The sequence below is a fragment of the Streptomyces sp. NPDC051218 genome (genome assembly GCF_044455475.1).
GTDB lineage: Bacteria > Actinomycetota > Actinomycetes > Streptomycetales > Streptomycetaceae > Streptomyces.
Genome location: NZ_JBITEU010000009.1, coordinates 55,410 through 113,080, shown reverse-complemented (window position 1 = coordinate 113,080; position 57,671 = coordinate 55,410). Strand labels below are relative to the sequence as shown.

47 protein-coding genes and 1 pseudogene (2 of these 48 cut by a window edge) are annotated in these 57,671 nt (G+C 69.7%); 15 read left to right on the top strand and 33 right to left on the bottom strand.

All coding sequences use genetic code 11. From position 1 onward, the window contains the following. From ACIBCK_RS26235 to ACIBCK_RS26225, 3 genes are all read left to right on the top strand, one after another. Positions 1-404: the 3' portion of a LuxR C-terminal-related transcriptional regulator gene (locus ACIBCK_RS26235; RefSeq protein WP_399394119.1), read on the top strand. The gene continues 274 nt to the left of window position 1, outside the view; 404 of the gene's 678 nt are visible here — the last part of the coding sequence; its start codon lies off the left edge, out of view; the stop codon is at positions 402-404. Positions 405-668: 264 nt separating this feature from the next. Continuing rightward, complete coding sequence (locus ACIBCK_RS26230) at positions 669-2,600, top strand: 2-oxoacid:acceptor oxidoreductase subunit alpha (protein WP_399394117.1); 1,932 nt, start codon at positions 669-671, stop codon at positions 2,598-2,600. Next, positions 2,593-3,690, top strand: a complete 1,098-nt coding sequence (locus ACIBCK_RS26225; protein WP_399394115.1) for a 2-oxoacid:ferredoxin oxidoreductase subunit beta — start codon at positions 2,593-2,595, stop codon at positions 3,688-3,690. Before ACIBCK_RS26230 ends, ACIBCK_RS26225 begins: the two co-directional genes overlap by 8 nt. 49 nt (positions 3,691-3,739) lie before the next feature. On the opposite strand, the gene ACIBCK_RS26220 is transcribed toward ACIBCK_RS26225, so the two are convergent. Continuing rightward, the gene (locus ACIBCK_RS26220) at positions 3,740-4,111 is read right to left on the bottom strand and encodes a winged helix-turn-helix transcriptional regulator (RefSeq protein ID WP_399394113.1); all 372 of its coding nucleotides are present in this window, start codon (positions 4,109-4,111) and stop codon (positions 3,740-3,742) included. 110 nt (positions 4,112-4,221) lie between these two features. Between ACIBCK_RS26220 and ACIBCK_RS26215 the strand changes: the two genes are divergently transcribed. Further along, positions 4,222-5,082, top strand: a complete 861-nt coding sequence (locus tag ACIBCK_RS26215) for an NAD(P)H-binding protein (RefSeq protein WP_399394111.1) — start codon at positions 4,222-4,224, stop codon at positions 5,080-5,082. A gap of 140 nt (positions 5,083-5,222) precedes the next feature. Continuing rightward, complete coding sequence (rarD, locus tag ACIBCK_RS26210; protein ID WP_399394109.1) at positions 5,223-6,263, top strand: EamA family transporter RarD; 1,041 nt, start codon at positions 5,223-5,225, stop codon at positions 6,261-6,263. A 438-nt stretch (positions 6,264-6,701) separates the two neighbouring features. Here rarD and ACIBCK_RS26205 read toward each other — a convergent pair whose 3' ends face one another. Beyond that, positions 6,702-7,580, bottom strand: coding sequence for an NAD(P)H-binding protein (locus ACIBCK_RS26205; protein WP_399394107.1), 879 nt, complete (start codon positions 7,578-7,580; stop codon positions 6,702-6,704). Between the two features lie 100 nt (positions 7,581-7,680). On the opposite strand from ACIBCK_RS26205, the gene ACIBCK_RS26200 reads away from it, so the two are divergent. From ACIBCK_RS26200 to ACIBCK_RS26185, 4 genes are all read left to right on the top strand, one after another. Next, positions 7,681-8,547, top strand: a complete 867-nt coding sequence (locus ACIBCK_RS26200) for an AraC family transcriptional regulator (protein ID WP_399394105.1) — start codon at positions 7,681-7,683, stop codon at positions 8,545-8,547. A 160-nt stretch (positions 8,548-8,707) separates the two neighbouring features. Continuing rightward, a complete protein-coding gene (locus ACIBCK_RS26195) occupies positions 8,708-10,240 on the top strand; it encodes a hypothetical protein (protein ID WP_399394103.1) in 1,533 nt (510 codons plus the stop codon). Positions 10,241-10,358: 118 nt separating this feature from the next. After that, positions 10,359-11,300, top strand: a complete 942-nt coding sequence (locus ACIBCK_RS26190) for a M28 family metallopeptidase (RefSeq protein WP_399394102.1) — start codon at positions 10,359-10,361, stop codon at positions 11,298-11,300. A gap of 134 nt (positions 11,301-11,434) precedes the next feature. Beyond that, entirely contained in the window at positions 11,435-12,016 is a 582-nt protein-coding gene (locus ACIBCK_RS26185; protein WP_399394100.1) for a flavodoxin family protein, read from the top strand. A gap of 6 nt (positions 12,017-12,022) precedes the next feature. On the opposite strand, the gene ACIBCK_RS26180 is transcribed toward ACIBCK_RS26185, so the two are convergent. The 4 genes from ACIBCK_RS26180 to ACIBCK_RS26165 all read right to left on the bottom strand — a co-directional run bounded on the left by ACIBCK_RS26180 (position 12,023) and on the right by ACIBCK_RS26165 (position 16,605). Continuing rightward, positions 12,023-12,970, bottom strand: coding sequence for an ABC transporter permease (locus ACIBCK_RS26180; protein WP_399394098.1), 948 nt, complete (start codon positions 12,968-12,970; stop codon positions 12,023-12,025). After that, positions 12,957-13,922, bottom strand: a complete 966-nt coding sequence (locus tag ACIBCK_RS26175; RefSeq protein WP_399394096.1) for an ABC transporter ATP-binding protein — start codon at positions 13,920-13,922, stop codon at positions 12,957-12,959. Before ACIBCK_RS26175 ends, ACIBCK_RS26180 begins: the two co-directional genes overlap by 14 nt. Positions 13,923-14,007: 85 nt before the next feature. Continuing rightward, a complete protein-coding gene (locus ACIBCK_RS26170) occupies positions 14,008-15,255 on the bottom strand; it encodes an outer membrane lipoprotein carrier protein LolA (protein WP_399394094.1) in 1,248 nt (415 codons plus the stop codon). Positions 15,256-15,594: 339 nt separating this feature from the next. After that, positions 15,595-16,605, bottom strand: coding sequence for a polyprenyl synthetase family protein (locus tag ACIBCK_RS26165; RefSeq protein ID WP_399394092.1), 1,011 nt, complete (start codon positions 16,603-16,605; stop codon positions 15,595-15,597). Between the two features lie 262 nt (positions 16,606-16,867). Here ACIBCK_RS26165 and ACIBCK_RS26160 point away from each other — a divergent pair, with 262 nt between their 5' ends. Further along, positions 16,868-18,373, top strand: a complete 1,506-nt coding sequence (locus ACIBCK_RS26160) for a peptide MFS transporter (protein WP_399394608.1) — start codon at positions 16,868-16,870, stop codon at positions 18,371-18,373. Between the two features lie 46 nt (positions 18,374-18,419). Beyond that, a complete protein-coding gene (locus tag ACIBCK_RS26155; protein WP_399394091.1) occupies positions 18,420-20,408 on the top strand; it encodes a CocE/NonD family hydrolase in 1,989 nt (662 codons plus the stop codon). A 4-nt stretch (positions 20,409-20,412) separates the two neighbouring features. Here the strand turns inward: ACIBCK_RS26155 and ACIBCK_RS26150 are convergent, their stop codons facing one another. Then, positions 20,413-21,228: an HAD family hydrolase gene (locus ACIBCK_RS26150; RefSeq protein ID WP_399394089.1), complete on the bottom strand. Its 816-nt coding sequence runs from the start codon at positions 21,226-21,228 to the stop codon at positions 20,413-20,415. Between the two features lie 166 nt (positions 21,229-21,394). Between ACIBCK_RS26150 and ACIBCK_RS26145 the strand changes: the two genes are divergently transcribed. Continuing rightward, positions 21,395-21,757 (top strand): hypothetical protein, encoded by a 363-nt coding sequence (locus ACIBCK_RS26145; protein ID WP_399394088.1) that lies wholly within the window; start codon positions 21,395-21,397, stop codon positions 21,755-21,757. 4 nt (positions 21,758-21,761) lie between these two features. On the opposite strand, the gene ACIBCK_RS26140 is transcribed toward ACIBCK_RS26145, so the two are convergent. Next, on the bottom strand, positions 21,762-22,964 hold the full coding sequence (locus ACIBCK_RS26140) for an NAD(P)-binding domain-containing protein (RefSeq protein WP_399394087.1): 1,203 nt from the start codon (positions 22,962-22,964) through the stop codon (positions 21,762-21,764). Between the two features lie 62 nt (positions 22,965-23,026). Beyond that, a complete protein-coding gene (locus ACIBCK_RS26135) occupies positions 23,027-24,289 on the bottom strand; it encodes an ATP-grasp domain-containing protein (RefSeq protein ID WP_399394086.1) in 1,263 nt (420 codons plus the stop codon). A 188-nt stretch (positions 24,290-24,477) separates the two neighbouring features. On the opposite strand from ACIBCK_RS26135, the gene fahA reads away from it, so the two are divergent. Further along, positions 24,478-25,773, top strand: coding sequence for a fumarylacetoacetase (fahA, locus tag ACIBCK_RS26130; protein ID WP_399394084.1), 1,296 nt, complete (start codon positions 24,478-24,480; stop codon positions 25,771-25,773). Positions 25,774-26,020: 247 nt separating this feature from the next. Here fahA and recQ read toward each other — a convergent pair whose 3' ends face one another. From recQ to ACIBCK_RS26055, 15 genes are all read right to left on the bottom strand, one after another. Continuing rightward, positions 26,021-28,015 carry a DNA helicase RecQ gene (gene recQ / locus ACIBCK_RS26125; protein ID WP_399394082.1) on the bottom strand — a complete coding sequence of 665 codons (1,995 nt, stop codon included), beginning with the start codon at positions 28,013-28,015 and terminating at the stop codon, positions 26,021-26,023. Between the two features lie 180 nt (positions 28,016-28,195). After that, positions 28,196-29,860 (bottom strand): NADH-quinone oxidoreductase subunit NuoN, encoded by a 1,665-nt coding sequence (gene nuoN, locus ACIBCK_RS26120; RefSeq protein WP_399394080.1) that lies wholly within the window; start codon positions 29,858-29,860, stop codon positions 28,196-28,198. Then, complete coding sequence (locus ACIBCK_RS26115; RefSeq protein WP_399394078.1) at positions 29,857-31,470, bottom strand: NADH-quinone oxidoreductase subunit M; 1,614 nt, start codon at positions 31,468-31,470, stop codon at positions 29,857-29,859. The genes nuoN and ACIBCK_RS26115 overlap by 4 nt, the downstream gene beginning before the upstream one ends. A 5-nt stretch (positions 31,471-31,475) precedes the next feature. Beyond that, positions 31,476-33,371 (bottom strand): NADH-quinone oxidoreductase subunit L, encoded by a 1,896-nt coding sequence (gene nuoL / locus ACIBCK_RS26110; RefSeq protein ID WP_399394077.1) that lies wholly within the window; start codon positions 33,369-33,371, stop codon positions 31,476-31,478. A gap of 14 nt (positions 33,372-33,385) precedes the next feature. Further along, on the bottom strand, positions 33,386-33,685 hold the full coding sequence (gene nuoK, locus ACIBCK_RS26105) for an NADH-quinone oxidoreductase subunit NuoK (protein WP_249588397.1): 300 nt from the start codon (positions 33,683-33,685) through the stop codon (positions 33,386-33,388). Continuing rightward, a complete protein-coding gene (locus ACIBCK_RS26100; protein ID WP_399394074.1) occupies positions 33,682-34,497 on the bottom strand; it encodes an NADH-quinone oxidoreductase subunit J in 816 nt (271 codons plus the stop codon). Before ACIBCK_RS26100 ends, nuoK begins: the two co-directional genes overlap by 4 nt. Beyond that, complete coding sequence (nuoI, locus tag ACIBCK_RS26095; protein WP_367044230.1) at positions 34,494-35,165, bottom strand: NADH-quinone oxidoreductase subunit NuoI; 672 nt, start codon at positions 35,163-35,165, stop codon at positions 34,494-34,496. Before nuoI ends, ACIBCK_RS26100 begins: the two co-directional genes overlap by 4 nt. Then, complete coding sequence (gene nuoH, locus ACIBCK_RS26090; RefSeq protein WP_399394606.1) at positions 35,158-36,537, bottom strand: NADH-quinone oxidoreductase subunit NuoH; 1,380 nt, start codon at positions 36,535-36,537, stop codon at positions 35,158-35,160. Before nuoH ends, nuoI begins: the two co-directional genes overlap by 8 nt. After that, positions 36,537-39,074, bottom strand: coding sequence for an NADH-quinone oxidoreductase subunit G (locus ACIBCK_RS26085; protein WP_399394073.1), 2,538 nt, complete (start codon positions 39,072-39,074; stop codon positions 36,537-36,539). The genes nuoH and ACIBCK_RS26085 overlap by 1 nt, the downstream gene beginning before the upstream one ends. Continuing rightward, positions 39,071-40,432 carry an NADH-quinone oxidoreductase subunit NuoF gene (gene nuoF, locus ACIBCK_RS26080; RefSeq protein WP_399394071.1) on the bottom strand — a complete coding sequence of 454 codons (1,362 nt, stop codon included), beginning with the start codon at positions 40,430-40,432 and terminating at the stop codon, positions 39,071-39,073. Before nuoF ends, ACIBCK_RS26085 begins: the two co-directional genes overlap by 4 nt. Next, positions 40,432-41,238 carry an NADH-quinone oxidoreductase subunit NuoE gene (gene nuoE / locus ACIBCK_RS26075; protein ID WP_399394604.1) on the bottom strand — a complete coding sequence of 269 codons (807 nt, stop codon included), beginning with the start codon at positions 41,236-41,238 and terminating at the stop codon, positions 40,432-40,434. Before nuoE ends, nuoF begins: the two co-directional genes overlap by 1 nt. A 41-nt stretch (positions 41,239-41,279) precedes the next feature. Beyond that, a complete protein-coding gene (locus tag ACIBCK_RS26070) occupies positions 41,280-42,614 on the bottom strand; it encodes an NADH-quinone oxidoreductase subunit D (RefSeq protein ID WP_367044226.1) in 1,335 nt (444 codons plus the stop codon). Further along, positions 42,614-43,312 carry an NADH-quinone oxidoreductase subunit C gene (locus ACIBCK_RS26065; protein ID WP_399394603.1) on the bottom strand — a complete coding sequence of 233 codons (699 nt, stop codon included), beginning with the start codon at positions 43,310-43,312 and terminating at the stop codon, positions 42,614-42,616. The genes ACIBCK_RS26070 and ACIBCK_RS26065 overlap by 1 nt, the downstream gene beginning before the upstream one ends. A 29-nt stretch (positions 43,313-43,341) precedes the next feature. After that, the gene (locus ACIBCK_RS26060; RefSeq protein WP_160506582.1) at positions 43,342-43,896 is read right to left on the bottom strand and encodes an NADH-quinone oxidoreductase subunit B family protein; all 555 of its coding nucleotides are present in this window, start codon (positions 43,894-43,896) and stop codon (positions 43,342-43,344) included. A gap of 20 nt (positions 43,897-43,916) precedes the next feature. Then, the gene (locus ACIBCK_RS26055; protein WP_003992243.1) at positions 43,917-44,276 is read right to left on the bottom strand and encodes an NADH-quinone oxidoreductase subunit A; all 360 of its coding nucleotides are present in this window, start codon (positions 44,274-44,276) and stop codon (positions 43,917-43,919) included. A gap of 941 nt (positions 44,277-45,217) precedes the next feature. Here ACIBCK_RS26055 and ACIBCK_RS26050 point away from each other — a divergent pair. Next, positions 45,218-46,033 (top strand): C40 family peptidase, encoded by an 816-nt coding sequence (locus tag ACIBCK_RS26050; RefSeq protein ID WP_399394069.1) that lies wholly within the window; start codon positions 45,218-45,220, stop codon positions 46,031-46,033. A 105-nt stretch (positions 46,034-46,138) separates the two neighbouring features. Here the strand turns inward: ACIBCK_RS26050 and ACIBCK_RS26045 are convergent, their stop codons facing one another. Both ACIBCK_RS26045 and ACIBCK_RS26040 read right to left on the bottom strand, forming a co-directional pair. Beyond that, complete coding sequence (locus tag ACIBCK_RS26045; protein ID WP_399394067.1) at positions 46,139-46,465, bottom strand: putative quinol monooxygenase; 327 nt, start codon at positions 46,463-46,465, stop codon at positions 46,139-46,141. Positions 46,466-46,515: 50 nt separating this feature from the next. Next, positions 46,516-47,805, bottom strand: coding sequence for a geranylgeranyl reductase family protein (locus tag ACIBCK_RS26040; RefSeq protein WP_399394065.1), 1,290 nt, complete (start codon positions 47,803-47,805; stop codon positions 46,516-46,518). Positions 47,806-47,902: 97 nt separating this feature from the next. Between ACIBCK_RS26040 and ACIBCK_RS26035 the strand changes: the two genes are divergently transcribed. Next, positions 47,903-48,430 (top strand): GNAT family N-acetyltransferase, encoded by a 528-nt coding sequence (locus tag ACIBCK_RS26035; protein WP_399394063.1) that lies wholly within the window; start codon positions 47,903-47,905, stop codon positions 48,428-48,430. 87 nt (positions 48,431-48,517) lie between these two features. On the opposite strand, the gene ACIBCK_RS26030 is transcribed toward ACIBCK_RS26035, so the two are convergent. The 7 genes and pseudogenes from ACIBCK_RS26030 to ACIBCK_RS26000 all read right to left on the bottom strand — a co-directional run. Next, positions 48,518-50,689 carry a hypothetical protein gene (locus ACIBCK_RS26030; protein WP_399394640.1) on the bottom strand — a complete coding sequence of 724 codons (2,172 nt, stop codon included), beginning with the start codon at positions 50,687-50,689 and terminating at the stop codon, positions 48,518-48,520. 375 nt (positions 50,690-51,064) lie between these two features. Continuing rightward, a pseudogene (locus tag ACIBCK_RS26025) lies at positions 51,065-51,133 on the bottom strand (zinc-ribbon domain-containing protein); the annotation flags it as partial. Between the two features lie 233 nt (positions 51,134-51,366). After that, the gene (locus ACIBCK_RS26020) at positions 51,367-52,059 is read right to left on the bottom strand and encodes a demethylmenaquinone methyltransferase (RefSeq protein WP_367044221.1); all 693 of its coding nucleotides are present in this window, start codon (positions 52,057-52,059) and stop codon (positions 51,367-51,369) included. Positions 52,060-52,261: 202 nt separating this feature from the next. Further along, entirely contained in the window at positions 52,262-52,861 is a 600-nt protein-coding gene (locus tag ACIBCK_RS26015; RefSeq protein WP_399394061.1) for an imidazolonepropionase-like domain-containing protein, read from the bottom strand. Between the two features lie 7 nt (positions 52,862-52,868). Next, positions 52,869-54,068, bottom strand: coding sequence for a cyclic dehypoxanthinyl futalosine synthase (mqnC, locus tag ACIBCK_RS26010; protein WP_399394060.1), 1,200 nt, complete (start codon positions 54,066-54,068; stop codon positions 52,869-52,871). Between the two features lie 71 nt (positions 54,069-54,139). Beyond that, a complete protein-coding gene (locus ACIBCK_RS26005) occupies positions 54,140-54,859 on the bottom strand; it encodes a prepilin peptidase (protein ID WP_399394058.1) in 720 nt (239 codons plus the stop codon). A 15-nt stretch (positions 54,860-54,874) separates the two neighbouring features. Beyond that, positions 54,875-57,671 carry the 3' portion of a BTAD domain-containing putative transcriptional regulator gene (locus ACIBCK_RS26000; protein ID WP_399394056.1) on the bottom strand. Its footprint extends 203 nt past the window's final position, so 2,797 of the gene's 3,000 nt are visible here — the last part of the coding sequence; the start codon falls outside the window, past its right edge; the stop codon is at positions 54,875-54,877.

The window sequence follows — 57,671 nt, the reverse complement described above, 5'->3', positions numbered from 1 at the left end:
TCCTCTCGCAGTATGTCGAGGAGCAGTACGCCACCGAACTGCTCGCCGGGTCCAGCCGTGGCGTCGGCTATCTGCTCAAGGACCGCGTCGCCGAGGTCCGCGAGTTCGTGGACGCCGTGGTGCGTGTCGCGGAGGGCGGCACCGCGCTCGACCCGGAGGTCGTGGCGCAGCTGCTGGGCCGCAGCCGCAAGCAGGACGTCCTCGCGGGGCTTACTCCACGCGAACGCGAGGTACTCGGCCTGATGGCCGAGGGGCGGACGAACTCGGCGGTGGCCCGGCAGTTGGTGGTGAGCGACGGTGCGGTCGAGAAGCACGTCAGCAACATCTTCCTGAAGCTGGGGCTCTCGCAGAGCGACGGGGACCACCGGCGCGTGCTTGCGGTCCTCACCTATCTCAACTCCTAGCAATCTGACGCCGTGTCAGTTATTGAGTGCCACTAGAGGTATCAGCAAGAGCAGTCCTAGAACCAAAGGATGAGCGGGGGGCGTCTTCCATGGCAGCCGGGGAGGCGGGGCACAGCACGGCAAACTGGGGCATATGCGCATCTCAAAATCGCGTCCATCATGCGATCCACCCCAGGAAGGCGACCCTTACCGACGTAGGGTGGGCCTTGGGAAGGCCGGTCGCCCAGCCCTTCCCGCTCAGCCGCCCGAGGGAGGTCCAGTTCAGTGACCAGCCAGGTCAGTAGCCCAGCAGAGCAGGCCGATGGGGCAGTCGTCGGAGAGCAGCGCAAGCATGCTGGTGAGAAGGAAGTACGCCGTCTGGACCGGGTGATCATTCGCTTCGCGGGTGACTCGGGTGACGGTATGCAGCTCACCGGTGACCGGTTCACTTCGGAGACGGCGTCCTTCGGCAACGACCTGTCGACGTTGCCGAACTTTCCCGCCGAGATCCGTGCTCCTGCCGGGACCCTACCGGGCGTGTCGTCCTTTCAGCTGCACTTCGCCGACCACGACATCCTCACGCCGGGCGACGCGCCGAACGTCCTGGTCGCGATGAACCCGGCGGCGCTGAAGGCGAACATCGCCGATGTGCCGCGGGGTGCGGAGATCATCGTCAACACGGACGAGTTCTCCAAACGGGCGATGCAGAAGGTCGGCTACGAGGCATCCCCGCTGGAGGACGGTTCGCTGGACGGTTACAGCGTCCACCCGGTGCCGCTGACGACGCTGACGGTGGAGGCGCTCAAGGAGTTCGACCTTTCGCGCAAGGACGCGGGCCGCAGCAAGAACATGTTCGCGCTGGGGTTGCTGTCGTGGATGTACAACCGGCCGACCGAGGGCACCGAGAAGTTCCTGCGGACGAAGTTCGCCAAGAAGCCGGACATCGCGGAGGCCAACATCGCCGCGTTCCACGCGGGTTGGAACTTCGGCGAGACGACCGAGGACTTCGCGGTCTCCTACGAGGTCGCTCCGGCCTCCCAGGCCTTCCCGACCGGCACCTACCGCAACATCTCGGGGAACCTGGCACTGTCCTACGGGTTGATCGCGGCGGGCCGGCAGGCGGACCTGCCGCTCTATCTGGGCTCGTATCCGATCACTCCGGCCTCCGACATCCTGCACGAGCTGTCCAAGCACAAGAACTTCGGCGTGCGCACCTTCCAGGCCGAGGACGAGATCGCGGGGATCGGTGCGGCGCTGGGGGCGGCGTTCGGCGGGTCGCTGGCGGTGACCACGACCTCGGGGCCGGGTGTGGCGCTGAAGTCGGAGACGATCGGTCTCGCGGTGTCTCTTGAGCTGCCGCTGCTGATCGTGGACATCCAGCGCGGGGGACCGTCGACCGGGTTGCCGACGAAGACCGAGCAGGCGGATCTGCTGCAGGCGATGTTCGGGCGCAATGGTGAGGCGCCGGTGCCGATCGTGGCGCCGATGACGCCGGCCGACTGCTTCGACGCCGCGATCGAGGCGGCGCGGATCGCGGTCACCTACCGCACGCCGGTGTTCCTGCTCTCGGACGGTTATCTGGCCAACGGCTCCGAGCCCTGGCGCATCCCGGACACCGACGAACTGCCCGACCTGCGGGTGCAGTTCGCCTCGGGAACCAATCACACCCAGGACGACGGCACCGAGGTCTTCTGGCCCTACAAGCGTGATCCGCACACGCTGGCCCGTCCGTGGGCGATTCCCGGCACGCCCGGCCTGGAGCACCGTATCGGCGGCATCGAGAAGCAGGACGGCACCGGCAACATCTCCTACGACCCCGCCAACCACGACTTCATGGTCCGCACCCGCCAGGCCAAGATCGACAACATTCAGGTCCCCGACCTGGAGGTCGACGACGCGAGCGGGGACGCCACGCTGCTCGTCCTGGGCTGGGGTTCGACCTATGGGCCCATCACCGCGGCGGTACGGCGCCTGCGGGCGACCGGTCAGAGCGTGGCGCAGGCCCATCTGCGCCACCTCAACCCCTTCCCGCGGAACCTGGGCGAGGTCCTCAAGCGTTACGACAAGGTGGTGATCCCCGAGATGAACCTCGGGCAGCTCGCCACCCTCCTCCGCGCCAAGTACCTCGTGGACGCGGTCTCGTACAACCAGGTCAACGGCATGCCGTTCAAGGCCGAGCAGCTCGCCACGGCTCTCAAGGAGGCCATCAATGGCTGACACGAAGACCGAAGGCCCCGGGAGCACGATCGAAGCGCTCTCACTGGTGCCCAAGGCCGAGGCCAAGCAGTCCATGAAGGACTTCAAGTCCGATCAGGAGGTGCGTTGGTGCCCCGGCTGCGGTGACTACGCGGTCCTGGCGGCCGTGCAGGGCTTCATGCCCGAACTGGGCCTGGCCAAGGAGAACATCGTCTTCGTCTCGGGCATCGGCTGCTCCAGCCGCTTCCCGTACTACATGAACACCTACGGGATGCACTCCATCCACGGCCGCGCCCCCGCCATCGCCACCGGACTCGCCTCATCGCGACGGGACTTGAGCGTATGGGTCGTCACCGGAGACGGCGACGCGCTGTCCATCGGCGGCAACCACCTCATCCACGCCCTGCGCCGCAACGTCAACCTCAAGATCCTGCTCTTCAACAACCGGATCTACGGACTGACCAAGGGCCAGTACTCCCCCACCTCCGAAGTCGGCAAGATCACCAAGTCGACGCCGATGGGCTCCCTGGACGCGCCCTTCAACCCGGTCTCCCTCGCGATCGGCGCGGAGGCGTCGTTCGTGGCGCGGACGGTGGACTCCGACCGCAAGCACCTCACCAGCGTCTTGCGCGAAGCCGCCGAGCACCCCGGCACCGCCCTGGTGGAGATCTACCAGAACTGCAACATCTTCAACGACGGCGCCTTCGAGGTGTTGAAGGACAAACAGCAGGCCGAGGAGGCGGTGATCCGCCTGGAGCACGGGCAGCCCATCCGCTTCGGGGCCCCGCTGGAGAGCGGACTCGGTTCCAAGGGCGTCGTACGCGACCCGGCCACCGGAGACCTCAAGGTCGTCCCCGTCACGCCCGAGACCGAGTCCCAGATCCTGGTCCACGACGCGCACTCCACCTCACCGACGCTGGCCTTCGCGCTGTCCCGCCTCGCCGACCCCGACACCCTGCACCACACCCCCATTGGCGTCTTCCGCAACGTCGAACGCCCGGTCTACGACACCCTGATGTCCGACCAGCTCGACACCGCCATCGAACAGAACGGCAAGGGCGACCTCGCCGCACTCCTCGCGGGCGGCGACACCTGGACCGTCGTCGGCTAGCTCGACCCGCCAGCTCGACTCGTTCTCCCCTAGGCCCGGTTCTGATCCCTCAGGACCGGGCTTCGTCGTACGCCAGCCGCGCTTCCTGTACGTCCGCCAGGCGCCGCTCGGTCCACTCGGCGAGCGCCCGGACCTGCGTGCCGACCTCGCGTCCGAGGTCGGTGAGCGAGTAGTCGACGCGGGGCGGGATGACCGGCTTGGCGTCGCGGTGCACCAGGCCGTCGCGCTCCAGGGTCTGGAGGGTCTGCGTCAGCATCTTCTCGCTGACCCTGCCGAGGGCCCGGCGCAGCTCGCTGAAGCGGTACGAGCGTTCGTCAAGGGCGATCAGGACGAGCACGCCCCAGCGGCTCGTGACGTGTTCCAGGACGAGGCGCTGCGGGCACATGCCCTCGTCCCCGAGATTCCAGTTACTTACTGCCATGCCAGTACCTTACTTCAAAGTGGGTACTTTCCATTAGTTAGCGCCCGACGTAGGCTCACTGTCGAACCGCACCAAAGGGCATCAGAGGGAACCAGAGGGAGATAACAGACATGAGCATCGTCGTCACCGGAGCCACCGGACAGCTCGGCCGTCTCGTCATCGACGGGCTGCTCGGCGCGCAGGTGCCCGCCGGGCAGATAGCCGCCGTCGTACGCGACAAGGAGAAGGCCGCCGATCTCGCCGCGCGCGGTGTCGAGCTGCGCATCGCGGACTACAGCGCCCCCGAGACCCTCGCCGATGTCTTCGCCGCGGGCGACAGGGTGCTGCTGATCTCCGGCAGTGAGGTCGGGCAGCGGGTGCCGCAGCACGCGGCGGTGATCGACGCGGCCCGTGCGGCGGGCGTCGCGCTCCTCGCGTACACCGGTGTCCTCGGCGGACCCGATGCCGACTTCGAGCTCGCGGCCGAGCACAAGGCGACCGAGCGGCTCATCCTCGACTCCGGGCTGCCGCACACGTTCCTGCGCAACGGCTGGTACCACGAGAACTACACGGCCAACCTCGCCCCCGTCCTGGAGCACGGCGCCGTCGTGGCCTCCGCGGGCGACGGCAGGGTCGCCTCCGCCTCGCGCGCCGACTACGCGGCCGCCGCTGTCGCCGTACTGACGGGCGAGGGCCACGAGGGCAAGGCGTACGAGCTGAGTGGCGATGTCGCGTGGAGCCTGGCCGAGTACGCCGCCGAGATCGCCCGGCAGAGCGGCAAGGACATCTCGTACGCGAACGTCCCCGCCGAGCAGAACCTCGCGATCCTGACCGGGGCGGGCCTGCCCGAGCAGCTCGCCGCGATCCTCGTCGACGTGGACTCGGCGATCGAGCGAGGCCTGCTCGCCGGCACGAGCGGCGATCTGGCCCGGCTCATCGGGCGGCCGACGACGCCGGTCGCGGACGCGGTCTCGGCGGCGCTCAAGGGCTGAGGGCAAATGGGGGGGCGGGGCGTCGGGGGCGGCGGGGGGCGGCGGGGGCGGCGAGACGGAGGTCATGACCGTTTTCGTGAGACGGGCATGACACCGGGCCTCCTGTCCCGCTACCTTCTTGGGGGCAGCGTGGGGCTGCCATGCACCAAGGAGGGCCCGTGGACGCTGCCGCAGCTGAGAAGTCGAGGGGCGAACAGCGCACCGGACTCCTGAACGGCTTCGCGGCCTATGGAATGTGGGGCCTCGTGCCCCTCTTCTGGCCCCTGCTCAAGCCGTCCGGGGCGGGCGAGATCCTCGCGCACCGCATGGCCTGGTCGCTCGTCGTGGTGGGCATCGCGCTCCTCGTCGTGCGGCGCTGGGCCTGGGCGGGCGAGCTGATCCGCCAACCGCGCAAGCTGGGCCTCGTGACGATCGCCGCGGCGGTCATCACCATCAACTGGGGCGTCTACATCTGGGCCGTGAACTCCGGCCACGTCGTGGAGGCCTCCCTCGGCTACTTCATCAACCCCTTGGTCACCATCGCCATGGGCGTCCTGCTCCTCGGCGAGCGGCTGCGTCCCGTGCAGTGGACGGCCGTCGCCGTCGGCCTCGCGGCGGTCCTCGTCCTCGCCTTCGGGTACGGGCAGCCGCCGTGGATCTCGCTCTGCCTCGCCTTCTCCTTCGCCACGTACGGCCTGGTGAAGAAGAAGGTCGGGCTCAGCGGTCTGGAGTCGCTCGCGGCCGAGACCGCGGTCCAGTTCCTGCCCGCGGTCGGCTTCCTGGTGTGGCTGAGTGTGCGGGGTGACGCCACGTTCGGTGCGGAGGGCTTCGGGCACGGTGCGCTGCTCGCGGCGACCGGTGTGGTCACCGCGATCCCCCTGGTCTGCTTCGGCGCCGCGGCGATCCGGGTGCCGCTCGCGACGCTGGGGATGTTGCAGTACCTCGCGCCCGTCTTCCAGTTCCTGCTCGGCATCCTGTACTTCCACGAGGCGATGCCGCCCGAGCGGTGGGCCGGGTTCGGGCTTGTGTGGCTGGCGCTGACGTTGCTGACCTGGGATGCGGTGCGCGGCGCGCGGCTCAGTGCGGGGCGGCTTGCTGCTGCTCGGCGGGGTTCCGTGGCTTCGGTTGCGCCGCCTGCCGCGGGGCGGGAGACCGAGCCGATGACTCCCGCTGTGGGGCGGGAGTCGGAGACCTCGGTCTGATCCTGGGCTGCGGTCCGCTCTTGCCCGCGGGGCCGTTGTGGCCTGCGGCTCCCTGTGGCGTGGGGCTTCCTGTGGCCCGGGGCTTCCTGTGGCCCGGGGCCGTGGTGGCCGGTCGCGCAGTTCCCCGCGCCCCTTGAGTTCTTGGCTGCGGGGCCTTTTTGGCGCGGGCTCGTTGTGGTTGAGCGCGCCGTTCCCCGCGCCCCTATGGGGGGCTGGTGTTGGGCGGTGATTCTTGTCCGTCGGTTCGTTGTGGCTGGGCGCGCCGTTCCTCGCGCCCCTTTGGGGCGCTAGTGCCGGGCGGTGATTTTTGTCCGCCGGCCCATCGTGGTTGAGCGCGCCGTTCCCCGCGCCCCTTTGGGGCGCTGGTGTTGGGCGGCATCTTTTGTCAGTTGTGCCCATCGTGGCTGGGCGTGCCGTTCCTCGCGCTCCCTTGGGGCGTTAGCGTCGGGCTGTTCCCTCCGGGGTCGTTTTCGCGTACTCCGTGAAGTCGCGTGGTTCTCGGCCCAGTACGTCTCGTACGCCGCTCACCGGGGTCGCGTTGTAGCCGTCCGTCAGCCAGGTGAGGACGTTTGCGAGGGCTCGGGCCGGTTCGGCGGGGACCTTGGCTGCGGTCAGCTCGGTCACGTACTCGTCCGCCGTGATGTGCTCGAAGCGCATCGGCCGCCCCCACGCGTCCGCCAGCTCCGCGACCGCTTCGGCGAAGGTCAGTGCTCGGGGGCCGGAGAGTTCGTAGACCCGGCCCGTGTGTCCCTCCTCGGTGAGCAGCGCGGCGGCCACATCCGCGATGTCCTCCGCGTCGACGAACGGTTCGGGCACGTCGCCGACCGGCAGCGCGAGACGGCCCTCGCGCAGGGGCGCGGCGAAGATGTCCTCGTCGAAGTTCTGCGAGAAGTTGTTGGGCCGGATCACCGTCCAGTCCACGCCCGCCTCGCGCACCACGCGCTCGGCCTCCGCCATCGACGGCTCGAAGGAGTCGCCGAACACCTCGACGCCCCGCCCGGAGAGGACCACGAAGCGGCGTACGCCCGCTGCCGCCGCCTGGTGGACGAAGTCGGCGATCGGGCCTGGCTCGGGCGGGCCGACCAGGTAGAGCGCGGTCGCTCCTTCCAGGGCCGGGGCCCAGCTGGCGCGGTCGTACCAGTCGAAGCGGCTCTCGCCGGAGCGGGACGCCGCGCGTACGGCGTGGCCCTGGTCCCGCAGCCGGGCCACCACCCGGCGGCCGGTCTTGCCGGTGGCGCCGAGGACGAGGATGAGGGCGTCGGAGGCTTGGCGGATCGCGGGGTCGGCAGCCTGGGTGTTCTTCGCGTTGTCGGTCATGGGTACAGCCAACTGCCCCGGCGGCGCTGGGCACATGGGTGCTCGTCTCGCCCGCATGGGAGTACGTCCACGAGCCCGCGGCGCCGTCTACGGTGGGGGCATGGACGCTCTGGGGGATCTGCTGCGAGGGGTGCGTGCGGACGGCGCGCTGTTCAACCGCGCCGTGCTGACCGGGCCTTGGGAGACCGGCCACACCGAGGGCGCTGCCCTGACGCTGATCGCGATGGTGCACGGCACGGCTCGGGTCACCGCCGCGTCGGGAGAGCCGCGGACCCTGCGGGAGGGCGGCGCCGCCGTGGTCTGCACCACGGCGCCCTTCACCTTGGCGTCCACGCGGGACGGCAGCGAGAGCGAGCTCATCACCGGGGCGTATCAGCTGGACGGAGCGGTGGGGCGCCGCCTGATCAGCATGCTGCCACCGCTCCTCGTGGTGCCGTCCGGCGACGACTGCCTGCCCATCCTGGAGCTGATCGCCGCGGAGGTGGCCGCCGACCGGCCGGGGCGCCAGTACGTGATGGACCGGATGCTCGACTGGATGCTGGCCTGCACCCTGCGCGACTGGTTCGACCTGCCGGACTCCTGCCCGCCCTCCTGGTACCGCGCGCTCGGCGACGAGGTGGTGGGCCCCGCCCTGCACGCCATGCACGACGAGCCGGCGCGGCCCTGGACGGTGGCGTCGCTCGCCACGCGCGCGCGGGTGTCACGCGCGGCCTTCGCCCGTAACTTCGCCGAGCTGGTCGGCAAGCCCCCGATGGCGTACCTCACGGAGTGGCGGATGACGCTCGCCGCCGAGCTGCTCGCCGAGCCGGGCGTGACGGTGGCGTCGGTGGCCGGGCAGGTCGGTTACGCCGACGCGTTCGGCTTCAGCGACGCCTTCAAGCGGATCCGGGGCACCACACCGAGCGGCTACCGCGCCTCGCTGACCGCCGGGCGGCCGGGGGCCGGCTCGCTGCGGGCCGTGGGGTGAGCGGCTCGCGGCGGGAGGCGCCGTGCCGGGTCCGCGCGTGAAACACGTCGGCCCCACCTCCTGCGATTCGGGCGTCATCGTCGCTACCTTCACCCATAAGGGAACAGAAGTGATCGAAAGCGACATGATCTGACCGAGCTTGGCGGGAGGTCGAGCCCTCGTGCCCGAGACGACGCCCTCAACCGGCCGCCTCCCGAGCCGATCCCCCCACCACCGCCTCGTCGGCAGCCGGCTCTCCGCCCGCGACGACTTCCCCCTCCTGGCCGTCTGCCTCGCCTTCGCCGTCCTCTCCCTGGCCCTCGTCCCCCTCACCCTGTCCCTCGGCTGGGACGAGATCGTCTACGCGAGCCGCTTCCCGCCGTACGCGCCCGCCACCCCGTTCAGCGCTCCCCGCACCCGAGGCGTGCCGCTCCTCATCTCCCCCGTGGCGACCTGGAGCGACTCGACCGTCCTGCTCAGGGTGTGGCTGACGCTGCTCTCGTCCGCCGCCCTCTACCTGGGCTTCCGCCCCTGGCTGCGTGTCGTCGCGCACCGCCCCGTCGCCGTCGGCGTGGCCGCCGGTCTCTACGGCAGCCTCTGGTTCGCGCTGTTCTACGCGAACGCCGCGATGCCGAACCACTACACCGCCATGGGCGTCACGGCGGCGGTCGGGCTCTTCCTCGGGGCCCGCCCCGGACGCCTCGCCCTCGCGGGGATCGCGGCGGGGCTCGCCGTCGCCGCCCTGATGCGCCCCAACGACGGCGCCGCCGTAGCCGTCCCGCTGCTCGCCGCGGCCCTGCTGGTGCCCGCCTGGCGGTCACGGGGGCGCCTGCTCGCCGTGATGGGCGGCCTCCTGGCCGGTCTGCTGCCGTGGGCCATCGAGGCGTACGTCCGCTTCGGCGGTGTCCGCGCACGGCTCACCGCCGCGAGCGACGTGCAGGGCGGCCTGCGCCCCCTGGCCGCCATCGAGGCTCAATTCACCGCCCTGGACGGCCCTTTGCTGTGCCGGCCATGCGCCGCCGACCAGCTCAGAATCGTGGCCGCGGAGTGGTGGATCCTGCTGCCCCTTCTCGTGGCCGCCGGGCTGTGGGCCGCGGGGAGGACGGTCGACGCCATGGCCGCGGGCCCCATCCTCGGGGCAGCCCGTCGCGACCTCTGGCTGGCCGTGGTCGCCGCCGTGGCCGCCGCCCTGCCCTACTTCTTCCTCGTCCCCTACGGGGCTCCCCGCTTCCTCCTGCCCACCCACGCCCTCCTCGCGGTTCCCGCCGCCTTGGGCCTCCTTGCCCTCGTCGACCGGGCGAGGCGCCCCGCCGGTCGCGCGAGGCGCACCATCGCCGTCGGCGTCGTCGGCCTCCTCGTCGCCCACCTCGCGGTCCAACTCCCGCTCGCCTTCGGCAACGCCCGTATCCAGGTCGGCGCCCGCGGCGACTGGGACCGCATCACCGACGTCCTGTACGAGCACGGGGTCCGCGCCCCCTGCCTCCTGAAAGGCAACACTTCGGTGATCCCCATCGCGTACGTCTCCGGATGCTCGGCGGTCCGCCACGGTGACCGGCGGCAGCCCGCCGCTCTGGTCCTGCGCGGGAAGAAGCCTCCGCGCTGGGCCCGTGACTGGCGGCGCCACCCCGTTCCGGACACCTATGCCCCCGGCTGGGCCGTGTTCGTGCCGCCGGTGACCGCCTTGCGGAACACCCCGCCCGATATGCGCTCTTGACGCACGGTCAAGCTCACCCCCACCATCAGGCACGCCAATTCCGTTCGACGTTCGCGGAATCGGCGTACCGCGAACCCCCCACGCAACGAACGATCCAACAGAACACGGAGCCCCCCACATGAAGCTCTCCGTTCCCGGACGCGCCACGGCGGCCGCCGTCATAGCCGTCACCGGACTCTTCACGACCAGCGCCCTGTCCTCCGCGGCCCCGGCCCCCACAGCCGCCGCGCCCGACATCTCCGTGGCCAACGTCCAGGGCCACCTCTCGCAGCTGCAGTCCATCGCCTCGTCCAACGGCGGCAACCGTGCCCACGGCAGCGCGGGCTACAAGGCCTCCGTCGACTACCTGAAGGGCAAGCTGGACGCGGCCGGATTCACCACGTCACTCCAGGAGTTCACCTCCAACGGCAAGACCGGCTACAACCTGATCGCGGACTGGCCCGGCGGCTCCGCCGACCAGGTCGTCATGGCGGGCTCGCACCTGGACAGCGTCGGCTCGGGACCCGGCATCAACGACAACGGCTCCGGCTCCGCCGCCATCCTGGAGACCGCGCTCACCGTGGCGCGCGAGCAGTACAAGCCGGCCAAGCACCTGCGGTTCGCCTGGTGGGGAGCGGAGGAACTGGGCCTCGTCGGCTCCTCGCACTACGTCGACGAGCTGCCCGCGGCCGAGCGCTCGAAGATCAAGGGCTATCTGAACTTCGACATGATCGGCTCCCCGAACCCGGGCTACTTCGTCTACGACGACGACCCGGCCATCGAGAAGACCTTCAAGGACTTCTACGGCGGCCTGGACATCACCACGGAGCCCGACGAGGAGGGCGACGGCCGCTCGGACCACGCGCCGTTCAAGGACGCGGGCGTCCCGGTCGGCGGACTGTTCAGCGGCGCCGACTACAAGAAGACCGCCGAGCAGGCCCGGAACTGGGGCGGCACGACCGGTGAGCCGTTCGACAAGTGCTACCACTCCGCGTGCGACACGGAGTCGAACATCGACGGCACCGCGCTCGACCGCAACAGCGACGCCGTGGCGTACGCGGTGTGGGGGCTCTCCGCCTGAGCGCGCCGCACTCCCGGCTCAGGTAACCCCTGGACGCAATTACCTGCGCATGCATATAGTGCATGCGCAGGTAATTGCACGGCCCTGTACCTGCACGGCCGTGCGCCACCACGCCTCAGACCAGGGGGACCACCATGACCCGCACGTTCCTGTTCGTGCTCGGCAGCTCGCGCCCCGACGGCAACACGGAGACACTGGCCCGCAAGGCCGCCGAGCAGCTCCCGTCGGACGTCGAGCAGCGCTGGCTGAACCTCGCCGACCACCCCGTACCGGACTTCGAGGACCTCCGCCACGACAGCGACCACGTCCGACCGTCCGGCAACAACGTCGCGACACTGCTCGACGCGACCGTCGAGGCGACCGACATCGTCATCGCGTCGCCCCTGTACTGGTACTCCGTCTCCGCCAACACCAAGCGCTACCTCGACTATTGGTCGGGCTGGCTGCGCACCCCCGGCGTCGACTTCAAGGCCACGATGGCCGGGCGCACCCTGTGGGGCGTGACGGCGCTCGCCGACGACCAGCCGGTCGTCGCCGATCCGCTGGTCGGCACCCTGCGCAACTCCGCCGCGTATCTCGGGATGCGCTTCGGCGGCGTACTGCTCGGCAACGGCAGCAAGCCCGGTGACGTACTGGCGGACGAGCGGGCTCTGACCGAGGCCAAGACGTTCTTCGCGCAGGAGCCTGAGCTCGCGCGCTTCCCGTACGAGAGCTGACGCCCGCTACGCCGTGATGTCCTTCGCCCCGAACCTCGCCCACGCCGCCGTACCGAACAGGGCCGCGTACAGGCCCTGGAGGCCGAGGTTCTTGACCAGCTCGTCCCAGTAGACGGGCTCACGCATCAGGTCCGCGAAGGACAGCCAGTAGTGCGAGAAGAAGTACGGCTGGATGGCGTGCAGTTGGGGGATCTGGTCGAGGATCTGGATGGTGATGAGCAGTCCGACGGTCGTCGCCATCGCCGCGATGCCGCTGCTCGTCAGCGTCGACACGAACAGACCGAGCGCCGCCACACCGATCAGTGACGCGGCGACCACGAGGGCGATGAGCAGGGCCCGCAGCAGCCCTTCGCCGAAGCCGATCCGGGTGCCGGAGATCGTGGTGACCTCGCCGAGCGGGAACAGCAACGCCCCGACGGCGAGCGCGGACACGGCGACGACGAGCGTCGCGACCAGGCAGAACGTCATCGCCGTCGCGTACTTGGCGAGCAGCAGGCGCGTCCGTCCCGCGGGGGCGACCAGGAGGTAGCGCAGCGTCCCCGCGCTGGACTCGCCCGCGATGGAGTCGCCCGCGACGACACCGACCGCCATGGGCAGGAAGAAGGGGAGGGTCGCGGCAAGCGCGGTGAAGACCAGGAACAGGCCGTTGTTGGTGACCTGCGCGATGAACGCCGGCCCCCCGCCCTCGCCTCCCCCACCCATCGACGAGCCGTCACTGGTCTCGATCTTGACGGCGACGCCCACGAGGATCGGCACGGCGGCGAGCACGCCGAGCAGGGCGAGGGTGCGCCAGCGGCGGAAGGTGATACCCAGCTCGCTGCGGAAGAGGCCGAAGGTCCAGATCCACCGCACTTCGCGGGGGCCGCTCACCTCTCGTACCGCATCGGCTCGTACGTCATCCGCTCGGACGCCGTCGGCATCTGTTCGTACGCCGTCGGCCTCAGCCCGCGACATCGAAGCCCTCCCCCGTCAGCGCCACGAAGGCGTCCTCCAGCGAGGCCCGTTCGACGCCGAAGCCCCGTACCCGTACGCCCGCGCCGACCAGCGCGGCGTTCAGCTCCGCGAGGTCGGTGCCGGTCTCCGCGCCCGGTGGTTCGCCCGTCACGCGGTCCTCCGTCACGACGAGGTCCGTCACGCCGAATTCCTTCAGGACACGGACCGCCTCCCCCGTGTCCGGCGTCGTCACGACGAGCCGCCCCCGCGCGCCGGCGGCGAGTTCGGCGACAGGGCCCTGGGTGATCAGTCGGCCCTGGGCCATCACCGCGGCATGCGTACAGACCTGCTCGATCTCGTCCAGGAGGTGCGAGGAGAGGAAAACAGTCGTACCGTCCGACGCCAACTCCCGCACGAGCGAACGGATTTCGCGCATGCCCTGTGGGTCGAGGCCGTTGGTCGGCTCGTCGAGCACGAGGAGTCTGCGCGGCTGGAGCAACGCCGCCGCGAGGCCGAGGCGCTGCTTCATGCCGAGTGAGTACGCCTTCGCCTTCTTGCCTGCGGCGGCGCTCAGCCCCACCCGGTCCAGGGCCGCTCCGGCGCGGGCGCGGCGGGTGCGCGGATCGGCGGTCGGGTCGGCGGCGTCGTACCGCAGGAGGTTGTCGCGGCCGGAGAGGAAGCCGTAGAGGGCGGGGCCCTCGATGAGCGCGCCGACGTGCGGGAGCACCGCTCGCGTGTCGCGCGGCATGGGGCGGCCCAGGACCCGTGCCTGGCCGGAAGTCGGCTCGATCAGGCCCATGAGCATGCGGATGGTGGTCGTCTTGCCGGAGCCGTTCGGTCCGAGGAACCCGAAGACGCTGCCCTGGGGGACGGTGAGACTCAGCTTGTCCACGGCCAGTTGCTTGCCGTAGCGCTTGGTGAGGGCGTCCGTCTCGATCACGCTGTGCGGCGGGCTGCCGTTGCTGGGCGGCACCTTGTCCTCCCTCACCGTTGCGGCGGGCTCAGGGTGGTTCCCCCCTGAACCCGCCGCCTGTTGGGCCTCTGCGAGTGCTTGCGCTCTAGCTCGCCGCGTTCGCCGCCTTCACGAGGGCGTCCTTGGTGACCGCGCCCGCGTAGACCTTGCCGTCCTCGGTGATGAGGGCGTTGATCAGGCGCGTCTTGAAGACCGTGCCCGAGCCGAAGTCGCCCGACACCTTGTCGCCGAGCGAGTCGAGGAGCTGCTGCGCGTCCGGCGGGACGTCGCCGGAGCCGCCCGTCGGGATGCCCTGGCCGCCCGGCAGTTCCAGCTCGGCGATGGAGTTCCAGCCCTTGCCGATGACGTTCAGGCCGTTCAGGTCCTCGCCGCCCTTGAACTCCTTGCCCTTGGACGCCTCTCCCTTGAACTCCTTGGCGTCGTCGCCTTCCGTGACCTTCGCGCCCTTCGGCGGCGTGAAGTCGAAGGTCGACGCCTCGGGCTTCGCGAAGTCGACCTTGGTGAAGCCCGCGTCGACGACCGCGCTGCCGCCGCCCGACGGGCTGAGCGTGAACTTCAGCGGCGTACCGGTCTTGGCGTCCACGGCGACCGTGATCTGGCCGACCGTCGAGCCGGACTGCTTGGGCTTGATGACCAGGCGGTAGGCATCGCGGCCGGCGACCTGCGCGGTGCCGTCCACCTTCACCGACGTCGTGTCGTCGACTGCCTTCAGCGCTTCGTCGGCCAGTTCCTTGGGAGTGGACGGGACGTCCTCGGGGAGGTTCTCGGGGGCGTCCTTCTTGCCGGAATCCCCGGCCTTGCCCGCCGACTTGGAGTGGTGGACCTCGTTCGACTTGCTGTCGTAGGCCCACACGTCGTCGCCGTTGTGGATCAGGCTGTACTCGGCCGCGTCGTCCAGGACGGACAGCTTCTGCTTGTCGGGGCCGTCGGCGGCGACGCGCAGCGTGTGCGTGCCGGTGGCCAGTTCCATCAGCTTGGCCTGCGGGTCCGCGGCCGAGCCTTCGTCGCCGCCGTCATCGCCGCCCGAGCCGCCGCCCTGCGCGAGGCCGCCGGCCATGTCCCCGCCGAAGGACGGGAGGCCGAGGTCGGTGCTGATCTTCACGGTGCCGGAGAGCTGCTCCGTGTCCGACGCGGCGATCTTCTCGATGAGTTCCTGCGCGGTGACATCGGGCAGCTTGGGGTCGCCCGACGTGGCGAGCGCCGGGACGAGCCCGATGGTCGCCGCCGCCACCCCCGCCACCGCGACGGGAACCACGTAACGCGCCGCCTTGCGGCGGCCCACGCGCAGCTCTCCGGTCTCGCTGGTGTTCTGCTCCGGTTCGTACGGTGCCATTGTGTGCCCTACCTCCGTGGTCGGCGGCGGCCTTCCCAGTACGTGCGTGCGTCCACTCCGCGCCGCCATTCTCACCCGAATAGGTCAGGAGTGGTTGTTCTTGCCGGACCTTGTTGTTGTCCATACGACCAAATCGGCCAGCCAGAAGCGTCAGACCCCGGGAGCAACTCCACGTACTGCTGAGGGATGACACAAGGGGCGGTACCTCCCCCAACCAGTAGGGGAAGCACCGCCCAGGCAGTCATGGCCCAACTCAGGGCACAGCGCCACACGTAGTCCGTCTTCCACGGCACGCTCGCGACAGCGGGTGTGACCTCGGTCACATTCTGCGCTCGGGCCTCAGCCGGCCCGGTGCACCACAAGATCGCAGAGCTCGACCAGCGCCGCCTTCGCGTCGCAGTCCCGCAGCGGCGCGAGGGTGTCCCGCGCCTCCTCCGCATACCGCACGGTGTCCTTGCGCGCCTGCTCCAGGGCCGGGTGGACCCGCAGCCGCGCCAGCGCCTCCGCGTGCCGGGCGTCGTCCGTCAGGTCCGAGTCCAGGAGCTCGCACAGGGCGATGTCCTCGGGGAGCCCGAGCTTCTCCACCCGCTCACGCAGGCGCAGGACCGGAAGCGTGGGAATGCCCTCGCGCAGGTCGGTGCCGGGCGTCTTGCCGGACTCGTGCGAGTCGGATGCGATGTCCAGTACGTCGTCGGCGAGCTGGAAGGCGACACCGAGCCGCTCGCCGTACTGGGTCAGGACGTCCACGACGGTCTCGTCGGCGCCCGACATCATGGCGCCGAAACGACACGCCACGGCGACGAGCGAGCCGGTCTTGCCGCCCAGCACGTCGAGGTAGTGGTCGACCGGGTCGCGGCCCTCGCTCGGCCCCGCCGTCTCCAGGATCTGGCCGGTGACCAGGCGTTCGAACGCCTCCGCCTGGATGCGAACGGCGTCCGGGCCGAGGTCCGCCAGGATGTACGAGGCGCGGGCGAAGAGGAAGTCACCCGTGAGCACGGCGACGGAGTTGCCCCAGCGCTGGTTGGCGCTCTCGACCCCGCGGCGCACGTCCGCCTCGTCCATGACGTCGTCGTGGTAGAGCGTCGCGAGGTGCGTGAGCTCGACGACGACGGCGGAGGGCACGACCCCCGGCGCGTACGGATCGCCGAACTGCGAGGCGAGCATCACGAGGAGCGGCCTGAACCGCTTGCCGCCCGCGCGCACCAGATGCTGCGCGGCCTCCGTGATGAAGGGGACCCCGCTTTTGGTGGCGTCGAGCAGACCTTCCTCGACGGCCGCCAATCCGGCCTGGACATCGGCTTCGAGAGCCTGGTCCCGCACGCTGAGGCCGAAGGGCCCGACGACGGTCACGAGGGGTTCTCCTGTCTGCTGACGATCACAAGTCGGTCACTCGGTCGATCATCACTCGGTCGGTCTTTGCGTGATGATCGCTTCGATGACACGGTTTGTCGATGTGTCGCTGCCATCACTCAAGTCAGCGTATCCGGTCGCCTTTCGATCACAGTGGGCACCCGCCTGTGCAATGCCGCCCAGGCGGCACGCGGTGACCACCGGTATGTTCTTGATCAGCTGATACGCCCCAGAACCACCGGGAGCAGAACCTTTGTCCCGCATCGAGCCCGACACCGAACCGCCCGCGGAGCCGCCGACGGAGCCGCCGCCCGGGGACGACCACGCCTTCTTCGGGCAGCCGCGCGGGCTGCTCACCCTGTCGGGCCTCGAGGTCTGGGAGCGTTTCTCGTTCCTCGGCATGCAGGCCATCCTCGTCCTGTACTTCGCGGACTCCGTCGCGAACGACGGAATGGGCATGAGTTCCGGAACCGCCGCCTCGGTGTCGGCGGCGTACGGAACGCTCGTCTATCTCGTCTCGGTGGCCGGCGGCTGGCTCGCCGACCGCATCCTCGGCTCGTACCGCGCGGTGCTGTGGGGCGGCATCCTCATCGCGTGCGGCCACTACTCGATGGCCGTGCCGACGGCGACGATGACCTGGGTCGGGCTCGGCCTGATCAGCGCGGGCACCGGCCTGCTCAAGCCGAACGTCGCCTCGATGGTCGGCAAGCTCTACCGCACCGACGACGACCGCCGCGACGCGGGCTTCGCCCTGTACTACATGGGCATCAACATCGGCGCCTTCGCGGGACCGCTGATCACCGGCTGGCTCGGCGACCACAAGGGCTGGCACTGGGGCTTCTCCGCGGCGGCGATCGGCATGACCTTCGGCCTGATCCAGTACGTCCTCGGCCGTCGTCACCTCGCCGGACGCAAGGCATCGGCCGAGTTCGCGCTGCCCAAGGACGCCATGCGCCGCGCGGTCGTCCTGATCGTCGTGGGCATCCTCGTGTTCGCCGCCCTCGCGGGTGTGCTCGCCGCCGTCGGCTGGCTGACGATGGACCGCTTCGTCGACCTGCTCACCGTCATCTCGGTGATCGCGCCCATCGTCTACTTCGTGGTCATGTTCCGCAGCCCACGGGTGACGTCCGAGGAGCGCGGCCGCCTCAAGCCGTACGTGGTGCTCTTCCTGGCCTCGGTCGTCTTCAACTTCATCCTCTTCCAGGCGTACTCGACGATGATCCTGCTCGCGTCGACGAACGCCGAGACCGCGATCTTCGGCTTCACCTTCCCCGCGAGCTGGTACGCCTCCGCGCTCGGCGCCTTCGAGGTCGCGCTCGCCCCCGTCGTCGCCACGGTCTGGGCCCGGATGGGCCACAGCCAGCCGCACGCCTCCAACAAGATCGCGTTCGGCGTGATCCTGGGCGGCCTCTCGTTCCTCCTGATGGTCCTTCCGACCTCCGGCCACGGCGACGACACCTACAAGATGGCGGTCTGGTGGATCGTCGGCTCGTACCTGCTGCTCGGTCTCGGCGACATCCTCGTGGAGACCTCCGGCATGTCCGCCACGACGAAGCTCGCCCCCCAGGCCTTCGCCAGCCAGACCATGGCCCTCTGGTTCCTCTCGCTCGCCCTCGCCAACGGCATCCAGGCGCAGGTCGTGAAGTTGTACGGAGAGGTCTCCAACCCGGCGTACTTCGGCGTGAACGGCGCGATCGCGGTGGCCGCCGGTGTCGCCGTCATCCTGCTCGCCCCGTGGCTGCGCCGCACCATGCACCCCGTCCACTGAGGACACATAGGACACATAGGCCACAGAGGACACTGAGGTTCCCCCCATGCAGATTCGCTCATCCTTCCCGTACGAGACGACCCGCGAGGACGTCCAGGTACCCCTCCCGGACGGGACCAAGCTGTACGCGCGCATCTGGCGCCCGGTGACGGACGAACCCGTCCCCGCGCTCCTCGAGTACCTCCCCTACCGCCTGAGCGACTGGACGGCGCCGCGCGACTTCCAGCGCCACCCCTGGTACGCGGGCCATGGCTACGCCTCCGTGCGCGTGGACGTGCGGGGGCACGGCAACTCGGAGGGCATGCCGGGCGACGAGTACGACGCGGTGGAGCTTGCCGACGGGGTGGAGGTCGTCAACTGGCTCGCCGCGCAGCCCTGGTGTTCCGGCAAGGTCGGCATGTTCGGCATCTCCTGGGGCGGCTTCAACTCCCTCCAGATCGCGGCCCTCGCTCCCGAGCCGCTCAAGGCGATCATCACGGTCTGCTCCGCGGACGACCGCTATGACAACGACGTGCACTACATGGGTGGTTCCGTCCTCGCGGTGGACATGCACGCGTGGGCGGCCACGATGCTGGCCTTCGTCTCCCGCCCGCCGGACCCGCTCTTCGTCGGCGACCGCTGGCGGGAGATGTGGGAGAGCCGCCTCGAAGCCGTCGATCCCTTCATCCACACCTGGCTCGACCACCAGACGCGGGACGACTACTGGCGGCACGGCAGCGTCAGCGAGGACTACTCGGCGATCAACGCGGCGGTGCTCGCGGTGGGCGGCTTCCACGACCCCTACCGGGACACGGTCCTGCGCCTGGTCGAGCATCTGCCGGGGGACGTACGGGGGTTGATCGGGCCGTGGTCGCACCAGTACCCGGACCGGGGCCTTCCGCCGGGCCCGGCGATCGGCTTCCTCCAGGAGACGCTGAGGTGGTGGGACCACCATCTGAAGGGCATCGACAACGACGTGATGTCCGAGCCGAAGCTGCGCTCCTGGATCAGCGAATCGCACCCGCCGGCGACGGTGTACGCGGAGCTGCCGGGCGGCTGGGTCGGCGACCCCTCCTGGCCCTCGCCGAACGTCACCCCGACCGCGTACGCCCTCCAGGGCGCCCCGCTGATCGTCAACTCCCCGCAGCACACGGGCCTGGACGCGGGCCGCTACTTCCCGTTCGGCAACGACGCGGACCTGCCGCCGGACCAGCGGGACGAGGACGCGAAGTCGGCGTGCTTCGAGTTCGAGGTCCCCTCGGCCGTACGCATCCTGGGCCGCCCCAAGGTGAAGCTGCGCCTGACCATGGACACCCCGTCCGGCCAGGCGATCGCGCGTGTGTGTGACGTGGCCCCGGACGGTTCGTCGACGCTCGTGACGCGGGGCGTCCTGAATCTCTCCTCGCGCAACGGCCGGGACAGGGTGGACCCGTGGCCGGAGGGCGGGACGGAGGACGTGACCTTCGAACTGAACGCGATCGGCCACACGTTCCCGCCCGGACACAAGATCAGGCTCGCGGTGTCGTCCGCGTACTGGCCGTGGATCTGGCCGCAGGCGGATTCGGCGGGCTTCGTCCTGGATCCGGCGGGCAGCGCGCTCGAACTCCCGGTGCGGGAGGGCGATCTGGACCCGTCGATCACGTTCGCCCCGCCCGAGCAGTCGGAGCCCCTCGGGGTGGTGTACCCGGCGACGCTCGACGAGCTGCGGCCCGAGCGTCTGGTCGTACGCGACGTGGCGAAGGGCGAATGGCGCATGGAGGTGGACCCGCGCTACGGCGGCACGCGAATCTACCCGGACGGTCTCGAATTCACCGAGGACGCGGTGGAGACGTACACGATCAACGAGAGCGACCCCCTCAGCGCCCGCACCCGCTCCGACTGGACGATCCGCCTGCACCGCCCGGAGATGGCGTGGGACGTGTCGATCAATTCCCGCTCCGAGATCACGTGCGACGCGACGGACTTCATCACCTCGAACGAGGTGGTGTGCAAGGACGGCGACGAGGTGGTGTTCCACAGGACGTGGGAGAAGCGCATTCCACGTACGGCGGGCTAGGGGGCTACTCCGCCGCTACGAGCAGCCGTTCGAGCACCACGGCCACCCCGTCATCCTCGTTCGACGAAGTCACCTCGTCGGCGGCGGACTTGAGGTCGGGGTGGGCGTTGGCCATGGCGACGCCCCGGGCCGCCCACACGAACATCGGCACGTCATTGGGCATGTCGCCGAAGGCAAGGGTGTCCTCCGCCGTCATCCCGAGCCGCTCGGCGGCGAGGGCGAGGCCGGTCGCCTTGGTCACCCCGCGCGGCTGGAGCTCGACGGTGCCGGGGCCGGACATGGTGACGGTGGCGAGGGGCCCGACGGCATCGCGTGCGACGGCGGCCAACTCGTCGTCATTCAGCTCGGGATGGCGCAGGAGCACCTTGCTGATGGGCTCGGCCCACAGGTCGTCACGCCTGCGCACGCGGACGGCGGGCAGGGTGGGATGCGGCATCAGATACCCGGGCTCGATGAGGGTGAGCCCGTCCACGCCGTCCTGGTCGACGGCGGCGTAGACCTGCCCGACCTCCGCCTCGATCTTCCCGAGCGCGGCTTCGGCGAGCTCGCGGTCGAGGGTCACGGACCAGACCATGCGGTCGGCCCCGGAGTCGTACAACTGCGCCCCCTGCCCGCAGACGGCGAGTCCGCCGCTCCCCAGATCGTCCAGGAGCGGCTTCACGCGCGGCGCGGGCCGCCCCGTCACCACCAGATGGCGCGCCCCCGCCGCGGCCGCCGCCGCCAGCACGGCCAACGACCGGTCGGAGACGGTGTCGTCGCCGCGCAGCAGCGTTCCGTCCAGGTCAGTGGCGATGAGTGAATATGCGAGGGGTGCAGCCATGATCCAGAGAATACGGATCCCGGGCGCTGCCGATAGCAACGTGACAAGAGCTGTGACGAGCGAAGTGCGCTGGTCGCACTACCGGCGCTCGAAGGATTCACTTGGACGTGTCGCCGCGAACGGCTCTTACGGTAGTACTTGACCTTGAAGCCGCCCCGGAGAGGTCATGACGCACGAGTCCGTCGCGCCCCTGAAGAGATCAGCATTCCTGATGCGACTGGACGACGGCATGCTCGACTACTTCAGGGACATCGTCGACGAAGCGGTGATCCGCTTCGGGATCTCCCGCGCGGAGGCTGTGGCTCGCGTCAACGAGAGATACGGGGGGCTGAAGATCTCCCCGTACCCGGACCTCATGTGCCACGAACTGCCGGAGTACTGGGCCTACGGCCTGTACCTCGAGCCGCTCGGGGACGGGCGGCCGCTCCCCTCCGGCGACGAGGACGAAGACGTCGACCTCTCCGCCTACGAGATCCTCCCGGCACCTCCGGAGGACTCACCGGCGTGGACCCTGGCGAGCGAAAGCTGAGCCCTCACCCGTGCGCCCGCGCCAAATGCCCCGCCAGCCGTGGCGACGCGAACTCCGTGCCGCACACGAAGCGCATCACCGGGCCGTATGACGCCGCCGCCGGGAGGCCCGTGAAGTACAGGCCCGGGATCGATGAGACGTAGCCCGCGCCCAGTTTCGGTGTGCCTCTGCTTGCTGCCAGGCGGGCGCGGAGGGCGGGGCCGAGGAAGTCCATCGCGGCGATGTCGACTCGGTATCCCGTCGCCGCTATGACGTGGTCGGCGGAAAGGTCCCGGATGCGGCCGCCCAGGGTTTCGACGCGCAGGACGGGGCTGCCGTCTCTGATGTCCGCCGATACGATCCGGCGGACCTCGCGCTTCTCGACCTTGCCCTCGAAGCGTTCACGCAGCCACCACGCGCCCAGCGGGCCCAGGATGCGGCGGACCAGGAAGTGGCGGGCCTGCGGGGGCAGATAGCGGTAGGGGTGGGGGTAGTAGCTGATGGCGTAGAGCGACCAGGCGCGGCCGAACGGCGACTCGGGGCGCAGCTTCGGCTGCTTCCACGGAGGCTCCCCGAAGGCCACCGACCCTTTGCCGCGCGCCACCACCCGCACGGTCGCGCCCGCTTCGGCGGCGAGCGCGGCCGTCTCCAGGGCCGACTGGCCTGCGCCGACCACGATCAGCTCGCGCCCCGCGAATCGCGACAGGTCGCTGTGCTGCGAGCTGTGCGAGACGGGCCCGGTGGGGGCAGGACCGTCGGGTGCCGCCGCGGCGAGCGCGGGCGGCAGCTGCGCGAGGCCCGAGAGGCCGGTGGCGACCACCACGGAACGGGCCGTGAACTGCTCGCCGGAGTCCAGCTTCAGATCGAAGCCCGCCGTGCCCTTGCGGTCCACCGACACCACCCGCACCTGCTCCAGGTCGGGCACGAGCTTCTCCTGGAACCATCGGCCGTACGACACGAAGGTCTCGATCGGGATGATGTCCTCGTCGGTCACCAGACGCGGAATGCCCGCCGCGTCGCAGTAGTCGACGAGGGTGTGGCCGCGCTGCGGCGCGTCGATGTTCGAGGCCACGGGGGTCGACTTCAGGAGCATGCCCGCGGGCATGTTCGCGCGCCAGCTCACCATCGGGTCGCCGAAGACCCGCACCGGAATGCCTCTGGCCCGCAGATGAGCCGCGGTGGACAGGCCGAACGGCCCCGCCCCGATCACTGCTACTGGATGGATCACGAAGTCCCTCCCCAGGACGTCACGTCACTTGCCGCGTGTTCCTACTTCGTGGTGGAGCGGTACTAACTGGTGGTGCTGCCGCGGCGGTTGGTCCGCCACAGTTGATAGAGATGCTTCGCCCCGGGCCGCACGAACCGCGCGAGCATCGTGAAGAACGGCTTCATGTCGTCCGCCGCGAGCCACGCCAGTTCCGTACCGCTCGCGTGTGGGGGCGCGTGCGGTGTCGTATAACCGCTGCGGCGGTAGGCGAGGAGGGCGGGCAGGTCGATGTTCTCGACGACGTAGCGATGTCCGGCGCGCTGCTCCCCCTCCGGAACCGGGCGCCCTGTCAGGTGCAGGTGCATCGCGCGGACGACGTCGATCCCGGACTCGCTCTCGAAGAGCCGGAACTGCGCGCCCACGCGAGGGTTGAAGTCGAGCAGTTTGTACTGACCGTCGCGCCGGTCGAAGCGCAGGTCGAGGTCGATGACGCCGGTGAAGCCGATCTGTTTGATGAAACGCGCGGCGAGGTCCGCGAGTTCCGGGTTGTCGACGACGTACGCGTTCGCCGTCATCCCCGCGTGCGGCGGCCAGGAGCGCACCTTGACGCCCGTGAACAGCGCGCACGGCGCGGAGTTCGCGTCGAAGTACGCGTGCACGATCCAGTCCTCGGCCTGCTCCCGCGGCAGATACTCCTGGAGAATCACCCCGGGCCGCTCGCCCCAGTCACGGGCGAGGCCGAGCAGGCCCTCCCGGGTCTCTATGCGCGTCGTCCCGTTCACCGCGGGCCGGGAGCGGCGCGTGAACGCCTCGCGGTTCTTGGCGACCACTGGGAAAACCGCGGTCGCGGCGAAGTCCGCGATGTCCCCGTAGCTCTCGGGGAACGACGCGGCGGGCGAGACGATGCCGTGCTCCACGCACAGCTCGTGCAGGCCCTGCTTGCTGGCGAGGCGGCGGGGCAACTCCGGCTCCACGCGCGGGAAGAGGAACCCCGCAGCGCTCAGCGGCTCCTGGTGCTCGGCGATGAGGACGGCCGCTTCCTCGTCGGTCGGGATCAGGACCGTGGGCCTGCCGATGCGGCGCGCGAGGCGCAGCATCCCTTCCACGAGCCGTTCCGGCTGCTCGGTCCCGGTCGTCGGCCAGGGAAAGGCGCCGGTGAGATGCCGGGAGGCGGCAGCAGGTGTGTAACGGTCCTCGGTGATCGCGTACATGGGCACGCCGAGCCGCCCAAGGCTGCGGATCGCGCCCACACCGCCGTGGTGCAGCGGATAGTTCCCGAACTTCACGATCAGGCCGGGCACCTCACGGTCGATCGCGAAGGGCACGTCGTCGTTCCTCTTGGCCACGGGTCCCCCCACGTGTCCCTCCGTATGACCCGGACCCACCCCGTCCGCGTCCCCCCAAAGGACGCTAAGCCGGAACTGACCGCTCCAGCAAGGCTTATCCGGACATTGCGAACTCTTTAGACACTGCCCCAACCGGAGGTTCCCACGTAACGTGTGGCACACCCATATGGAAAGCGAGGCAGGTACGCATGTCCGAGCACACCCCGCTCGACCCGGCCGGGAGCGACCCTTCCGCCCACTCCGTAGGCGACCCCTTCGCTCTCGCGGAGGGCGATCCCTTCGGGCCGCACAATCTCCCGTACGGCGTGTTCGCCCTGGTCGGCGGCTCGGCCGCCGCCGCGGAACGCCGGGTCGGCGTACGGCTCGGCGATCACGTCCTCGACGCGGGCGCAGCCGCCGCGGCGCTCGGCTCGCCCTATGTCTCGCTGCTCGCCAGGCCCACGCTCAACCCCTTGCTCGCCGCGGGTCGCACGGCGTGGTCCGACGTGCGGCGCGCGCTCACCGCGTGGGTCACGATCCCGGCGCACCGCGAGGTCGTGCGCCCCCTGCTGTACCCGCTGTCCGAGGTCACGCTGCACCTCCCCTTCGAGGTCGCGGACTACGTGGACTTCTACGCCTCCGAGCATCACGCGACCCACCTGGGCCAGATCTTCCGCCCGGACGCGCCGTCCCCGCTGACCCCCAACTGGAAGCACCTCCCCATTGGTTACCACGGCCGGTCAGGCACCGTTGTGGTCTCCGGGACCGAGGTGGTACGCCCCTGCGGGCAGCGCAAGGCACCTACGGAGACGGCCCCGGTCTTCGGGCCCTCCGTCCGCCTCGACATCGAGGCCGAGGTCGGCTTCGTCGTGGGTACGCCGTCGGAACTCGGCACCCCGGTGCCGCTCGCGGACTTCCGGGAGCACGTCTTCGGGCTGACCCTCCTCAACGACTGGTCGGCGCGCGACATCCAGGCCTGGGAGTACGTGCCGCTCGGGCCGTTCCTCGGCAAGTCCTTCTGCACCTCGGTCTCGGCGTGGATCACGCCGCTGGAGGCCCTGGACGCGGCGCGGGTCGCCCCTCCGGAGCGCACGCACGAACTCCTCCCCTACCTGGACGACTCGGCGGAGTCCGTCGCCGACGAGCCCGGCGGCTACGACCTTCGCATCACCGTGACCCTGAACGGCCACGTCATCTCCGAGCCGCCCTTCTCCACCGTCTACTGGACGGCCGCCCAGCAGCTGGCCCACATGACGGCGAACGGCGCGTCCCTGCGCACGGGCGACCTGTACGGCTCGGGCACGGTCAGCGGGCCGTCCGAGGGGCAGTACGGCTCCCTGATCGAGATCACCTGGAACGGCCGCGACCCTCTTGTCCTCCCGGACGGGAAGCGGACGTTCCTCGAGGACGGTGACGAGGTCACGCTGACGGCGTGGGCACCCGGCCCGGATGGGACGCGGGTGGGCCTCGGCGAGGTCTCTGGCAGGGTCGCCTCCAGCCGCTGAGGTTGCTGGCCGGGGGTGTAGCCACCCCCGGCCCCCGGCGCCGTGTACGACTGCTGCGCCGTCGTGGCTGGTCGCGCAGTTCCCCGCGCCCCTAAGGGCGCCTGCCGTGCCGATCTGCTCTGTCTCTGGCCGGAGACAGGCCCACTCGCCACTCGTCTGCGGCGTCGCCTCGGCTGGTCGCGCCCACGCGGCGGAGCCGCACATGTCACAGCCCCGCGCCCCTAACGGGGCGCTCCGGCTCGGCTGCTCAGAAATCCTCCGGGGGCTCCGGCCACTCCTCCTCCGGGGACTCCGAGGCCTGCGAGGGCACTGGAGGCGCGGTCGGCGCCGGAGCCGCCGCGCCGTCCAGTTCCGCCAAGACCCCCAGTACTCCCTCCCCGTACGTCGCCAGCTTCTTCTCGCCCAGGCCGCTGATGCCGCCCAGCTCTGCCAGGGATGTGGGGCGCAGGGTGGCGATCTCTCGCAGTGTGGCGTCGTGGAAGATCACGTACGCCGGGAGGCCCAGCTCCTTGGCCTGCGCGCCGCGCCACGCCCGCAAAGCCTCGAACACCGGCACCGCTTCCTGGGGCAGCTCGGCGACGGCCGCCGCGGCCTTCGCCTTCCGCTCCCCCTTCGGGGCCTTCGCGGCAGCGGGCCGCTTCGGCTCCTTGCGCAACCGCACCTCCCGCTCCCGGCCGAGGACGGAACCGCTCTCCTCGGTCAGGACCAACGTGCCGTACTCCCCCTCGACGGCGAGCAGCCCCTGCGCGAGCAACTGCCGCACCACACCCCGCCATTCGGCCTCCGCGATCTCCTCGCCGATGCCGAAGACCGAGAGCTGGTCGTGGTCGAACTGGATGACCTTCGCGGTCTTCTTGCCGAGCAGGATGTCGATGATCTGCCCCGCGCCGAACTTCTGTCCGCGCTCGCGCTGGAGCCGCACGATCGTGGAGAGGACCTTCTGGGCCGGCACCGTCCCGTCCCAGGTCTCCGGGGGTGCGAGGCACGTGTCGCAGTTCCCGCAGGACTCCACCGCGGCGTCCTGGCCGAAGTACGTCAGGAGCTGGGCCCTGCGGCACTGGGCCGTCTCGCACAGCGCCAGCATCGAGTCCAGGTGCGAGGCGGCCCGGCGGCGGAACGCCTCGTCCCCCTCGCTGCCCTGGATCATCTTCCGCTGCTGGACGACGTCCTGGAGGCCGTACGCCATCCAGGCCGTGGAGGGCAGGCCGTCACGTCCCGCACGGCCCGTTTCCTGGTAGTACCCCTCGACCGACTTCGGCAGGTCGAGGTGGGCGACGAAACGGACGTCCGGCTTGTCGATGCCCATGCCGAAGGCGATCGTCGCGCAGACGACCAGGCCCTCCTCCCGGAGGAAGCGGGACTGGTGCCTCGCGCGCGTCCCGCCGTCCAGACCCGCGTGGTACGGCACGGCCTTGATGCCGTTCTTGCACAGGAACTCGGCGGTCTTCTCGACGGAATTGCGCGAGAGGCAGTAGACGATTCCCGCGTCGCCCTCGTGCTCCTCCTTGAGGAAGGACAGGAGCTGCTTCTTCGGCTCGGCCTTCGGCACGATGCGGTACTGGATGTTGGGCCGGTCGAAGCTCGCCACGAAGTGCTTGGCGTCCGGCATGCCGAGCCGCTCGGTGATCTCCCGGTGCGTGGCATGGGTGGCCGTCGCCGTCAGGGCGATCCGCGGCACGTCCGGCCAGCGCTGGCCGAGCAGGGAGAGCGCCAGATAGTCGGGGCGGAAGTCGTGGCCCCACTGCGCCACACAGTGCGCCTCGTCGATCGCGAAGACGGAGATCTTGGCGCGGGAGAGCAGATCGAGCGTCCCCTCCAGGCGCAGCCGCTCCGGCGCCAGATACAGCACATCGAGCTCCCCCGCCAGGAACTCGGCCTCCATCACACGCCGCTCGTCGAAGTCCTGCGTGGAGTTGATGAACCCGGCCCGCACGCCGAGTGCCCGCAGCGCGTCCACCTGGTCCTGCATGAGCGCGATGAGCGGGGAGATCACGACGCCGGTGCCGGGGCGCACCAGGGCCGGGATCTGATAGCAGAGCGACTTGCCGCCGCCGGTGGGCATCAGCACGACGGAGTCCCCGCCCGCGACCACGTGCTCGATGATCGCTTCCTGCTCGCCGCGGAACGCGTCATACCCGAAGACGCGGTGCAGAGTCCGCAGCGCGTCACTCTCCGCCACGGCGCCGCTGTCCGCCACCACGCCGCCCTCCGCCACCGCGCTCGGTACGGTCACCTCGCTCATGCCATCGATCCCATCCATCGCCCTGCCCCCGTGCGTCGCGCTTCGACCACAGACTCCACGATAGGGCTCCGCACCGACACCTCAGGAAGTTATCCACAGGCCGCCGCCCGGCACCCCTGTCGGACGGGGTGCCGGGCGGCCGGCGAGTGGAACAGATATGCGGAACAGCCGGCGATACGGCTACCGGACGAAGACCCCCGCCTGGTTCGCCAGATCCAGGAAGTACTGCGGGGCCACGCCGAGCACCAGCGTCACCGCGACGCCCACGCCGATCGCCGTCATCGTCAGCGGCGAGGGCACGGCGACGGTCGGGCCGTCCGCCTTCGGCTCGCTGAAGAACATGAGCACGATCACGCGGATGTAGAAGAACGCGGCGATCGCGGACGAGATCACACCGACCACGACCAGCGCGCCCGCGCCACCCTCCGCCGCCGCCTTGAACACCGCGAACTTCCCGGAGAACCCAGAGGTCAGCGGAATGCCGGCGAAGGCGAGCAGGAACACCGCGAAGACGGCGGCGACCAGCGGCGAGCGCCGCCCGAGCCCCGCCCACTTCGACAGATGCGTGGCCTCGCCGCCCGCGTCCCGCACCAGCGTGACCACGGCGAACGCGCCGATCGTCACGAAGGAGTAGGCCCCCAGATAGAAGAGGACCGACGAGATGCCGTCCGGCGTCATGGCGATGACACCGGCGAGGATGAAGCCCGCGTGGGCGATCGAGGAGTACGCGAGCAGCCGCTTGATGTCGGTCTGCGTGATCGCGACGATCGCACCGGCCAGCATCGTGAGGATCACGACGCCCCACATCACGGGGCGCCAGTCCCAGCGCAGGCCCGGCAGGACCACGTAGAGGAGCCGGAGCAGCGCGCCGAAGGCGGCCACCTTCGTCGCCGCGGCCATGAAGCCGGTGACCGGGGTGGGCGCGCCCTCGTACACGTCCGGGGTCCACATGTGGAACGGCACGGCGCCGACCTTGAAGAGCAGACCCATGACGATCATCGCGGCGCCGATCAGGAGCAGCGCGTCGTTGCCCATGGTGTCGGCGAGCGCGGGGTTGACCTCCTGGACGCTGCCGTCGATGACCTTCGCGATCGTGCCGTACGACACGGAGCCCGCGTACCCGTAGAGCAGGGCGATCCCGAAGAGCAGGAACGCCGAGGAGAACGAGCCGAGCAGGAAGTACTTGACGGCGGCTTCCTGCGACATCAGGCGCTTGCGGCGGGCGAGCGCGCACAGGAGGTAGAGCGGCAGCGAGAAGACCTCAAGCGCGATGAAGAGCGTCAGGAGGTCGTTCGCCGACGGGAAGACGAGCATGCCGCCGATCGCGAAGAGCGCCAGCGGGAACACCTCGGTGGTGGCGAACCCGGCCTTCGTGGCGGCCTTTTCACCCTCACTGCCCGGCGTCGCTCCGGCCTGCGCGGCGAACGAGTCCACGCGCTTGCCGTGTGCCACCGGGTCGAGCCGCCGCTCCGCGAACGTGAAGATCGCGACGAGGCCCGCCAGAAGGATCGTGCCCTGGAGGAAGAGCGCCGGTCCGTCGACCGCGATGGCGCCCATGGCCGCGATGTGTGCCTTCGTCGTGCCGTACCCGGTCGCCGCGAGCCCGACGACCGCGGCGAAGGCCGCGGTGAGGGCGACGACCGCCACGAACACCTGCGCGTAGTAACGGGATTTGCGCGGCACGAAGGCCTCGATGAGGATCCCGAGGACCGCCGCGCCGATGACGATCAACGTCGGTGACAGCTGCCCGTACTCGATCGTGGGAGTGTCGATCTTGTCGATCTGGTCCTGGGGCGCCGCGGCCGACGCCATTGTCCACAGGCTGTGGACGGCTGATGCGCTCACTTGGCCGCCTCCACGTCGGGCTTCGGGTCCTTCTGCTGTACGTCGGACATGGTGTGCTTGACCGCCGGGTTGACCAGGTCGGTGAGCGGCTTCGGGTAGACGCCGAGGCCGATCAGGAGGGCGATCAGCGGTGTGACGACCAGGAGTTCACGCACCCGCAGGTCCGGCATGGCCGAGACCTCCGGCTTCACCGGGCCCGTCATCGTCCGCTGGTAGAGGACGAGGGTGTAGAGCGCGGCGAGCACGATGCCGATGGTGGCGATGATCCCGACCACCGGATAGCGCGCGAACGCGCCGACCAGGACCAGGAATTCACTCACGAAGGGCGCGAGCCCCGGCAACGAGAGCGTCGCGAGACCGCCGATCAGGAAGGTGCCGGCGAGCACCGGTGCGACCTTCTGCACCCCTCCGTAGTCCGCGATGAGCCGCGAGCCGCGCCGCGAGATCAGGAAGCCGGCCACCAGCATCAGGGCGGCGGTCGAGATTCCGTGGTTGACCATGTAGAGCGTCGCGCCGGACTGGCCCTGCGAGGTCATCGCGAAGATGCCGAGGATGATGAACCCGAAGTGCGAGATCGACGCGTACGCCACCAGGCGTTTGATGTCGCGCTGGCCCACGGCGAGCAGCGCGCCGTAGATGATGCTGATCAGCGCGAGCACCAGGATGACGGGTGTCGCCCATTTGCTCGCCTCGGGGAAGAGTCCGAGGCAGAAGCGCAGCATCGCGAACGTGCCGACCTTGTCGACCACTGCCGTGATCAGGACCGCGACCGGGGCCGTGGACTCGCCCATCGCGTTCGGCAGCCAGGTGTGCAGCGGCCACAGCGGCGCCTTCACCGCGAAGGCGAAGAAGAAGCCGAGGAAGAGCCACCGTTCGGTGCTCGTGGCCATCTCCAGCGTGCCGTCGGCCCGCGCCTCGGTGATCTCCTGGAGCGAGAAGTTCCCCGCCACCACGTAGAGCCCGATGACGGCGGCCAGCATGATGAGGCCGCCGACCAGGTTGTAGAGGAGGAACTTCACGGCCGCGTACGAGCGTTGGGCCGAGGCGTTCTCGTCCGTGCCCGCGTGGGCGCGGTCCCCGAAGCCGCCGATGAGGAAGTACATCGGGATGAGCATGGCTTCGAAGAAGATGTAGAAGAGGAAGACGTCGGTGGCCTCGAAGGAGAGGATCACCATCGCCTCGACGGCCAGGATCAGGGCGAAGAAGCCCTGGGTCGGCCGCCAGTTATAAGGGGCCTTCGTCTCATTGGGGCCTCCCCTGCTCGAACGAAGTTGAGAGCTTGGGGAAGGATCGGCGTCGTGCCAGCCCGCCAGGATGATGAAGGGCATCAGGAGTGCGGTGAGCGCGATGAGGGCGACACCGATGCCGTCCACCCCGAGCTCGTACCGCACCCCGAATTCCGCGATCCACGAGCGGGACTCGGTGAGTTGATAGCGGGCCCCGTCGGGGTCGAAGCGCACGAGCACGGTCACGGCGAGCGCGAGCGTGGCGAGCGACACGAGCAGCGCGAGCCACTTGGCGGCGGTACGCCGGGCGGCCGGAACGGCCGCAACGGCGATCGCGCCGACCGCGGGCAGGGCCGCCGTCGCTGTCAGCAGAGGAAAGGACATCGGTATCAGACCGCCCTCATCAGCAGGGTCGCGGCGATGAGTACCGCAACGCCGCCGAACATCGAGACCGCGTAGGAGCGGGCATAGCCGTTCTGCATCTTGCGCAGCCGTCCGGAGAGCCCGCCGACCGAGGCCGCCGAGCCGTTGACGACACCGTCGACCAGGGTGTGGTCGACGTAGACCAGGGAGCGGGTGAGGTGCTCACCGCCGCGGACCAGGACGACGTGGTTGAAGTCGTCCTGGAGGAGATCGCGCCGGGCCGCCCGGGTGAGCAGCGAACCGCGCGGGGCGGTGACCGGGACGGGACGGCGGCCGTACTGGAAATAGGCGAGGGCCACGCCGATGAGCAGGACCACCATGGTGGCGCCCGTGACCGTGGCGGCGCTCAGCGGAGAGTGGCCGTGTTCGTGCTGGGTGACCGGCTCAAGCCAGTGGATGAAGCGGTCGCCGATGCTGAAGAACCCACCTGCGAAGACGGACCCGAAGGCCAGCACGATCATCGGGATCGTCATGGACCTGGGTGACTCGTGCGGGTGCGGTTCGTGGCCCTCCGCATCTGGCTGCCAGCGCTTCTCACCGAAGAACGTCATGATCATTACGCGTGTCATGTAGAACGCGGTGATCGCGGCGCCCAGCAGCGCGACCGAGCCGAGGATCCAGCCCTCCGTGCCGCCCTTGGCGAACGCCGCCTCGATGATCTTGTCCTTGGAGAAGAAGCCGGACAGACCCGGGAAGCCGATGATCGCCAGATAGCCGAGCCCGAACGTCACGAAGGTGACCGGCATGTACTTCCTGAGGCCGCCGTACTTCCTCATGTCGACCTCGTCGTTCATGCCGTGCATGACCGAACCGGCCCCGAGGAAGAGCCCGGCCTTGAAGAAACCGTGCGTCACCAGGTGCATGATCGCGAAGACGTAGCCGATGGGGCCGAGGCCCGCGGCCAGGATCATGTACCCGATCTGGGACATCGTCGATCCGGCGAGCGCCTTCTTGATGTCGTCCTTCGCGCAACCGACGATCGCACCGAAGAGCAGCGTGACCGCGCCCACGATGGTGACGACGAGCTGCGCGTCCGGGGCGCCGTTGAAGATCGCGCCGGAGCGGACGATCAAGTACACGCCGGCGGTCACCATCGTCGCCGCGTGGATGAGGGCCGAGACCGGGGTCGGGCCCTCCATCGCGTCGCCGAGCCAGGACTGCAGCGGCACCTGGGCGGACTTGCCGCACGCCGCGAGAAGGAGCATCAGGCCGATGGCCGTCAGCTTGCCCTCCGACGTCTCACCCGTGGCCTCCAGGACGGGCCCGAAGGCGAACGTCCCGAAGGTGGTGAACATCAGCATGATGGCGATCGAAAGGCCCATGTCGCCGACCCTGTTGACCAGGAAGGCCTTCTTCGCGGCGGTGGCCGCGCTGGGCTTGTGCTGCCAGAAGCCGATCAGGAGGTACGAGGCGAGGCCGACGCCCTCCCATCCGACGTACAGGAGGAGGTAGTTGTCGGCGAGGACCAGGATGAGCATCGCCGCGAGGAACAGGTTCAGATAGCCGAAGAAGCGGCGGCGCCGCTCGTCGTGCTCCATGTACCCGATGGAGTAGATGTGGATCAGGGTGCCCACACCGGTGATCAGCATGACGAACGTCATCGACAGCTGGTCGAGCTGGAAGGCGACGTCCGCCTGGAAACCCTCCACGGGAATCCAGCTGAACAGGTGCTGCGACAGGGAGCGCTCGTCGGCGCCCTTGCCCAGCATGTCGGCGAAGAGCACGACGCCGACGACGAAGGATGCGGCCGCGAGCAGCGTGCCGAGCCAGTGGCCCACGCGGTCCAACCGCCGCCCGCCGCACAGCAGTACGGCCGCTCCGAGCAGAGGCGCCGCTACGAGCAGCGCGATCAGGTTCTCCACTTTTCAGCGACCCCTTACAGCTTCATCAGGCTGGCGTCGTCGACCGAGGCCGAGTGACGGGAGCGGAACAGCGACACGATGATCGCGAGACCGACCACGACTTCCGCCGCGGCGACGACCATCGTGAAGAACGCGATGATCTGGCCGTCGAGATTGCCGTGCAGCCGGGAGAAGGCGACAAAGGCGAGGTTGCACGCGTTGAGCATCAGCTCGATACACATGAACACCACGATCGCGTTCCGCCTGATCAGCACGCCGGTGGCGCCGATCGAGAACAACAGCGCCGCGAGATACAGGTAATTGACCGGGTTCACTTCGACGCCTCCTCGGACTTGGGCGACCGCTCGAGGCGCGCCGTGGAGCGCTGTTCGAGGGCTCGCAGATCGTCGAGTGCCTCGTCCGAGACATCGCGGATCTGGCCGCGCTCACGCAGCGTCTTGTTGACCGTGAGCTCCGAGGGGGTGCCATCGGGGAGCAGTCCCGCGATGTCCACGGCGTTGTGCCGGGCGTAGACACCGGGGGCGGGCAGCGGCGGCAGGTGCTTGCCGCGCACGCGCTCCTCGGACATCTCGCGCTGCGTCTTGGCGCGCTCCGTACGCTCGCGGTGGGTGAGCACCATCGCGCCGACGGTGGCGGTGATGAGCAGCGCGCCGGTGATCTCGAACGCGAAGACGTACTTCGTGAAGATGCTCTCGGCGAGACCCTCCACGTTGCCGCCGGCGTTCGCCTTGCCCATCCCCGCGAACTCGTTCACCGAGGCGTTCCCGATGCCCCCGAAGAGCAGGATCGCGAAGCCGAAACCACAGAGACCGGCCAGCCAGCGCTGCCCCTTGATGGTCTCCTTCAGGGAGTCGGCGGCGGTGACACCGACGAGCATGACCACGAAGAGGAAGAGCATCATGATCGCGCCCGTATAGACGACGACCTGGACGACGCCCAGGAAGTACGCCCCGTTGGCGAGGTAGAAGACCGCCAGGATGATCATGGTTCCGGCGAGACAGAGCGCGCTGTGCACGGCCTTCTTCATGAGGATCGTGCACAGGGCGCCGATCACGGCGACCGTGCCGAGCACCCAGAACTGGACGGCCTCACCGGTGGAGGTGGTGTAGGCGGCGAGCTGCGTCATCGGTTGATCACCTTCCCCGACGCGGGCTCGTCTTCCCCGAAGGTGGAGGCGGCCTCCTGGGGCGTCTCCCCCTTGGAGAGGGCCACTTGCGGCACCGTGCCGGGAGCTGCCTCTGTCACCAGGCCGCGGTAGTAGTCCTGCTCGTCCGTGCCGGGGAAGATCGAGTGCGGTGACTCGACCATGCCTTCCTCCAGGCCCGCGAGCAGCTGCTCCTTGGTGTAGATGAGGCTCTCGCGGCTGCTGTCGGCCAGCTCGAAGTCGTTCGTCATCGTCAACGCGCGCGTGGGGCACGCCTCGATGCACAGACCGCACAGGATGCAGCGGGCGTAGTTGATCTGGTAGACGCGGCCGTACCGCTCGCCCGGGGAGTAGCGCTCCTCCTCGGTGTTGTCCGCGCCCTCCACGTAGATCGCGTCGGCGGGGCAGGCCCAGGCGCAGAGCTCGCAGCCGATGCACTTCTCCAGGCCGTCCGGATGGCGGTTGAGCTGGTGCCTGCCGTGGAAGCGGGGAGCGGTGGTCTTCTCCTGCTCCGGATACTGCTCGGTCAGCCGCTTCTTGAACATGGCCTTGAAGGTCACGCCGAAGCCTGCGACGGGGTTCTGGAACCCCTGCTTCGATTGGTTCGACTCGTGCTGCGACTGGTGTGACTCTTTCTTCGGCTCAGCCATCGGACGCCTCCTTTCCGTCACTTCGGGTTCCGTCACTTTGAGTATCCGGCCCACCACTGACAATCAGCTCCCGCTCCTGGCGCGAGCGTCGTCGCGGTACGGGCGGCAGGCTCTGTCCGGGCAGTGGCGGGACGGGGAATCCGCCCGCCATCGGGTCGAAGGCGGTGGGCTCCTCGCTCTCGGATGCCGCCGCTTCCTTCTCGCGCTTGTCGCGGAAGATGTCGACGACGACGGAGAGCAACAGGAGCGCGATGACTCCGCCGCCCACATAGAGCGCGATCGAGGTGAAGTCGTACTCCTCGTTCCGCATCGCCCTGACCGTCGCCACGAGCATCAGCCAGACGACCGATACCGGGATCAGGACCTTCCAGCCGAGCTTCATCAGCTGGTCGTAGCGGACGCGGGGCAGCGTGCCGCGCAGCCAGATGAAGAAGAACAGCAGCAGCTGGACCTTGATCACGAACCAGAGCATCGGCCACCAGCCGTGGTTCGCGCCCTCCCAGAAGGTGCTGATCGGATACGGGGCCCGCCAGCCGCCCAGGAAGAGGGTGACCGAGACCGCCGAGACGGTGACCATGTTGACGTACTCGGCGAGCATGAACAGCGCGAACTTGATCGACGAGTACTCGGTGTTGAAGCCGCCGACGAGGTCGCCCTCGGACTCCGGCATGTCGAAGGGGGCGCGGTTGGTCTCGCCGATCATCGTCACGATGTAGATCAGGAACGAGACCGGCAGCAGCAGGACGTACCAGCGGTCCGCCTGCGCCTCCACGATCGCCGAGGTCGACATCGACCCGGAGTAGAGGAACACCGAGGCGAACGCCGCGCCCATCGCGATCTCGTACGAGATCATCTGCGCGCAGGAGCGCAGACCGCCGAGGAGCGGATAGGTCGATCCGGAGCTCCAGCCCGCGAGCACGATGCCGTAGATGCCGACCGAGGCGACCGCGAGGATGTAGAGCATCGCGATCGGCAGGTCGGTGAGCTGCATCGTCGTGCGCTGGCCGAAGATCGAGATCTCGTTGCCCGCGGGGCCGAAGGGGATCACCGCGATCGCCATGAACGCCGGGATGGCCGCGACGATCGGCGCGAGGATGTACACCACCTTGTCCGCGCGCTTGACGATCACGTCTTCCTTGAGCATCAGCTTGATGCCGTCCGCGAGGGACTGCAGCATGCCCCAGGGGCCGTGCCGGTTCGGGCCGATGCGCAGCTGCATCCAGGCGACGACCTTGCGCTCCCACACGATGGAGAAGAGCACCGTCACCATCAGGAACGCGAAGCAGAACACCGCCTTGACGGCGACGAGCCACCACGGGTCACGGCCGAACATGGACAGGTCTTCCGCCGCAAGCGGCACCATGTGGTGCATCACGACGTCACCTCCGGGGCCTCAGAGGGCTCCGGCAGGAGCGCCGGGCCGATGCGGACGAGGTCGCCGGGGCGCGCACCGGTGTCGGAAGTGACGCCTCCCCCGGTCGAGTTCAGCGGCAGCCACACCACACGGTCGGGCATCTCGGTGACCACGAGGGGCAGTTCCGTCGCCCCCATGGAGCCCGTGACGGCCAGGACGTCGCCGTCCTTGACGCCGGCCTCGGCCGCGGTGGCCGCCGAGAGCCTGGCGACCGCGGCGTGCCGCGTACCGGCGAGCGCCTCGTCGCCCTCCTGGAGGCGGCCCTGGTCGAGAAGCAGCCGGTGCCCCGCGAGAACGGCCTCTCCGGAGGCCGGCCTCGGCGGCTGGGCGGCCGTCTCCACGGGTTCCGTGGCGTGCGTGCCGTCCCACCCGCCGAGCCGGTCGAGCTCGCGCCGAGCGGTCGCCAGGTCGGGCAGACCCAGGTGTACGTCCCCGGCGTCGGCCAGCATGTGCAGCACACGCGCGTCCGTCGGGGCCAGGGTGCGCGTCATGTGGTCGGGCTTCAGCGCGGCGTCGAACATCCGCGCCCTGCCCTCCCAGTTGAGGAAGGTGCCGGGCTTCTCCGCGACCGCGGCCACGGGGAGTACGACGTCGGCGTGCTCGGTGACCTCACTGGGCCGCAGCTCGAGGGAGACCAGGAACCCGACCTCGGAGAGTGCTTCACGCGCGCGTGCCGGGTCGGGAAGGTCGGCGACCTCCACGCCCGCCACCAGGAGCGCGCCCAGTTCACCGGTCGCCGCCGCCTCGATGATCTGGCCGGTGTCGCGGCCGTAGCGGTGCGGGAGTTCGGCGACGCGCCAGGCGGTCGCGACCTCGTCCCGCGCGCGCGGGTCGGTGGAGGGACGCCCGCCCGGCAGCAACGAGGGCAGCGCGCCGGCCTCGATGGCCCCGCGCTCCCCCGCCCGGCGAGGAATCCACACCAGCCGCGCTCCGGTCGCGGAAGCGGCCCGTACAGCGGCGGTGAGGCCGCCCGGCACCGCGGCGAGACGCTCGCCGACCAGAATCACCGCGCCCGGAGCGCGCAGCGCCTCGGCCGCCGAAGCGCCGTCGCCCTCAAGACCGACCTCTCCGGAGAGCGCGTCGAGCCACTCCGTCTCGGTGCCGGGAGCCGCGGGCAGCAGCGTGCCGCCCGCCTTCTCCAGGCCCCGGGTCTGGTGCGTGGCGAGGGAAAACGTCCGCTGGCCGTGCTTGCGCCAGGCCTTGCGAAGGCGCAGGAAGATCCCGGGCGCCTCCTCCTCGGCCTCGAACCCGACGAGCAGGACCGCGGGCGCCTTCTCCACTTCCGCGTACGTGACTCCGACGCCGTCGAGATCCCGGCCACGGCCCGCGACACGGGCAGCGAGGAAGTCTGCCTCCTCGCTGCTGTGCACGCGCGCGCGGAAGTCGATGTCGTTCGTGTCGAGCGCCACGCGCGCGTACTTGCTGTACGCGTACGCGTCCTCGACGGTGAGGCGACCGCCGGTCAGCACACCGGCCCGGCCGCGCGCGGCGGCGAGCCCGGTGGCCGCGGCTTCGAGGGCCTCGGGCCAGCTCGCGGTCTCCAGCTCACCCGTCTCGGCGTTGCGCACGAGCGGGGTGGTGAGCCGGTCCGGCTTCTGCGCGTAACGGAAGCCGAAGCGCCCCTTGTCGCACATCCACTCTTCGTTGACCTCGGGGTCGTCCTGCGCCAGGCGCCGCATGACCTTGCCGCGCCGGTGGTCGGTGCGGGTCGCGCAGCCGCCCGCGCAGTGCTCGCAGATCGACGGCGACGACACCAGGTCGAACGGGCGGGAGCGGAAGCGATACGCCGCCGATGTCAGCGCGCCGACCGGACAGATCTGGATGGTGTTCCCGGAGAAGTACGACTCGAAGGGATCGCCCTCGCCCGTGCCGACCTGCTGGAGCGCACCGCGCTCGATCAGCTCGATCATCGGGTCGCCCGCGATCTGGTTCGAGAACCGGGTGCAGCGCGCGCACAGCACGCACCGCTCACGGTCGAGCAGCACCTGCGTGGAGATCGGCACCGGCTTCTCGAACGTCCGCTTCTTTCCCTCGAAGCGGCTGTCGGAGTCGCCGACCTGCATCGCCTGGTTCTGCAGGGGGCACTCGCCGCCCTTGTCGCAGACCGGGCAGTCCAGCGGGTGGTTGATCAGGAGCAGCTCCATCACGCCGCGCTGCGCCTTCTCGGCGACCGGCGAGGAGAGCTGCGACTTCACGACCATGCCGTCGGTGCAGGTGATGGTGCAGGAGGCCATCGGCTTGCGCTGGCCCTCCACCTCGACGATGCACTGGCGGCAGGCGCCCGCGGGGTCGAGCAGCGGGTGGTCGCAGAACCGCGGGATCTCGATGCCGAGAAGCTCGGCGGCCCGGATGACCAGCGTCCCCTTGGGGACGCTGATCTCGATGCCGTCGATCGTCAGCGACACGAGGTCTTCCGGCGGAACCGCCGCCTCCCCGCCCCCGGAGGGAGCGCTTTGGCCCGCGGCGGAGCCGCTATTCGAATTCAGTACTGTCATGCGTTCACCTCCGAATGTGCGGAGGGCCGGTCGGCCCAGAGAGTCGACTTCGCCGGGTCGAAGGGGCAGCCCTTGCCGGTGATGTGCTGCTCGTACTCCTCGCGGAAGTACTTGAGCGAGGAGAAGATCGGCGATGCGGCGCCGTCACCGAGAGCGCAGAACGACTTGCCGTTGATGTTGTCGGCGATGTCGTTCAGCTTGTCCAGGTCGGACATGACGCCCTTGCCGGCCTCGATGTCGCGGAGCAACTGGACCAGCCAGTACGTCCCTTCGCGGCACGGCGTGCACTTGCCGCAGGACTCGTGGGCGTAGAACTCGGTCCAGCGGGTGACCGCCCGCACCACGCACGTCGTCTCGTCGAAGCACTGCAGGGCCTTCGTGCCGAGCATCGAGCCGGCGGCGCCCACACCCTCGTAGTCCAGCGGGACGTCGAGGTGCTCGTCGGTGAACATCGGCGTGGAGGAACCGCCGGGCGTCCAGAACTTGAGCCGGTGGCCCGCCCTCATCCCGCCGCTCATTTCGAGCAGCTGGCGCAGGGTGATGCCGAGCGGCGCCTCGTACTGGCCGGGGCTCGTGACGTGGCCGCTCAGCGAATAGAGCGTGAAGCCGGGGGACTTCTCGCTTCCCATCGACTTGAACCAGTCTTTTCCGCGATTCAGGATCGCGGGAACCGACGCGATGGACTCGACGTTATTGACAACAGTGGGGCATGCGTAGAGGCCCGCGACGGCCGGGAAAGGGGGACGCAGTCGCGGCTGGCCACGGCGGCCTTCGAGCGAGTCGAGCAGCGCGGTCTCCTCACCACAGATGTACGCGCCAGCGCCCGCGTGCACGGTGAGTTCGAGGTCGAGTCCGCTGCCCAGGATGTTCTCGCCCAGGAATCCCGCCTCTTTCGCCTCACGCACGGCCTCGTGCAACCGCCTGAGCACGGGGACGACTTCACCGCGCAGGTAGATGAAGGCATGCGACGAGCGGATCGCGTAACAGGCGATCACAATGCCCTCGATGAGGCTATGCGGGTTCGCGAAGAGGAGCGGGATGTCCTTGCAGGTCCCCGGCTCCGATTCGTCGGCGTTGACAACTAGATAGTGCGGCTTTCCGTCTCCCTGTGGAATGAACTGCCATTTCATTCCGGTGGGGAATCCGGCGCCGCCCCGGCCGCGCAGACCGGAGTCCTTGACGTACGCGATGAGGTCGTCCGGCGCCATGGCCAGGGCCTTGCGCAGGCCCTCGTACCCCTCGTGCCGTCGGTAGGTGTCCAGCGTCCAGGACTTCTCCTCGTCCCAGAACGCCGAGAGCACCGGCGCGAGCAGCTTCTCGGGGCTGGTCTCGTTGTCGATCTCGGCAGCCAAGGTCATCACTCCCCCTCCTCGGCGGTCGGTCCGGCCGGGTGGTCCGGGTCGGATGCCGAGGTCTCCTGCGGTGCGTCGTGCGAGCTGAGGTGCTCGGCGGGCGCCTCGTCCTGCGGGCCGCCCGTGCGCGGGTGGACCACGCGCGGCTGTGGCAACTCGCCCTTGGCCAGGCGAAGACCGATCAGCGATGCGGGGCCCGCGCCGCCGCTCGCCTCGACGGCGCCGGCGCGCTCGTCCGGGAAGCCCGCCAGGATCCGGGCCGTCTCCTTGTACGTGCACAAGGGGGCGCCGCGGGTCGGCTCGACCTGCACGCCCGCGCGCAGGTCGTCGACGAGCCGCTTGGCGGTCTCGGGAGTCTGGTTGTCGAAGAACTCCCAGTTGACCATCACGACGGGAGCGAAGTCGCAGGCCGCGTTGCACTCGATGTGCTCCAGCGTGACCTTGCCGTCCTCCGTGGTCCCTTCGTTGCCGACGCCCAGGTGCTCCTGGAGCTGCTCGAAGATCGCGTCGCCGCCCATGACGGCGCACAGCGTGTTCGTGCAGACGCCGACCTGGTAGTCACCGGAGGGCTTGCGCCGGTACATCGTGTAGAAGGTCGCGACCGCGGTGACCTCGGCGGTGGTCAGGCCGAGCACCTCCGCGCAGAAGGCCATGCCCGTACGCGTGACGTGGCCCTCCTCCGACTGCACGAGGTGCAGCAGTGGGAGCAGCGCGGACCGGGAGTCCGGGTAGCGGGAGATGATCTCCTTGGCGTCCGCGTCGAGCCTGGCCCGTACGTCGGCCGGGAAGTCGGGGGCGGGGAGTTGGGGCATGCCCAGGCTGACGCCCGCACCCTGCTGGGAAGGAGTGGTGGTCACCGGTCGACGCCTCCCATCACGGGGTCGATGGACGCGACGGCGACGATGACGTCAGCGACCTGGCCGCCCTCGCACATCGCCGCCATGGCCTGCAGGTTGGTGAAGGACGGGTCACGGAAGTGGACCCGGTAGGGGCGGGTGCCGCCGTCGGAGACGACATGCACCCCGAGCTCGCCCTTGGGCGACTCGACCGCGGTGTACGCCTGCCCGGCCGGGACCCGGAAGCCCTCGGTCACCAGCTTGAAGTGGTGGATCAGGGCCTCCATGGAGGTGCCCATGATCTTCTTGATGTGATCGAGCGAGTTGCCCAATCCGTCCGGGCCGAGCGCCAGTTGCGCGGGCCAGGCGATCTTCTTGTCGCCGACCATGACCGGACCCGGCGCGAGGCGGTCCAGGCACTGCTCGACGATGCGCAGCGACTGGCGCATCTCCTCCAGACGGATCAGGAAGCGTCCGTAGGAGTCACAGGTGTCGGCGGTCGGCACGTCGAACTCGTAGTTCTCGTAACCGCAGTAGGGCTGCGCCTTGCGCAGGTCGTGCGGCAGACCCGCCGAGCGCAGGACCGGTCCCGTGGCGCCGAGGGCCATGCAGCCCGCGAGGTCGAGGTAGCCGACGTCCTGCATACGGGCCTTGAAGATGGGGTTGCCGGTGGCGAGCTTGTCGTACTCGCCGAGGTTCTTCTGCATCTTCTTCACGAACTCGCGGATCTGGTCCACCGCGCCCGGGGGCAGGTCCTGGGCGAGTCCGCCGGGCCGGATGTACGCGTGGTTCATGCGCAGTCCGGTGATCAGCTCGAAGATGTCGAGAACGAGTTCACGATCACGGAAGCCGTAGATCATGATCGTCGTCGCGCCCAGCTCCATGCCGCCGGTGGCGATGCACACCAGGTGCGAGGAGAGCCGGTTGAGCTCCATCAGGAGCACGCGGATGATCGACGCGCGGTCCGGGATCTGGTCCTCGATGCCGAGGAGCTTCTCGACCCCGAGGCAGTACGCCGCTTCGTTGAAGAACGGCGTCAGATAGTCCATGCGCGTGACGAACGTCGTGCCCTGCGTCCACGTGCGGTATTCGAGGTTCTTCTCGATGCCCGTGTGCAGATAGCCGATGCCGCAGCGGGCCTCGGAGACGGTCTCGCCCTCGATCTCCAGGATGAGCCGGAGCACACCATGGGTGGAGGGGTGCTGCGGACCCATGTTGACGATGATGCGCTCGTCGTCGGACCGGGCGGCGGACTGGACGACCTCGTCCCAGTCGCCGCCGGTGACCGTATATACAGTCCCCTCGGTCGTCTCACGGGCGGAAGCGTGGGAAGTTCCCTGAGTTGCAGACATCAGCTGTACGACCTCCGCTGGTCCGGAGCCGGGATCTGGGCGCCCTTGTACTCGACGGGGATGCCGCCGAGGGGGTAGTCCTTGCGCTGCGGGAAGCCCTGCCAGTCGTCCGGCATCATGATCCGCGTAAGGGCTGGGTGGCCGTCGAAGATCAAGCCGAAGAAGTCGTACGTCTCGCGCTCGTGCCAGTCGTTGGTCGGGTAGACCGCGACCAGCGAGGGGACGTGAGGGTCGGCGTCAGGGGCACTGACTTCGAGCCGGATCAGGCGGTTGTGGGTGATCGAGCGCAGGTGGTAGACGGCGTGCAGCTCACGGCCCTTGTCCTCCAGGAAGTGCACCCCCGAGACGCCCGTGCAGAGTTCGAAGCGCAGGGCCGGGTCGTCGCGCAGCGTCTGGGCGACCCGCACCAGGTGCTCGCGCGCGATGTGGAAGGTCAGCTCGTCACGGTCGACGACCGTCTTCTCGATCGCGTTCTCCGGCAGGAGCCCCTGCTCTTCCAGGGCTCCCTCCAGCTCGTCCGCGACCTCGTCGAACCAGCCGCCGTACGGGCGCGCGGTGGCGCCCGGCAGGGTGATGGTCCGCACGAGCCCGCCGTAACCGGACGTGTCGCCGCCGTTGTTGGCGCCGAACATGCCCTTGCGGACGCGGATGACCTTGCCGGCCTCGTCGCGGGGTGCGGGAACGCCGTTCCCGTTCAGGTGCTCGTCGTGTTCGTCGTGCGCGTCGCTCACCGCAGCAGCCCCTTCATCTCGATGGTGGGGAGCGCCTTGAGGGCCGCCTCCTCCGCCTCGCGGGCCGCTTCCTCCGCGTTGACCCCGAGCTTTCCGCCCTGGATCTTCTGGTGCAGCTTGAGGATGGCGTCCATCAGCATCTCGGGCCGCGGCGGACAGCCGGGCAAATAGATGTCAACAGGGACAATGTGATCCACACCCTGCACAATCGCGTAATTGTTGAACATCCCGCCCGATGAAGCGCAAACCCCCATGGAAATGACCCACTTGGGGTTGGGCATCTGGTCATAGACCTGCCGCAGGACCGGCGCCATCTTCTGGCTCACACGCCCGGCCACGATCATCAGATCGGCCTGGCGCGGTGAACCGCGGAAGACCTCCATGCCGAAGCGAGCCAGGTCATAGCGCCCGGCTCCCGTCGTCATCATCTCGATGGCGCAGCACGCGAGGCCGAAGGTCGCGGGGAAGACGGATGACTTGCGCACCCAGCCCGCGGCTTGTTCGACGGTGGTCAGCAGAAAACCGCTCGGCAGTTTCTCTTCGAGTCCCATGCTCTTGGCCCCTCAGACCTTTAGTCCCATTCCAGGCCGCCACGCCGCCATACGTACGCGTACGCGACGAAGACGGTGAGCACGAAGAGCAGCATCTCCACGAGCCCGAAAATCCCCAGCGCGTCGAAGGTGACGGCCCAGGGGTAAAGGAAGACGATCTCGATGTCGAAGACGATGAAGAGCATCGCCGTCAGGTAGTACTTGATCGGGAATCGCCCGCCGCCGGCCGGAGTCGGCGTCGGCTCGATACCGCACTCATACGCCTCGAGCTTGGCGCGGTTGTACCGCTTTGGACCGATAAGCGTGGCCATGACCACGGAGAAGATCGCAAAGCCTGCCCCGAGGGCTCCCAGCACGAGGATGGGCGCATAGGCGTTCACGCTCCTCGCTCCTCTCAGTCGGCACTGACTGTTGGCGGTTGCATCGGACCGCGACCCGCCCACCACGACCCGAAGATCGCTTACATGTGAAGCAGGTCACAAGCCCAACTGCCGTGCATCTTATGCCCGCCGGTCTGTGATCTGCGACACGGGGTGCGACAACGGCTTTGTGATCTCCACCACCTGACGAAGGATCATGAAGTCGGATGAGCGGTGATCTTCATACGCGAAGCGCCTGAGTGATCACGAGAGGTGACATCTCTGCGAGTTACCGCTGGCCGGGAGGGGGTCGCTCTATCAAGCGATGGCCGCCGCAAGCAAATTGGCGCTGGACGCGCTGGCTTGATAGTGGCGGCTCATTCACACTTTGGCGGGAGAGGTGTGGACGGGAGTGGACAACCGCGGATGCGTGCGCCGATTCACGAGCGGCCGGAGCGGCGCCGACCCTCGTCGATTCACCACCGGCCCGTCGCCGTTCAATCAACCGGCCCGTCGCCGTTCAATCGACCGGCCCGCCGCCGTTCAATCACCGACCCGTCACCGTTTCACCGTCGGCCCGTCGCCGTTCCACCGTCGATTCGGCGTCGATCCGTCACCGATCCCCCATACGGGCAACACCCCTGAATTCTTCGGGAGATCTCAGGAAGGTCTCGGCGGGATCTCAGAGAGATCCCCAGGGGTTACTCCTGTGACCTGCGCCACATGCCCATGAGCCGGAAAGAAACCGGGCTTGGCCAACCGGCTCAACCGGTGGTAGACCGGGGGCAATTCGGGCGTATCGCAGAAAACCCATGATCACAGGCGTGATCGCCGTTGTCCGCATTGCCCGTTACGGCGTCAATAAGAAGTGACACGCCCGGGATTCGCGGCCCTCACGAGCAACTGTGGCGCAGCCCACGTTTCTTGATGGGAACCCTGACTCCCTGATAGCGGTTGTTCTCATGTCCCACACCGCTCACATACCCAGCCACCGGAAGCCCCGTCGCAGCGCCTCGAAGATGGCCCTGCGCGCCGGAGTTGCCGGTGGCGTCCTCAGCACCCTGGCAGTGGCCGCGGCCGCCGGCACGGCGAACGCCGCCGAGCCGGTGACCGAGACCATCGAAATGCCCACGCTCACCGCGGACCTCTCCACGCAGATCGCGCAGTCCGCTGAGGTCACGCAGCAGACCGCCGACAGCTACGAGCTCCGCGCCGAGCAGGACGCGGCCGCCGTGAAGGCCGCCAAGCAGGCCAAGGAAGACCAGGAGCAGGCCGAAGCCAAGGCGAAGGCCAAGGCCAAGGCGGAGGCCGCCGCCAAGAAGAAGGCGGAGGAGGAGCGTGCCTCGCGTTCCTCGGAGCGCACGACGCTCAGCGCCGCCGGCGGCTCCAGCGCCTCGTCCGCCGATGTGGCCGCCCCGGCCAGCGGCAGCGTCGGCTCGGTCATCAGCTTCCTCAAGGCCCAGCTCGGTGACGCGTACGTCATGGGTGCCTCCGGACCCAACGCCTGGGACTGCTCCAGCCTCGTCCAGGCCGCGTTCAAGCAGGCGGGCGTGGACCTTCCGCGCGTCTCGCAGGACCAGTCGGTCTCCGGTACGCCGGTCTCGCTCGACAGCGTTCAGGTGGGCGACATCCTGTACTGGGGTGGCGCGGGCTCCGCGTACCACGTGGGTGTGTACATCGGTAACGGCCAGTACCTCGACGCCGCCAACCCCGGCAAGGGCGTTGTCATCCAGGACCTGTCGGGCTACCCCGCCGACGGCGCCGTGCGCGTCCTCTGAGGGCCCTCACAGCTACGTAGAAGGGCCGGGAACCCCGCTGGGGGGGTTCCCGGCCCTTCTGTGCGCTCAGCGAGCCGTGTGCCTCAGCCCGCAAAGCCGTGTGCTTCAGGCCTTCGGCGACAACTCGCCCATCTCGGACCAGCTGTTGCCCGGGATCTCGGTGTGGATGATCTCGGGCTTCGAGGCGATCGCCTCGGACATCGTCTCCATGGCCGCCTTGAAGTGGTCGGAGCCGACGTGCGCGGCACCCGCCTCCTGGGAGGCGAAGCCCTCCAGGAGTACGAACTGGTGGGGGTCGTCGACGCTGCGGGACCACTCGTAGAAGAGGTTGCCCTCCTCCGCGCGGGTGGCCCGGGTGAACTCGGCGGTCCGCTCCAGCCAGGTGTCGGCGTGCTCGGGGCGGACGGTGAACTTGACGGCAATAAAAATCATGCCGCCAGCCTCGTACCACCCACGCGGTCAGGGCAAATCGGGACAGAGCCTCACGCCTTCGGGGCCACCTTGCTCAGGCCGTTGATGATGCGGTCCATCGCGTCGCCGCCCGTCGGGTCGGTGAGGTTGGCCAGCATCTTCAGCGTGAAGCGCATCAGCATCGGGTGCGTCAGGCCGCGCTGCGTGGCGATCTTCATGACCTTCGGGTTGCCGATGAGCTTCACGAAGGCGCGGCCCAGCGTGTAGTAGCCGCCGTAGGTGTCCTTGAGGACCTTCGGGTAGCGCTGGAGGGCGAGTTCGCGCTGGCCGGGGGTCTGCCGGGCGTGCGCCTGGACGATGACGTCCGCCGCGATCTGCCCGGACTCCATGGCGTACGCGATGCCCTCGCCGTTGAAGGGGTTCACCATGCCGCCCGCGTCGCCCACCAGGAGCAGGCCCTTGGTGTAGTGCGGCTGGCGGTTGAAGGCCATCGGCAGGGCGGCGCCGCGGATCGGCATCGTCATGCTGTCCGGGGTGTAGCCCCACTCCTCCGGCATCGAGGCGCACCAGGCCTTCAGCACCTCGCGCCAGTCCAGCTCCTTGTAGGCGGAGGACGAGTCGAGGATGCCGAGGCCGACGTTCGACGTGCCGTCGCCCATGCCGAAGACCCAGCCGTAGCCCGGCAGGAGCCGGTCCTCGGCGCCGCGCCGGTCCCACAGCTCCAGCCAGGACTCCAGGTAGTCGTCGTCGTGGCGGGGCGAGGTGAAGTACGTACGGACGGCGACGCCCATCGGGCGGTCCTCGCGGCGGTGCAGGCCCATCGCGAGGGACAGCCGCGTCGAGTTGCCGTCGGCGGCGACCACCAGCGGTGCGTGGAAGGTGACCGGGGTCTTCTCCTCGCCGAGCTTGGCGTGCACGCCGGTGATGCGGCCCGTGCGGTCGTCGATGATCGGGGCGCCGACGTTGCAGCGCTCGTACAGGCGGGCGCCCGCCTTCTGTGCCTGGTTGGCGAGCTGCTCGTCGAAGTCGTCGCGCTTACGGACCAGGCCGTAGTTCGGGTACGCGGCGAGATCCGGCCAGTCGAGCTGGAGCCGGACACCGCCCCCGATGATGCGCAGGCCCTTGTTCCGCAGCCAGCCCGCCTCTTCGGAGATGTCGATGCCCATCGACACGAGCTGTTTGGTGGCGCGGGGCGTGAGGCCGTCGCCGCAGACCTTCTCCCTGGGGAACGCGGTCTTCTCCAGGAGGAGTACGTCGAGTCCGGCCTTGGCCAAGTAGTAGGCGGTCGTGGAACCGGCTGGCCCGGCCCCGACGACGATCACATCAGCGGTGTGTTCGGTGAGGGGCTGGGGCTCGGTCACGGCGGGTTCTCCCCAAAGCTCGAAATCTGTGTGCCGACGGGCACGGGTTATGGGCAGTCTATTCAGCGGTACTGATCCGTTAGCCGAAGGGCCACCCGTGACACAGCAGGCACTGCCGACCAAGACCCTGCCCGTCGTACACCTGCGCGTCCCGACGCACGAGGACGCCTTCGTCTGGCACCGGCTCTTCGACGACCCGGACGTCATGGAGTTCTTCGGCACCGGCGCCTCGGCCGAGCTCTCCGTGTACGAGGAGCTCACCGCCCGGCAGCGCAGACACGACGCCGAACTCGGCATCTGCCTCTGGACGTTGCTCGACGCGGACGGCGAACCGATCGGCTTCACCGGAGCACAGCCGTGGCCGCGCGACTGGGGGCCCACGGGCGAGATCGAGATCGGCTGGCGGCTCTGCAAGGCCGCCTGGGGGAAGGGGTACGCGACCGCCGCCGCGCAGGCCACCCTGGAGCGGGTGCGCGCGGCGGGCGTACCGGACGTGGTGGCGATGGTCGACGCCCGTAACGAACGGTCCATCGCGGTGACCCGCCGGCTCGGCATGGAACTGGCCGAGACCTTCATGTCGCCGGGCACGGACCGGGTGGCACGCTGCTTCCGGCTCGTGCTGTAGCGGTCCACCCGGCGCGGTGCTCCGGCGCGGTCGCGCCCCTCGGCCGCTGACCCGCTCGACCGCTGACCCGCTCGGCCGCTGACCCGCTCAGCCGTTGAGCCGCCAGTGGTCGAGCGCGGTGCCGTGGATCTTCTCGCCCTCGCCCGCGGGCCAGTGGTCCGCGCGCCAGGAGAGCAGGATGGCGTACTCGGTGCCGTTGTCCGCGACGTAACTCTGGTTCAGCGCATGGATCTCGCGGCCCGCCCCGTCGGTGTAGGTGTACTCCCAGATCGCGCCAGGGCGTCCCTGGAAGGTGTTCGGCTCAAGACGGATCCGCTGGTAGTCCGACTTCTTCGGGTCCTTCTTGGCGTCCTTCTCGATGGTCGTGAAGTTCTCGTACGAGGTGTACGGGGCGCTGGGGACCACGCCGACGATGAACCCCTCCGGGCCGGTCGACCCGGCGTACACGATCTGGCCCGGCCGCTCCTCGCCCTGCCGGGTCCAGCCGTCGGGCACGGCGAACTCGAAGCCGCTCACGTCGGACACCAGGTCGGAGCCTGCGGGCAGTTCGGGGGCGTCGTCCAGGGCGTCCGGGCTCGCGCTCGGCTCGGCCGGGGTCTCCGTGTCCTGTGTCGGGGTGACCGATGGGGACGGCGAGGGCGGCGGCGTGGGGTCCTCGGTCCTGCTGACGGCGGGCTTGTCGTCCTTGCCTCCGGCCTTGTCGGCCGAGCCGTCGTCGTCGTTCTGCCAGAGCAGGACCCCGGCCGCGATGCCGCTGCCGATGAGGAAGGCGGCGGCGAGGGTGCCGACCCAGACCGCGGTGCGGCGGGATGCGGGCGAGGCGGGGGGCTGCTGGCGCAGCTGGAAGGTGTGGGGGTCGTAGGGGGTGGGGGTGTGGGGGGTGGGGTCGTAGGCGGCGGGAGCGTAGGCGGGCGCCGGGGTAACCCCGGGTGCGGGAACGCCAGTTGAAGCGGGGCCTACTGGCCCTACGGAGCCGACAACACCCTCGGTGGGGGCGTCGGCCACGGAGCCGGGGCCGTACGGCATCGGCGGGACCGGTGGCATCGGCGCCGCGCCGAGCCCCGTCCGCTGCCCCGTCATCTGCAGCAGGAACGGCGCGATGAGCGCGGCGCCGAAGACCCAGAGCAGCCCGAACAGGAGCGCGTCCGGCACGCTCACGCCCGTTTCGAAGCTGCCGTTGCCCGAGCCGCTGCCGCCTCCGCCGCCACCGAACTGCGAGGACGCGCTTCCGGTCGCGTCGATGCTGAAGCCGCCGACCCCGGCGAGGAGCAGGAAGAGCCCGAAGAAGACACCGGCGGCGAGCAGTTGCTCTCCCCGGTGCCCTGAGCGGCGCGCGGCAAGGAGGCCGAGGACCAGCGCGCTGACGAGCCCGAGCGTCAACGCCCCCATGATCGCCCAGGCGTTGGTGACGTCGCCCAACTCCGAGAGCCCGAAGGACTCGCTCTCGTAGCCACCGCCGTACGCCGAACTACTGCCCTCCACGGATGCCTTGAGCGGTGCTCCCCACCCGAGCCCGAGGGCCGCGATGCCGAGGTTCGGCAGCAGGAGCAGGGCGATGAGCAGGGGGGAGACATCGGCGTCGTCGAGGTCGGCGATGCCTTCGAGGTCGTCGACCTGGGCGAGGCTGATGAACGCGACGACCGAGCAGAGGGCCAGTACGACCGCGAGTGCGCGCAGCGCGGTGCCGGTGGCACGGAACGCCGCCTGCCAGCCGGGCCGCGCGGCCAGCCAGTGGGCCAGGTCATGGCGGTGCAGCACTCCGCCGGTGACAGCGGCCGCGAGGAGGAGCGCGCCGAGAGCGGCGAGCACCGGCGACGACGAGAGCTCGACCCCCTCGATCTCGGGCTGCGCGAAGAGGCTGAGCACGAGCGTGCCCACGGTCACCAACAGGCTGACGCGCACGGCCGCTTCGAGCCCGGCCGTGCCTCCGCCCTGCCCGCCGGTACGCAGGAGTACGCGGCTGCGCAGGATGCGTACGCCGATGAAGAGGGCCCCGATCCACAGGGCGGTGACGGTGAGCGGGATGAGGTGGAGCGAGGCGCTGCCGTCGAAGGCGACGTCGACGCTGGAGCTCTCGCCGCCGAAGAGGGACGACTGCTGGCGCTCGCTCCCCGACATCTCGAAGCCGCCGCCCACGGCCTGGAGCAGCAGCGCGAGGGCGATCCGTAGCCGGTCGCCGAACCCGACGACCACGTCGCCGTCGCCTTGCCCGTAGGAGGGGATGGCGAACGCGACAGCCGCGACGAGCACCAGTCCCACGGGCCACAGGGCGGCTTGGGCAGCTTCCGCCCAGTCTCCCCGGAACGACCTCCCGAGGAAGGCACCGAGGGGGGAGGGGGTTGCGGGCGCCGCGGGGGTGTGCGGGGGCGGTGGCGGGGATGCGGGGGCGGCGGGAAGTGCGGGAGCGGGGAGGGAAGTTGCGGTGTACCCGGGCCCGGCAGGCGTGCTTCCGGGAGCGTCACCGGCGGGCGCGTCACTGGCACTCGCGTTCCCGGCGGGTGCGTCACCGGCAGGCGCGTCGGCCTCGGGGCCCACCGGCGCCGCGTCGGCGGAGGCGGAAGTCGGATCGCCCAGCTCTGCCGCAGGCAGTTCCGCGGGCCCCGCGTCCACCGTCGTGTCACGTGGACGCTCTCGCCCGCACTTCATGCAGAAGCGGGCCTCGTCAGGGGTGGGTGCCCCGCAGTGAGGGCAGTACGACGCCATGGGAACGCTCCGTCATTGGGGAGATGACCAGATGGAACCGACCCGTGCCGAGTGATCCCGCGGCGGCCGATGCGGAAGAGCGGATCCGCATCGACCACGCCGCGTCGGCGGAGTCGTATCACAACGGACACATCTTGCCCGGCGGCTGGTTCCCGTCAACTCGGTTCACAACGAAGGATTTCGCGCGCTACCCGTTCGGGTGCCCTACCCGTTCGGGTGCCCCCCGGCGGGCCCTAGGCCTTGAAGCCCCGGTGCAGGGCCACGATCCCGCCCGTCAGATTCCGCCACGCCACCTTCGACCATCCCGCGTCCCGCAGCAGCGCGGCCAGCGTCGGCTGGTCCGGCCAGGAGCGGATGGACTCCGCGAGGTAGACGTACGCGTCGGGGTTGGAGGAGACCGCGCGCGCCACCGGCGGCAGGGCCCGCATCAGATACTCCTCGTAGACCGTGCGGAACGGCGCCCATGTCGCGTGCGAGAACTCGCAGATGACGACTCGGCCGCCCGGCTTCGTCACGCGGTACATCTCCCGCAGCGCCTGGTCCGTCTCGTGGACGTTGCGCAGGCCGAAGGAGATCGTGACGGCGTCGAACGTGTCGTCCTTGAACGGCAGCTTCGTCGCGTCACCCGCCGTGAACGGCATCCAGGGGTGGCGCGCCTTGCCGACCTGGAGCATGCCGAGCGAGAAGTCGCAGGGCACGACGTACGCTCCCGCTCGCGCGAAGGGCTGGGACGAGGTCGCCGTGCCCGCGGCGAGGTCGAGCACCTTCTGCGCGGGGCGCGCGTCGACCGCCTTCGCGACCTCCTTGCGCCACAGCCTCGCCTGCCCGAGCGACAGCACGTCGTTCGTCAGGTCGTACCGTTCCGCCACGTCGTCGAACATCGAGGCGACTTCGTGCGGCTGCTTGTCCAGGGTGGCTCGGGTCACCCGGCCATTGTGTCAGGCCGGTCTTCCGCCTTGGCCGCGGCCCGCTTCGCCTGCGGCGGGCTTTCTCGCCTGCGGCGGGCTCTTCGCCGGGGCGTCTGCCCGGCGGGGCCCGCCGGCGGGTGCGGGCTTGTCGGTGGTTGCTCGCGCCCACGCGGCGGAGCCGCATATCGACACAGCCCCGCGCCCCTTACGGGGCCCCTCCTCAGCGAGCGCGGTACACCATGCGTCCCTCCACCACCGTCGCCACGCACGTTCCCGCTCCCTGGCGCACCAGCTCGGCACGATCGGGCACCTCGAAGATCGCGAAGCGGGCCGGGCCGCCCTCCGTCAGGGGTGGCAGGAGGACCAGCGGGGTCGGGGAGAGGGACACCGGGCCCTGCAGCCGCTCCGGGCGGCGTCCGATCGCCAGGCCCGCCCTGCGGACGGTGTCCACGACGGGCCGTGCCTTCAACTCACCCGCGACCGCCACCGTGCCGTGGGCGAACAGCCGCTGTACGCCGCGGCGTGCGCTGGCGCCCAGGCGGGACGGGTCGGCGCGGAAGATCGCCCGTGCGCGCTCCCCGCCGATGGGCTCGGTGCCGAACTCGGCGGCCTCGCGCGGGTCCGGGTGGTAGGTGCCTTCGAGGATTTCGGGGCCGTACGGGTTGAGCAGGCCCGGCAGGAGGATGCCGGGCCAGCGGCGGACGCGGGCCGCCGGGTGCGCGGCGGCCAGTTCCTCGTACGGGCCGACGGCGGCGACGCTCGCCCCGTCGACCAGTACCGCCGCTTCCGCTGTCCCCTCGGCGACGTGAAGTGTGCGCACGACGGCCTCAGTTGGTGGCGAGGAGCTTCAGCTCGGGGTGGGCCGTGCCGCCCTCGATCGCCGTGGAGGAGATGTGCGAGGCGACGCGGTCGTCGGTCGGGTCGTTCGCCGGGTCGTCGTGCACGACGAGGTGCTCGTACGTCGTGGCGCGCTGGGCCGGGACGCGGTCCGCGCTGCGGATCATGTCGATCATGTCGCGCAGGTTGTTGCGGTGCTTGGCACCGGCGGAGGAGACGACGTTCTCCTCCAGCATCACCGAGCCGAGGTCGTCCGCGCCGTAGTGCAGGGTGAGCTGCCCTGCCTCCTTGCCGGTGGTCAGCCAGGAACCCTGGATGTGGGCCACGTTGTCGAGGAAGATCCGCGAGATCGCGATCATGCGGATGTACTCGAAGATGCTGGCCTGCGTCCGGCCCTTGAGGTGGTTGTTCTCGGGCTGGTACGTGTACGGGATGAAGGCCCGGAAGCCTCCGGTCCTGTCCTGTACGTCGCGGATCATCCGCAGGTGCTCGATGCGCTCGGCGTTGGTCTCACCCGTGCCCATGAGCATCGTGGACGTGGATTCCACCCCGAGGCCGTGTGCGATCTCCATGATCTCCAGCCAGCGCTCGCCGCTCTCCTTGAGCGGGGCGATGGCCTTGCGCGGTCGGGCGGGGAGCAGCTCGGCGCCGGCGCCGGCGAAGGAGTCGAGCCCGGCGGCGTTGATCCGCTGGATCGCCTCCTCGGCGGAGACCTTCGAGATGCGGGCCATGTGCTCGATCTCGGAGGCGCCGAGGGAGTGGATGACCAGCTGCGGGAAGTTCTTCTTGATCGCCGAGAAGTGCTCTTCGTAGTACTCGACGCCGAAGTCCGGGTGGTGCCCGCCCTGGAACATGACCTGGGTACCGCCCAGCTCGACGGTCTCCGCGCAGCGGCGCAGGATGTCGTCGAGGTCGCGGGTCCAGCCCTTCTTGGTGTCCTTCGGGGCGGCGTAGAAGGCGCAGAACTTGCACGCCGTCACGCAGACGTTCGTGTAGTTGATGTTCCGCTCGATGATGTACGTCGCGATGTGCTCGGTCCCGGCGTACCGGCGGCGGCGGATCGCGTCGGCGGCGGAGCCGAGCGCGTGCAGCGGGGCATCGCGGTAGAGGTCGAGCGCCTCTTCGGCGCTGATCCGCCCACCTGCGGCGGCACGGTCGAGGACGGACTGAAGGTCGGCCTTCTCGGTCACCGGGGCGTCCCTTTCGTAAGGGTTGTGGGCGGACTGATTCAGCGTACGCCAGCCGAATCCGGCACCCGACGTCAGGCGGCGTACGCCCCCATGAGGAGCCCCACGAAGGCTCCCCCGATCAGGAACGGCCCGAACGGGATCGCCGTCCTGCGTCCGGCGCGGCGGGCGATGACGAGCCCCGCCCCGTACAGGGCGGCGAGCAGGAACCCGGCGAAGGTGCCGAGCAGCACCGCGCCCCACCCGTACCAGCCGAGGGCGGCCCCCAGGCCGAGCGCCAGTTTCACGTCGCCGAAGCCCATGCCGTTCGGGCTGATGAGGAAGAGCACGAAGTACGCGCCGCCGAGCCCCAGCGCCCCGTACAGCGCGTGGATCCAGGAACCGGCGTGCTCGGGAAGCAGCGCGGCGCCCCCCAGGAGCACGAGCGCGGCCACGGCGAGCGGGAGCGTCAGCACGTCGGGCAGCCGGTGCACGCCGAAGTCCACGACGGCCAGCAGGACACCGACGGGCGCGAGCAGCAGCCAGACGGCGAGCTCGGGCCGGGCGCCGGTGGCCGCGGCGATGGCTGCGCAGACGAGGGCGGTGGCGGTGGCGACGCTCGTGGTCCGGGGCCCGTACCGGGTCCTGTCCGCACACCTGGCGAGACCGAGCCACCCCCCGAGGGGATGCCCGTCGGGGCAGCTGTCCCGCCACGCCTCACCGGGCGCCACGGAGAGCCGGTGGACGGCCCGGGGCACGAAGAGCCCGGCGATGGCGCCCCAGAGGGCGCCACCGAGGACCAGCGTCAGCAACAAGAGAGTCGGCTCCCGTCAGCTGACCGCGCTGAGGCCACTGCGCCAGGTGGGCAGCAGCTCGTCCAGCAGAGCCTCGGTCCGGGGCGGCACGCCCCGGGCCCCACTCCGGGCGACGAGATCGGCGGCCACCTGCTGGAGGCGCGCCGGATCGCCCACCGCGTGGGTGGCCCGCAACAGCTCGTTCCAGAGCCGCTCGTCCCCCGGCGCGGAGTTCAGCGAGGCGTTCAGCGCCTCGATGGCCTTCTCCGCGCGCTGCTTCTCCAGGTGGAACTCGGAGAGGGCGAGCCCGATGTCCGCCACGAGCAGCGGCAGCTGCGCGTCGATGATCTCGTGCGTGAGCCACGCGTACCGCCCCCGCGGCCGGTCCGCGAGCAGCGGCCCGCGTACGAGCACCAGGGCGTCGGTGAGCATCCGCCCGCGCACGGCCCGGCTGTTGGCACCGCGCCCCTGGGTCGCCTCGTGGTACAGCGACCGCAGCACGTCCAGGTCGGAGACCACGGACTTGGCGAGCGTGAGCCGTCCGCTGCGGTCGGCCCGCAGCCGGGGCGACCCGTCGGGCTCGGTGCCGAGCCACTCCCGCAGCCGGTCGATGAGCGCGTCCCGTACGTCCTCGGTGACACCGCGCGGCCACAGCGCGGAGGAGAGCACCCGGGGGTGCACACCCTCGCGGTGCAGCAGGAGCAGTGCGAGCGCCTCGTGCATCAGCGGGCTGCGCTCGCCGTCCGGCGTCTCGAGGCCGATGATCTCGTACGTACCGACGAGGCGGGCGTAGACCGCGGGCCTGCCCTGCTCGGTGACGTCGACGAGGAACGGCGGCGTGACCCCCGTACGCCCGGAACCGGAACTCGCAGTGCCGCCCTCGCCGGGATCGGCGTCGACGAACAGCTCCACGACGGCCCGCTGCTGGGCCTCGGGCAGCGCCTGCGCCTCCAGTTCGAGCCCGAGCAGCGGGGCGAGCAGCTTGCCCTCGGGGGTGATCTCCATCTCCCACGCGGCGCCCGGCAGGTCACCGGACTCGGTGCCGACCAGATATCCGATGCCCAACCGGCTCGCGTCGGCGGCCAGTTCGGCGAGCTTCACCGCGTCGTCCCCGGTGGGCACGGCGGCGAGCAGCACCAGGTGCGGCGCCCAGCGGGTGTGCTGGGCGGGCCCCGTACGACCGGTGAGGACCGAGTCGTGCCCGGCGGCACCCAGTGCGCCGCGCCGCTGCCGCGTCTCGGCGTCCATCGTCTCGATGAGCGCCTCGATGTCGTCGAGGTGCCGCAGCCGGTTGGGCGCGAGCGGCGTCAGGTCCTGCCCGAAGCCGACGAGGGTGATGGTCATGCGGTCGGACCAGCCGTTGGTGGCGAGCTCGGCGGCCACGGAAGCGAAGACGGCGGCGCGGTCGGCCTCGGTCCCGCTCAGCGACACGACACCGGGCACGGCTTCGAGATTGAGCAGCAGCCGCGAGTCGTCGAGCGTCCCCAGGCTGACGAGACCCGGGTAGGGAGCGGCGGTCTCCACTTCCTCGTACCGCTCGGCGTCGGTGCGCGCCAGCATCCAGAACGTCTGGTCCTGCCCCAACTGCCAAGGAGCGGGCGGCCGTCCGGCGGGCTGGGCGAGCTGGAGGTGCAGGTCGCCGTTGCTGAGCCAGGCGGCGTAGACGGTCGGCAGCGCCCGCGATTCCTCGGCGAGCGCGGCGGCGAGGCCGCGGAGCGACAGATCGAGCAGCCGTACGCCCTCGGGGTCGGCGCCCACGAGCAGTGCGTCCTGCACATCGGCGGCGCCCCCGGTCGGCGTCGGGGGCTCCATGCCGCGCCGGCCACCGACGGCGCCCATGGCCGACTGCCACAGCGCGTGCCGGCGGCGGCGTCCGAGCGCGCCGAGGAGCCCGGCGGCGAGGAGCGGAGCCCCGATGAGGGCCTCGGGCAACCCGAAGGAGAATCCCTCGGACTCATTCCCACTACTGGCGACGGGGACTTCCTGCTTGCCCTTGCCGCTCTCGGAGGGCCGCTGCTCGGGAATGGTGATGTGCGCGGTGTCACGGTCGCCGGAGCCCGATCCGGAGCCGCTGCCGCCCTGCTCCTGGGAGCCGCCGCCCTGCTGGCCGCCGCCCTGCTGGTGGTCTCCGGACTTGGCGTAGTCGGAGATCTGCTCCTTGACGTCCTGCGAGACCTTGGGCGCCTCGTCGGGCATCTCGACGAGCTCGCCGCCGTGCGCGTCCGCGGGCATCTCCATGATCCAGCCGGGCCGGATGAGGCTGGCCTCGGACAGGCGGGAACCGTCGGGCTGCTCGCGGTCCTTGTTCAGCTGGTAGATCTCCTTGTACCGCCGCCCGTCCCCGAGGTGCCGCTCGGCGATCTCCCACATGGAGTCGTGGTGACGGCCCTCGGGAGGCTGGATCCGGTAGTACTTCGTGTCCCCGTCCTTGGCGCTGCTGCCCGCGTGGGCGGCGGCCTGCTCGGCCTGCTCGGCGACGGCGCTCGCGGCGCTCTGGGCCTGCTCCTGCCCGAAGAGCCCGCCGGGCGTCTGCTGGGCGGAAGCGGCGGACGCGGGCTTCTGGTTGCCCTCGAGCGACTGCCCGAACTGCGAGAGCCCCGGCGCGAAGCTGGCCGCCGTGGCGCCCACGAGAAGCAGCGCGGCGACGAGCTGACGCGCGAGCAGCTGACTGCCACCGGCACCGGGCACGCGCCCCGGCATCCCCACGCCCGAGAGCGCGGCCTTGACCTCCACCAGCACGCAGGCGGTGAACTGGGCCCAGGCGAGCCAGACGACGACGGTCAGTACGTTGATGAACGTCCCGACCGTGATCTCCTGCTGCAACCAGTCCAGC

What these genes read in the sequence shown, in the direction of transcription:
- ACIBCK_RS26225 (WP_399394115.1), top strand. Translation starts at nt 2,593, where the DNA reads ATGGCTGACACGAAGACCGAAGGCCCCGGGAGCACGATCGAAGCGCTC.
- ACIBCK_RS26220 (WP_399394113.1), bottom strand. Translation starts at nt 4,111, where the DNA reads ATGGCAGTAAGTAACTGGAATCTCGGGGACGAGGGCATGTGCCCGCAG.
- ACIBCK_RS26215 (WP_399394111.1), top strand. Translation starts at nt 4,222, where the DNA reads ATGAGCATCGTCGTCACCGGAGCCACCGGACAGCTCGGCCGTCTCGTC.
- rarD (WP_399394109.1), top strand. Translation starts at nt 5,223, where the DNA reads ATGCACCAAGGAGGGCCCGTGGACGCTGCCGCAGCTGAGAAGTCGAGG.
- ACIBCK_RS26205 (WP_399394107.1), bottom strand. Translation starts at nt 7,580, where the DNA reads ATGACCGACAACGCGAAGAACACCCAGGCTGCCGACCCCGCGATCCGC.
- ACIBCK_RS26200 (WP_399394105.1), top strand. Translation starts at nt 7,681, where the DNA reads ATGGACGCTCTGGGGGATCTGCTGCGAGGGGTGCGTGCGGACGGCGCG.
- ACIBCK_RS26190 (WP_399394102.1), top strand. Translation starts at nt 10,359, where the DNA reads ATGAAGCTCTCCGTTCCCGGACGCGCCACGGCGGCCGCCGTCATAGCC.
- ACIBCK_RS26185 (WP_399394100.1), top strand. Translation starts at nt 11,435, where the DNA reads ATGACCCGCACGTTCCTGTTCGTGCTCGGCAGCTCGCGCCCCGACGGC.
- ACIBCK_RS26180 (WP_399394098.1), bottom strand. Translation starts at nt 12,970, where the DNA reads ATGTCGCGGGCTGAGGCCGACGGCGTACGAACAGATGCCGACGGCGTC.
- ACIBCK_RS26170 (WP_399394094.1), bottom strand. Translation starts at nt 15,255, where the DNA reads ATGGCACCGTACGAACCGGAGCAGAACACCAGCGAGACCGGAGAGCTG.
- ACIBCK_RS26155 (WP_399394091.1), top strand. Translation starts at nt 18,420, where the DNA reads ATGCAGATTCGCTCATCCTTCCCGTACGAGACGACCCGCGAGGACGTC.
- ACIBCK_RS26150 (WP_399394089.1), bottom strand. Translation starts at nt 21,228, where the DNA reads ATGGCTGCACCCCTCGCATATTCACTCATCGCCACTGACCTGGACGGA.
- ACIBCK_RS26145 (WP_399394088.1), top strand. Translation starts at nt 21,395, where the DNA reads ATGACGCACGAGTCCGTCGCGCCCCTGAAGAGATCAGCATTCCTGATG.
- fahA (WP_399394084.1), top strand. Translation starts at nt 24,478, where the DNA reads ATGTCCGAGCACACCCCGCTCGACCCGGCCGGGAGCGACCCTTCCGCC.
- recQ (WP_399394082.1), bottom strand. Translation starts at nt 28,015, where the DNA reads ATGAGCGAGGTGACCGTACCGAGCGCGGTGGCGGAGGGCGGCGTGGTG.
- ACIBCK_RS26115 (WP_399394078.1), bottom strand. Translation starts at nt 31,470, where the DNA reads ATGTCCTTTCCTCTGCTGACAGCGACGGCGGCCCTGCCCGCGGTCGGC.
- ACIBCK_RS26100 (WP_399394074.1), bottom strand. Translation starts at nt 34,497, where the DNA reads ATGACGCAGCTCGCCGCCTACACCACCTCCACCGGTGAGGCCGTCCAG.
- nuoI (WP_367044230.1), bottom strand. Translation starts at nt 35,165, where the DNA reads ATGGCTGAGCCGAAGAAAGAGTCACACCAGTCGCAGCACGAGTCGAAC.
- nuoH (WP_399394606.1), bottom strand. Translation starts at nt 36,537, where the DNA reads ATGCACCACATGGTGCCGCTTGCGGCGGAAGACCTGTCCATGTTCGGC.
- ACIBCK_RS26085 (WP_399394073.1), bottom strand. Translation starts at nt 39,074, where the DNA reads ATGACAGTACTGAATTCGAATAGCGGCTCCGCCGCGGGCCAAAGCGCT.
- nuoF (WP_399394071.1), bottom strand. Translation starts at nt 40,432, where the DNA reads ATGACCTTGGCTGCCGAGATCGACAACGAGACCAGCCCCGAGAAGCTG.
- nuoE (WP_399394604.1), bottom strand. Translation starts at nt 41,238, where the DNA reads ATGCCCCAACTCCCCGCCCCCGACTTCCCGGCCGACGTACGGGCCAGG.
- ACIBCK_RS26070 (WP_367044226.1), bottom strand. Translation starts at nt 42,614, where the DNA reads ATGTCTGCAACTCAGGGAACTTCCCACGCTTCCGCCCGTGAGACGACC.
- ACIBCK_RS26060 (WP_160506582.1), bottom strand. Translation starts at nt 43,896, where the DNA reads ATGGGACTCGAAGAGAAACTGCCGAGCGGTTTTCTGCTGACCACCGTC.
- ACIBCK_RS26050 (WP_399394069.1), top strand. Translation starts at nt 45,218, where the DNA reads ATGTCCCACACCGCTCACATACCCAGCCACCGGAAGCCCCGTCGCAGC.
- ACIBCK_RS26045 (WP_399394067.1), bottom strand. Translation starts at nt 46,465, where the DNA reads ATGATTTTTATTGCCGTCAAGTTCACCGTCCGCCCCGAGCACGCCGAC.